The 45,236-nt window shown below is 64.3% G+C and carries 48 protein-coding genes and 1 tRNA gene (1 of these 49 cut by a window edge); 29 read left to right on the plus strand and 20 right to left on the minus strand.

Annotated elements, in window-relative coordinates; translation table 11 throughout:
* Positions 1-940 carry the 3' portion of a Na+/H+ antiporter gene (locus BMF89_RS15710; RefSeq protein ID WP_078108035.1) on the plus strand. 632 nt of this gene lie to the left of the window's left edge, so 940 of the gene's 1,572 nt are visible here — the last part of the coding sequence; its start codon lies beyond the left edge, outside the window; the stop codon is at positions 938-940.
* A 33-nt stretch (positions 941-973) separates the two neighbouring features.
* On the opposite strand, the gene BMF89_RS15715 is transcribed toward BMF89_RS15710, so the two are convergent.
* Positions 974-2,179, minus strand: coding sequence for an ROK family transcriptional regulator (locus tag BMF89_RS15715; RefSeq protein WP_078108036.1), 1,206 nt, complete (start codon positions 2,177-2,179; stop codon positions 974-976).
* Positions 2,180-2,286: 107 nt separating this feature from the next.
* Between BMF89_RS15715 and BMF89_RS15720 the strand changes: the two genes are divergently transcribed.
* Together BMF89_RS15720 and BMF89_RS15725 are read left to right on the plus strand one after the other, a co-directional pair.
* Positions 2,287-3,990, plus strand: a complete 1,704-nt coding sequence (locus BMF89_RS15720; RefSeq protein ID WP_078108037.1) for a glycoside hydrolase family 13 protein — start codon at positions 2,287-2,289, stop codon at positions 3,988-3,990.
* Between the two features lie 110 nt (positions 3,991-4,100).
* Complete coding sequence (locus tag BMF89_RS15725; protein WP_253190843.1) at positions 4,101-5,066, plus strand: aldo/keto reductase; 966 nt, start codon at positions 4,101-4,103, stop codon at positions 5,064-5,066.
* A gap of 108 nt (positions 5,067-5,174) precedes the next feature.
* Here BMF89_RS15725 and BMF89_RS15730 read toward each other — a convergent pair whose 3' ends face one another.
* Genes BMF89_RS15730 through BMF89_RS15745 form a run of 4 tightly spaced genes read right to left on the minus strand, consistent with a single transcriptional unit; the run spans position 5,175 to position 9,068 of the window.
* Positions 5,175-6,095 carry a TauD/TfdA family dioxygenase gene (locus tag BMF89_RS15730; RefSeq protein ID WP_078108039.1) on the minus strand — a complete coding sequence of 307 codons (921 nt, stop codon included), beginning with the start codon at positions 6,093-6,095 and terminating at the stop codon, positions 5,175-5,177.
* Positions 6,096-6,145: 50 nt separating this feature from the next.
* Positions 6,146-7,060 carry an ABC transporter permease gene (locus tag BMF89_RS15735; RefSeq protein WP_078108040.1) on the minus strand — a complete coding sequence of 305 codons (915 nt, stop codon included), beginning with the start codon at positions 7,058-7,060 and terminating at the stop codon, positions 6,146-6,148.
* A complete protein-coding gene (locus tag BMF89_RS15740; protein ID WP_078108041.1) occupies positions 7,060-8,010 on the minus strand; it encodes an ABC transporter ATP-binding protein in 951 nt (316 codons plus the stop codon). The genes BMF89_RS15735 and BMF89_RS15740 overlap by 1 nt, the downstream gene beginning before the upstream one ends.
* A gap of 2 nt (positions 8,011-8,012) precedes the next feature.
* Positions 8,013-9,068 carry an ABC transporter substrate-binding protein gene (locus tag BMF89_RS15745; RefSeq protein ID WP_078108042.1) on the minus strand — a complete coding sequence of 352 codons (1,056 nt, stop codon included), beginning with the start codon at positions 9,066-9,068 and terminating at the stop codon, positions 8,013-8,015.
* 339 nt (positions 9,069-9,407) lie between these two features.
* Between BMF89_RS15745 and BMF89_RS15750 the strand changes: the two genes are divergently transcribed.
* The 6 genes from BMF89_RS15750 (at position 9,408) to BMF89_RS15775 (ending at position 14,548) form a co-directional block, all read left to right on the plus strand.
* Positions 9,408-10,271, plus strand: a complete 864-nt coding sequence (locus BMF89_RS15750) for a CoA ester lyase (RefSeq protein WP_078108043.1) — start codon at positions 9,408-9,410, stop codon at positions 10,269-10,271.
* Between the two features lie 446 nt (positions 10,272-10,717).
* Complete coding sequence (locus tag BMF89_RS15755; RefSeq protein ID WP_078108083.1) at positions 10,718-10,942, plus strand: DUF3188 domain-containing protein; 225 nt, start codon at positions 10,718-10,720, stop codon at positions 10,940-10,942.
* Positions 10,943-10,959: 17 nt separating this feature from the next.
* Positions 10,960-12,459, plus strand: coding sequence for an FAD-dependent monooxygenase (locus BMF89_RS15760; RefSeq protein WP_078108044.1), 1,500 nt, complete (start codon positions 10,960-10,962; stop codon positions 12,457-12,459).
* 45 nt (positions 12,460-12,504) lie between these two features.
* Complete coding sequence (locus BMF89_RS15765) at positions 12,505-12,954, plus strand: MaoC family dehydratase N-terminal domain-containing protein (RefSeq protein WP_078108045.1); 450 nt, start codon at positions 12,505-12,507, stop codon at positions 12,952-12,954.
* A gap of 2 nt (positions 12,955-12,956) precedes the next feature.
* The gene (locus BMF89_RS15770; protein ID WP_078108046.1) at positions 12,957-13,394 is read left to right on the plus strand and encodes a MaoC family dehydratase; all 438 of its coding nucleotides are present in this window, start codon (positions 12,957-12,959) and stop codon (positions 13,392-13,394) included.
* 86 nt (positions 13,395-13,480) lie between these two features.
* Positions 13,481-14,548: a UDP-N-acetylmuramate dehydrogenase gene (locus tag BMF89_RS15775; protein ID WP_078108047.1), complete on the plus strand. Its 1,068-nt coding sequence runs from the start codon at positions 13,481-13,483 to the stop codon at positions 14,546-14,548.
* A 32-nt stretch (positions 14,549-14,580) separates the two neighbouring features.
* Here the strand turns inward: BMF89_RS15775 and BMF89_RS15780 are convergent, their stop codons facing one another.
* Complete coding sequence (locus BMF89_RS15780; protein ID WP_078108048.1) at positions 14,581-15,048, minus strand: hypothetical protein; 468 nt, start codon at positions 15,046-15,048, stop codon at positions 14,581-14,583.
* Positions 15,049-15,157: 109 nt separating this feature from the next.
* Between BMF89_RS15780 and BMF89_RS15785 the strand changes: the two genes are divergently transcribed.
* Entirely contained in the window at positions 15,158-16,276 is a 1,119-nt protein-coding gene (locus tag BMF89_RS15785) for a winged helix DNA-binding domain-containing protein (RefSeq protein WP_078108049.1), read from the plus strand.
* A 198-nt stretch (positions 16,277-16,474) separates the two neighbouring features.
* On the opposite strand, the gene asd is transcribed toward BMF89_RS15785, so the two are convergent.
* From asd to BMF89_RS15825, 8 genes are all read right to left on the minus strand, one after another.
* Positions 16,475-17,629 (minus strand): aspartate-semialdehyde dehydrogenase, encoded by a 1,155-nt coding sequence (asd, locus tag BMF89_RS15790; protein WP_078108050.1) that lies wholly within the window; start codon positions 17,627-17,629, stop codon positions 16,475-16,477.
* A gap of 108 nt (positions 17,630-17,737) precedes the next feature.
* Positions 17,738-17,962: an NF038396 family protein gene (locus BMF89_RS15795; RefSeq protein WP_078108051.1), complete on the minus strand. Its 225-nt coding sequence runs from the start codon at positions 17,960-17,962 to the stop codon at positions 17,738-17,740.
* Between the two features lie 2 nt (positions 17,963-17,964).
* Positions 17,965-18,552 (minus strand): dihydrofolate reductase, encoded by a 588-nt coding sequence (locus tag BMF89_RS15800; RefSeq protein ID WP_078108052.1) that lies wholly within the window; start codon positions 18,550-18,552, stop codon positions 17,965-17,967.
* Positions 18,549-19,352 carry a thymidylate synthase gene (locus BMF89_RS15805; RefSeq protein ID WP_078108053.1) on the minus strand — a complete coding sequence of 268 codons (804 nt, stop codon included), beginning with the start codon at positions 19,350-19,352 and terminating at the stop codon, positions 18,549-18,551. Before BMF89_RS15805 ends, BMF89_RS15800 begins: the two co-directional genes overlap by 4 nt.
* Before the next feature lie 18 nt (positions 19,353-19,370).
* The gene (locus BMF89_RS15810; protein ID WP_078108054.1) at positions 19,371-20,339 is read right to left on the minus strand and encodes an NUDIX hydrolase; all 969 of its coding nucleotides are present in this window, start codon (positions 20,337-20,339) and stop codon (positions 19,371-19,373) included.
* Between the two features lie 11 nt (positions 20,340-20,350).
* A complete protein-coding gene (locus BMF89_RS15815) occupies positions 20,351-22,600 on the minus strand; it encodes an RNA degradosome polyphosphate kinase (RefSeq protein WP_078108055.1) in 2,250 nt (749 codons plus the stop codon).
* A 105-nt stretch (positions 22,601-22,705) separates the two neighbouring features.
* A complete protein-coding gene (mshD, locus tag BMF89_RS15820) occupies positions 22,706-23,677 on the minus strand; it encodes a mycothiol synthase (protein ID WP_078108056.1) in 972 nt (323 codons plus the stop codon).
* A gap of 246 nt (positions 23,678-23,923) precedes the next feature.
* Complete coding sequence (locus BMF89_RS15825) at positions 23,924-24,622, minus strand: response regulator transcription factor (RefSeq protein ID WP_059387339.1); 699 nt, start codon at positions 24,620-24,622, stop codon at positions 23,924-23,926.
* A 317-nt stretch (positions 24,623-24,939) separates the two neighbouring features.
* Here BMF89_RS15825 and BMF89_RS15830 point away from each other — a divergent pair, with 317 nt between their 5' ends.
* The 7 genes from BMF89_RS15830 to BMF89_RS15860 all read left to right on the plus strand — a co-directional run bounded on the left by BMF89_RS15830 (position 24,940) and on the right by BMF89_RS15860 (position 31,002).
* Positions 24,940-25,674 carry a permease gene (locus tag BMF89_RS15830; RefSeq protein ID WP_078108057.1) on the plus strand — a complete coding sequence of 245 codons (735 nt, stop codon included), beginning with the start codon at positions 24,940-24,942 and terminating at the stop codon, positions 25,672-25,674.
* Between the two features lie 166 nt (positions 25,675-25,840).
* On the plus strand, positions 25,841-26,440 hold the full coding sequence (locus BMF89_RS15835; RefSeq protein ID WP_078108058.1) for an FABP family protein: 600 nt from the start codon (positions 25,841-25,843) through the stop codon (positions 26,438-26,440).
* Positions 26,441-26,524: 84 nt separating this feature from the next.
* Positions 26,525-27,247, plus strand: coding sequence for a flavodoxin family protein (locus BMF89_RS15840; RefSeq protein ID WP_078108059.1), 723 nt, complete (start codon positions 26,525-26,527; stop codon positions 27,245-27,247).
* A 22-nt stretch (positions 27,248-27,269) separates the two neighbouring features.
* Complete coding sequence (locus BMF89_RS15845) at positions 27,270-28,355, plus strand: folate-binding protein YgfZ (protein WP_078108060.1); 1,086 nt, start codon at positions 27,270-27,272, stop codon at positions 28,353-28,355.
* A complete protein-coding gene (locus BMF89_RS15850) occupies positions 28,352-28,765 on the plus strand; it encodes an ankyrin repeat domain-containing protein (RefSeq protein WP_078108061.1) in 414 nt (137 codons plus the stop codon). The genes BMF89_RS15845 and BMF89_RS15850 overlap by 4 nt, the downstream gene beginning before the upstream one ends.
* 98 nt (positions 28,766-28,863) lie before the next feature.
* Complete coding sequence (locus tag BMF89_RS15855; protein ID WP_078108062.1) at positions 28,864-29,424, plus strand: PadR family transcriptional regulator; 561 nt, start codon at positions 28,864-28,866, stop codon at positions 29,422-29,424.
* Positions 29,425-29,478: 54 nt separating this feature from the next.
* Positions 29,479-31,002 carry a DHA2 family efflux MFS transporter permease subunit gene (locus BMF89_RS15860; protein WP_078108063.1) on the plus strand — a complete coding sequence of 508 codons (1,524 nt, stop codon included), beginning with the start codon at positions 29,479-29,481 and terminating at the stop codon, positions 31,000-31,002.
* 71 nt (positions 31,003-31,073) lie between these two features.
* Here the strand turns inward: BMF89_RS15860 and BMF89_RS15865 are convergent, their stop codons facing one another.
* The 5 genes from BMF89_RS15865 to BMF89_RS15885 form a co-directional block, all read right to left on the minus strand.
* Positions 31,074-31,805 (minus strand): GNAT family N-acetyltransferase, encoded by a 732-nt coding sequence (locus BMF89_RS15865; protein ID WP_078108064.1) that lies wholly within the window; start codon positions 31,803-31,805, stop codon positions 31,074-31,076.
* A 93-nt stretch (positions 31,806-31,898) separates the two neighbouring features.
* Complete coding sequence (locus tag BMF89_RS15870) at positions 31,899-32,924, minus strand: ATP-dependent 6-phosphofructokinase (protein ID WP_078108065.1); 1,026 nt, start codon at positions 32,922-32,924, stop codon at positions 31,899-31,901.
* Between the two features lie 159 nt (positions 32,925-33,083).
* Entirely contained in the window at positions 33,084-33,341 is a 258-nt protein-coding gene (locus BMF89_RS15875; protein ID WP_078108066.1) for a PspC domain-containing protein, read from the minus strand.
* Positions 33,342-33,386: 45 nt separating this feature from the next.
* Positions 33,387-33,692, minus strand: a complete 306-nt coding sequence (locus tag BMF89_RS15880) for a hypothetical protein (protein WP_078108067.1) — start codon at positions 33,690-33,692, stop codon at positions 33,387-33,389.
* A 1-nt stretch (position 33,693) separates the two neighbouring features.
* The gene (locus tag BMF89_RS15885) at positions 33,694-35,181 is read right to left on the minus strand and encodes a PspC domain-containing protein (RefSeq protein WP_078108068.1); all 1,488 of its coding nucleotides are present in this window, start codon (positions 35,179-35,181) and stop codon (positions 33,694-33,696) included.
* A 125-nt stretch (positions 35,182-35,306) separates the two neighbouring features.
* On the opposite strand from BMF89_RS15885, the gene BMF89_RS15890 reads away from it, so the two are divergent.
* Positions 35,307-36,665, plus strand: coding sequence for an ATP-binding protein (locus tag BMF89_RS15890; RefSeq protein WP_078108069.1), 1,359 nt, complete (start codon positions 35,307-35,309; stop codon positions 36,663-36,665).
* A complete protein-coding gene (locus BMF89_RS15895; protein ID WP_078108070.1) occupies positions 36,662-37,333 on the plus strand; it encodes a response regulator transcription factor in 672 nt (223 codons plus the stop codon). Before BMF89_RS15890 ends, BMF89_RS15895 begins: the two co-directional genes overlap by 4 nt.
* Before the next feature lie 116 nt (positions 37,334-37,449).
* On the opposite strand, the gene BMF89_RS15900 is transcribed toward BMF89_RS15895, so the two are convergent.
* A complete protein-coding gene (locus BMF89_RS15900; RefSeq protein WP_171983514.1) occupies positions 37,450-38,679 on the minus strand; it encodes a pyridoxal phosphate-dependent aminotransferase in 1,230 nt (409 codons plus the stop codon).
* 320 nt (positions 38,680-38,999) lie between these two features.
* Between BMF89_RS15900 and BMF89_RS15905 the strand changes: the two genes are divergently transcribed.
* From BMF89_RS15905 to rplL, 10 genes are all read left to right on the plus strand, one after another.
* Positions 39,000-39,072, plus strand: a tRNA-Trp gene (locus BMF89_RS15905).
* Positions 39,073-39,154: 82 nt separating this feature from the next.
* Positions 39,155-39,436: a preprotein translocase subunit SecE gene (gene secE, locus BMF89_RS15910; RefSeq protein ID WP_059387348.1), complete on the plus strand. Its 282-nt coding sequence runs from the start codon at positions 39,155-39,157 to the stop codon at positions 39,434-39,436.
* 114 nt (positions 39,437-39,550) lie between these two features.
* Entirely contained in the window at positions 39,551-40,381 is an 831-nt protein-coding gene (gene nusG, locus BMF89_RS15915; RefSeq protein WP_078108071.1) for a transcription termination/antitermination protein NusG, read from the plus strand.
* Positions 40,382-40,510: 129 nt separating this feature from the next.
* Positions 40,511-40,939 (plus strand): 50S ribosomal protein L11, encoded by a 429-nt coding sequence (gene rplK, locus BMF89_RS15920; protein WP_028265119.1) that lies wholly within the window; start codon positions 40,511-40,513, stop codon positions 40,937-40,939.
* A gap of 267 nt (positions 40,940-41,206) precedes the next feature.
* Positions 41,207-41,914, plus strand: a complete 708-nt coding sequence (rplA, locus tag BMF89_RS15925; RefSeq protein WP_028265118.1) for a 50S ribosomal protein L1 — start codon at positions 41,207-41,209, stop codon at positions 41,912-41,914.
* 111 nt (positions 41,915-42,025) lie between these two features.
* Positions 42,026-42,412 carry a GNAT family N-acetyltransferase gene (locus BMF89_RS15930; RefSeq protein ID WP_253190844.1) on the plus strand — a complete coding sequence of 129 codons (387 nt, stop codon included), beginning with the start codon at positions 42,026-42,028 and terminating at the stop codon, positions 42,410-42,412.
* Positions 42,413-42,416: 4 nt separating this feature from the next.
* Entirely contained in the window at positions 42,417-42,620 is a 204-nt protein-coding gene (locus tag BMF89_RS22460) for a hypothetical protein (RefSeq protein WP_253190845.1), read from the plus strand.
* Entirely contained in the window at positions 42,617-43,750 is a 1,134-nt protein-coding gene (locus tag BMF89_RS15935; protein ID WP_078108072.1) for a GNAT family N-acetyltransferase, read from the plus strand. The genes BMF89_RS22460 and BMF89_RS15935 overlap by 4 nt, the downstream gene beginning before the upstream one ends.
* Positions 43,751-44,052: 302 nt before the next feature.
* A complete protein-coding gene (rplJ, locus tag BMF89_RS15940) occupies positions 44,053-44,658 on the plus strand; it encodes a 50S ribosomal protein L10 (RefSeq protein WP_078108073.1) in 606 nt (201 codons plus the stop codon).
* A gap of 75 nt (positions 44,659-44,733) precedes the next feature.
* Entirely contained in the window at positions 44,734-45,111 is a 378-nt protein-coding gene (gene rplL, locus BMF89_RS15945; protein WP_059387353.1) for a 50S ribosomal protein L7/L12, read from the plus strand.
* The last annotated feature ends 125 nt before the right edge of the window (positions 45,112-45,236 follow it).

The raw sequence follows: 45,236 nt of genomic DNA on the forward strand, positions 1-45,236 counted from the left end.
GGCCCGAAGCGCCGTGACACTGGTGATTCCCTTCGCGGCCTACATCCTGGCGGAAGAACTCCACGCTTCGGGGGTGATCGCCGTCGTCGTTACCGCGCTGGAGACACAGCGGCACGCGCGGTCCCAGGACGCGGCCGAACGTGTCACGCGCACCGCTTTCTGGGATGTGGTGGAACTCCTCGCGACCGGCCTGGCGTTCGGACTTGTGGGGTTGGAGATCCGGCATGTGATCCGTGACGAGGGAGCGGCCGTTTACGGCATGATCGGCCCGGCCGTGGCGGTGTGCGTGCTGGTGTTCGTTGTCCGTTTCGCGTGGCTCGGGCTGTTGGCGATCTCGGCCCGCAAGCGGAAGAACCTGTTGCAGCCAACTTCCCCCAAGGAGGTCCTGATCCTGACTTGGTGTGGCATGCGCGGCCTCGCGACGCTCGCACTCGCCTTGGCCCTCCCTCTCACGATTGCCGATGGGGGCGACTTCCCCGCCCGGCACGAAATTCTGGTCATCGCCTGCGCGGTACTGCTGGCCACCCTGGTGCTGCCTGGGCTGACCCTTCCCTGGCTTATGCGCGTGCTCAAGGCATCCGAAGACGGCTCGCACGAAAAGGATGCCGCGCGGCTCTTGGCCAGGCGCGCCCAGACCGCCGCGATCTCCGCGCTCAAGGAACACGATCTGATGAAGGAATTGCCGGCGGACAAGGTGGCGCTCGTCAAGGAAAAGATGACCCGCCTGCACGCCGAGCTGCTTGACGGGACCTTGAAGAACGAAACAGACGTTGAAAAGCGCCAACGCGGCAGGGAACTGGCGATCGCGGTCCAGACCATCGCCCTCGACGCCGCGCGCCAGGAAGTGGTCGCAGCGCGGAGCGAACCGGGGATGGATCCCGAGGTTGCGGACCGGGTGCTTCGCCAGCTCGACCTCCGCACCATGGCGATGCCGGACTAGTCTCCGGCGACGCCGGACTAGTCGCCGAAGGCCCTAGGCCCGCCGCAACACCAGGTCCAGGGAGTTCTTCTCCACGCGGTCCAATGCGTGGCGGACTGCGCCGATGCCAACAATCGCGTCGCCCAGCGGCGACGCTGCCAACCGCGGGGGAGTGGCGGTGTAGGCAGCCAGCTTCCGGACGGTCGGCTCAAGAAGGGCCGACGCCGAATCTGCCACCGCGCCGCCGATCACCACGAGCTCCGGGTTGAGCATGATGGCCACCGTGGAGACTACCCGGGCCAGCCGGTCCGAGAGCCGTTCGAGAATGTCCAGCGCAACGTCGTCGCCCTCGGCAGCAGCGGCGAAGACATGCTGTGCCGTGACCTCCTGGCCCGCGGGGACCGCCGTCCGAAGCGTGGTTTTCGACTTTCCCGCCAGGGCTTCCGCTGCCCACAATCTGGCCAGCGCGGCGAGGCCGTCCGCCGATCCGACTCCGTCCACCATGTCCAGGTAGGCCATCTCGCCAGCGCCGCCGCGGCTGCCATGAAGCAAACGGCCGGATTCCACCAGGCCTGCGCCGAAACGCTCACCGGCAAGGAGGACTGCCAAGTCCTGGATGCCGCTGCCGGCGCCGCGCCAACATTCGCCCAATGCCGCCAAGTTGGCATCGTTCTCCAGCACCACAGCCCATCCGTGCAGATCATGCAGGGCCTTCTTCAGCCCGACGTCGAACAGGCTCCAGAACGGCTGGCTGACGAGGATGTTTCCGTCGCGGCCTACTGGAGCGGCGAGGCCCACCGTCACCGCGAGGACTTTGTCCGGTGCCACTCCGGCAGCCTCGAGGGCCAGGAGCGCGGTTTGGCTGATGACACGGATCCGTTCCTCCGCTTCGATCTCCCTGGCGCGAAATGGCCCACTGGACCGTCCAATGGTGCGGCCGCGCAGATCTGCCACCACAACGGTGGTCTTGAGCACGCCGACGTCGATCCCCAAGACGCAGCCGGCGCTTTCGTCGAGCTCGAAGCGTCGTGCGGGGCGGCCCTTTTGGTACGTGCCGAAGTCACGCTGGTTCTCCAGCTCTCGGATCCAGCCCCGGGCCATGAGGTCTTCGCACACGGAAATGGTGGTGGCGCGGGTCAAGCCGGTGGCGTCCATCAGCTCAGAAACAGTCACGGCGTTGGAAGCGCGGATGGCTCCGAGCACGGTGGCCGCGTTGAACCGCCGGAGCATCTGCGGAGTGGCAGTCGCGATATCGGGCATGGCTGTTGACCTTCTGTTGGTATGCGTCACATAATACTAGAGGCACTAAATTTAGATTCTAAATAAACGCCCGTCCATCGCAGCGTCGACACAGAACAGGATTCCCTTTGTCCTCCACCGTCACCATGGCCACCCACGTCGACTCCGAGCGCTCCGAGCGCATGGCCGATCCGAACTGGTGGCGCCAAGCGGCTGTCTACCAGATCTACCCGCGCAGCTTTTCCGACGCGAACGGCGACGGACTGGGCGACATCAAGGGCATTACCGCCAAGGTTCCGTACCTGAAATCCCTCGGCATCGACGCCGTCTGGTTGAGCCCGTTCTACCCGTCGGCCCTGGCTGACGGTGGTTACGACGTCGATGACTACCGCAACGTTGACCCCAAGCTGGGCACCCTTGCAGACTTCGATGAGATGGCGGCCGCCCTGCACGCCGCAGGCATCAAGTTGATCGCGGACATCGTGCCGAACCACTCTTCGGACCGGCACGAATGGTTCAAGGAGGCGCTGGCTTCACCGAAGGGTTCGGCAGCCCGCGAGCGCTACATTTTCCGCGACGGTCTGGGCGAGAACGGCGAACTGCCCCCGGCGGACTGGGACTCGATTTTCGGCGGGCCGGCCTGGGAACGCATCACCGAACCGGACGGCACCCCGGGCCAGTGGTACATGCACATCTTCACCAAGGAGCAGCCGGACTTCAACTGGGACAACCCCGAGGTCCGCGAAGACTTCCTGAAGACCCTGCGCTTCTGGTCCGACCGTGGCGTGGACGGCTTCCGCATCGACGTCGCCCATGCGCTCACGAAAGACCTGCCGGAGGTTCTGCCGTCGAAGACCGAGCTGCCCAAGGAGGGCGAAAACGCTTTGGGCGCCCACCCGTTCTGGGACCGCGATGAGGTGCACGAGATCTACGCCGAGTGGCGCAAGGTCTTCAATGAGTACAACCCGCCCCGGACGGCCGTCGCCGAAGCGTGGGTGCACGCTGACCGCCGCGCCCGCTATGCCAGCCCAGACGGCTTGGGCCAGGCATTCAACTTCGACCTCCTCCAGGCTGATTTCGACGCAGGCCAGTTCCGCGACATCATCACGAAGAACCTCAGCGAAGCCGCTGCCTCCGGTGCTTCTTCCACCTGGGTCTTCTCCAACCACGACGTCGTCCGGCACGCCACCCGCTACGGCTTGCCCGCGGGCGGCGGCCGTGACGGCCTGGGCCAGGACGGCAAGCAGTGGCTGCTCGACGGCGGTTCGGCCGCCGACGTCGACGCCGAGCTCGGCTTGCGCCGCGCCCGCGCCGCGTCGTTGCTGATGTTCGCCCTTCCCGGCTCCGCATACCTGTACCAGGGCGAAGAACTCGGACTGCAGGAAGTCGGCGACATCGCGGCCGGCCAGCGCCAGGACCCGGCGTTCTTCCGCAACCCGGGAGTCGACGTCGGCCGTGACGGTTGCCGTGTCCCGCTGCCGTGGACCAGCGAGGGTTCGTCGTTCGGCTTCGGCGAGGGACATGCCCACTTGCCGCAGCCTGAATGGTTCGCGGGCTATGCGGTGGCGGAGCAGGAGAACGTTCCCGGCTCCACGCTGGAGCTATACCGCAAGGCCCTGGAACTGCGTTCGGAACTGCGGGCGGCCGAGGACCTGGAGTGGATCCCTTCCAGCCACGAGTCGGTGCTTCATTTCGTGCGCCCCAACGGCTGGCAGTCGGTGACGAACTTCGGCACCGAGCCGGTGGCACTTCCGGAAGGCACCGTCGTCGTGAGCAGCGCACCGCTCGCAGGCGGCAAGCTCCCGGCAAACACGACGGCCTGGATCGTCTAGTCCCTCCCCCCTGCCCCTATCCCTCACCCAACTAACTCGCAGTTAATGTCGTTTTGAAGGCTGTAAACGACAACAACTGCGGGTTAGTTGCGTTGTGAAAGAGTTGGAAAATGACTGCAAAGAGTGAAACTGCCGCGGGCCGGCTTATTTATGGATGCATGGGCCTCGGAGGTCCTTGGGAGGGCAGCGAATACGGTGCTGCCGAAATCGAGCAGGCCGCGGCCGCGATCGAAGCCGCCATGGGCATCGGGATCACCCTGTTCGACCATGCCGACATCTACCGCAGCGGCAAGGCCGAGGCCGTCTTCGGCGAAGTCCTCGCCCGGACGCCGGGGCTGCGGAAAAAGATCCAGCTCCAGACCAAGTGCGGAATCCGGCTGAGCCAGCCCGGCGTCGACGGACATTACGACCTCAGCAAGGACGCCATCCTGGAGCGGGTCAATGGAAGCCTGGAACGGCTCAGGACCGACTACGTCGACGTGCTGCTGCTCCACCGTCCCGATCCCCTGATGGAACCCGCAGAGGTGGCATCCGCCGTCGGGCAGCTCATGGCGGAGGGTAAGGTGCGGCAATTGGGCGTGTCCAACATGTCCGGCGCGCAGATCGCCTTCCTGCAGGACCAGCTGGAGGTGCCGATCGTGGCCAACCAGCTGGAAATGAGCCTGCACCGGCGGGCGTGGCTCGAGAGCGGGGTCCTGGTCAACCACGACGACGCCCTCGGCTACAGTTTTCCGCACGGCACTTTGGAACACTGCGTCGGCCAGGGGATTGAACTGCAGGCCTACGGTTCCCTCGCCCAGGGCCGGTACACGGGCTCGACGCCGGTTTTCCCGACTGCCGCGGACACTGCGACTGCCGCTCTGGTCGCCCAGCTCGCGGAAGCAAAGGGCGTCACTCCTGAGTCCGTGCTGTTGGGCTGGCTCATGAAGCATCCGGCACGCATTTCCCCGGTGCTGGGCAGTTCCAACCCGGCGCGGATCGCTGCCTGCGCGGATGCTCCCGCCGTTGCCGCAGCCATGACGCGCGCCGAGTGGTATGGCCTGTGGGTGGCTGCGCGGGGCAGCAAGCTCCCCTAAAGCGCGTTAAACCCAACTGACTCGCAGTAGGTGTCGTTTTGAGGGCTCATAACGACAACAACTGCGAGTCAGTTGGGCTGGGGCAGCTACAACAACACATGCGTGCTACTACAGCGGCGCGACAACGGAATAGGTGCTTGAGTCGCCTTGGATCGATTGGCTCTGCTTGCCGTCCACGCCCACCGGGATGTCGCCGGCAATGGTCACGCGATTGAGCTTGCGCGGCTGGCCGTCGTAGTTGTCGGGGGCGTAGTGCTGGGTGATGCGGTTGTCGAAGAGGACCAGCTGGTTCGGTTCCCAGTTCACGCGCACCACGTTCTCCGGACGGGTGACGTAGGCCTGCAGCAAGCGGATGATGTCCTTGGACTCCGTGTTGGACAGCCCCACGATCCGAAGGCGCTGCGCGAAGCCCCCAATGAACAATCCGCGCTCGCCGGTCAGGGGATGGACCCGGACCACGGGGTGGGCGGTTTCGAACTTGATGCGCGTGAACTCCTTGCGCCGCTCATCGGCGTTCTCGTGTTCCAGGTTCTTCGGTACCGAGTAGTCGTAGTCGTTGGTGTGAATGGCCCAGAGCGTGTCCGCGAAGTTCCGGAGCTCGTCGGGCAGGTCCAAATATGCTCCCGCCGAAGACGCAATCAGGGTTTCGCCACCGTAGGACGGAAGGTCGATGCTTCGCAGGGTGGAAGCCTGCGGCGGGTTGACCACGAACGTGACGTCGGTGTGCCAATTGTTGGCGGAACCGTTCTCGCTATCCACGGGCAGCACGTTCTCTTCGCCCTCCACGGAGGCCACGGTCGGATGTGCCGTGGTAAGCGGGCCGAAATGGCTGGCGAACTTCACCTGGGCCTCGTCGCTGAGAATGTTGGCTTCCCGGAAAACGAGGGCCTTGTGTACGTTGAGCGCGGCGCTGATCTGCCCCACGGTTTCCGGGGAGAGTTCGCCGCTGAGGTCGAAGCCGCGGATTTCGGCGCCGATCCGGGATCCGAGCTTGGCGAATTCCAACTTTGTGTCAGTGATGACGGACATTTTTTGTTCCTTTTCTGTTGTGACTTGGTTGTGACGGGATGGATTGACGGTCAGGACCCGGACCCGACGGCGGTCCGCCAGCGGGAGAAATGCCGTTCCAGGGCTACGAGGAGGAAATTCACGGTCAGGCCCAAAAGGGACACCGTGAGAATGCCGGCATACATGTCCGGGATGAGGAAACTGCTCTGGGCGTTCACGATCAGGTAGCCGAGACCGGCCTTGGCCCCCACCATTTCCGCCGCGATCAGCACCAGAATGGAGGCTGTTCCGGCCATGCGTATTCCGGTGAAAATAGTGGGCACCGCGGAGGGCAAAATCACCTTGCGGAACAGGGCGAGGCTTGAGAGGCCGAGCGATTTCGCGGCCCGGATCAGCAGCGGGTCCACGGTCTTCACACCGGCGATCGTGTTCAGCAGGACCGGGAAGAACGCCGCGTAGGCCACGATGCTGATCTTGGACTCCTCGCCGATCCCCAGCAGCAGTGTGAAGACAGGCAGCAGTGCAAGCGCGGCGGTGTTGCGGAACAGTTCCAGGAGCGGGTTCAGCACCGCATTGAGCTGTCCGTACCAGGCGATCAGCAAGCCGAGGGATACGCCGGCCACAAGGGCCGCGCCGAATCCCGACACCGACCGGGTGAGGCTCGCGGCCAGATGCCCCTGGATGGTTCCGGATTCGAACAGCTTGCCCCATGCCGCCAGCACCTCATGCAAGGGCGGCAGGAATACCCGCGTCGACGGACTTGCCAGATAGGTCGGCCCGAGTTCCCACAGAGCCAGGAACGCGATGATCCCCGCAGCCTTCCACAGGCCGGAACCGGCGCGGGCGGCAGCTGTCCGCACAAAGGCGCGCGCCGCCGTCGTGCGCTGCCTCCATAGTCCGCTCGCGGTGGGTCCGGAGTGCCCGACGGCGGGCGCTGACTGGGGTGCGGCGCTCGCCGCGGGTTGTTGTTCGAGTGTTGTGGTCATCAGGCTGCGCTCCTTTCGAGAGTTGTTCCCGGGATTTCATCCGGGGCAGTGCCGTCCGGCAGGATCTTGCGGTGGCCGGCGTCTTGGGCCAGGCGGACTTCGTCGTGCAACAAGGTCCAGACCTTGTGCCGTTGTTCGACGAAGGCGGGGTGCGAGCGGATGTCGTCCTCGCCGTCGCGGTCCGGGATGGCCACGTCCACGATTTCCTTGAGCCGTCCGGGACGGGCGCTGAGGACGGCGACGCGCTGTCCCAGGTACACGGCTTCGTCGATGCCGTGGGTGATGAACACGATCGTCTTGCCCGTGGCCCGCCAGATCCGCAGGAGCTCGTCCTGGAGCTGTTCACGGGTCTGGGCGTCCAGAGCGGCGAAGGGTTCGTCCATGAGGAGCACATCGGGCTCGTAGGCGAGACTCCTGGCTATGGCCACCCGCTGCTTCATGCCACCTGAGAGCTCATGCGGGAAACGGTCCTCGAAGCCGGCCAAGCCAACCAGTTTGAGGTATTCGCTTGCCTTGGCGGCACGTTCGCGGCGGTTGAGTTTGCGTCCGTCCGGGCCTTTGCCTTCGAGCCCGATCGACACATTGGCCGACGCCGTACGCCAGGGAAAGAGCGCGTACTGCTGGAAAACCACGGCACGGTCCTTCCCGGGTCCCGTTACCGGCCGGCCGTCCACCAATACCTCGCCGGAGGTGGGCGTGGACAGGCCGGCCAGGAGGTCGAGCAGGGTGGTCTTGCCCGAACCACTGGGCCCCACCAAGGTGAGGAACTCGCCGTCGCGCAGGTCGAGGTTCAGGGAATGGAGGGCGGTCAGCGTGGTGGGCTCTTTCGCGCCGGGCCTGCCAGCCGCGCCGGGCCTGCCAGCCGCGCCGGGCGGGGATGCCTGAGGGCGCTTGCCCGAGCGGACGGCGAATTGCTTGGTGACATTGCGGAGGCTGATTTTGGCGGTCATCGCTATCCCTTCGCCGTGCTTGTCGGAGTGCTTGATGCGAGAGCGTTGAACTTGTTCGAGTAGTACTTCGACGGCGTCAGATCGTTCTTGACGATCCCCGAGCTCTTAAGCCATGCGGACCAGCGGGTGAAGTCCTCGTCCTTGATCACCCCGTTGTCGGGCACGCCGGGGCTCTTCCAGTACTGCAGGTTCGCGGTGCTCTCATTGCGTCCGCGGGCGTCGATGATCTTCTTGAAGCGCGCGATCACTTGCTCGCGCGGCGTCTCGGTCTCCCACTTGATGGCCTTGGCCACACCCGTTGCAAAGGTCCGGGCCGTGTTGGGGTTCTTTTCGATGAAGTCGTTGCGGAGCACGTACTGTCCGCCGGCAAAGGCGCCGAAGAGCTCATAGTCGTTGAAGAGCGAACGCAGCCCGCTGGCGGCAACCGCATGGTCCTGCAGGACCCCGCCCAAGGTTCCAACATCCACCTGGCCGCGGCGCACGGCTTCCTCGGTGTCGTTGGGCGCGAGCACTACCAGTTGTACTTGCTTGATTTCGTCCTGGCTGAGGCCGTTCTTGCTCAGGTACGTGTTGATGACCGCTTCGGAATGGGCACCCAGGGTATTGACGGCGACCTTCTTGCCGATCAGGTCCCTGGCGGTTTTGATGGGGCTGTCCGCTTTGACGTAGAAGCCGTTGAAGGTCTTGGCATCTTCACCGTAGTAGTTCACGACGGCGGTCACCGGAGCACCTGCCTCAATCAGCTTCACCACGGCCCCGGAGAACGCTCCGCCGAAGTCGGTCTGGTTGGTCGCCGCCGACTGGATGTCCTGCGGACCGCTGATCGTGTTGCCTACCCAGTCGAGTTTGATGCCGCCCAGGTAACCGAGGTCCGCCGCCAGTTCGGGAAGGCCGACGCTGTTGGCCGAACCCTGGTAACGGAGCTCTCTGACTTCCGGTTGACCGGCTGTCTGGCCTCCGGCCTGGTCTCCCGCTTGGGCATTGCCGCCGCAGCCGGTCACCGTCAGCGCATATACGACGGCGGCCGCGACGCTTAGCAGGGGCTGGTGCAGTTTCATGGGAGCTACTTTCCGGGGGAGGGGATGTCGTTGGTCCGGACGTCGTCTGGAGTAGACCGAATTGCCGGTGGGAACGATGTAAGCGCATGTCCACTGCTCAGGGGAAGCCCGGCAGTAACGCCCGGAAACGCCGGGAAACCGGGGGAAATCCGGCGAAATCCCAGCGCAACTCCGGGCAATAGGGGGACACATTTCGCCCTGCGTCGCCGGGTTGAGCCGCATGACCCCCTTGCATCCGGAATCCGGAGATGGCCTGTCACAATCGTTTTGTTCGTATTGATGCTCACACCGGTGCCCGATTCTTAGCGTTCCCGGCGGCTGGCCGGATACGGTAGATACATGACGTCTAGCACCGCCGCCGAGTCCATTCGGTCCACCCGCAACATTCCCGCCGAGATTGCCCGCTCCTGGCTCCTCGTGAATGCCATGAAGACGGAGCTTTTTGACCAGTCGGCCTCGTCGCGCGCGGACGCCATCATCCTTGACATTGAAGACGCGGTGGACCCGTCCCAGAAGGACATTGCCCGCGAGAACGTCATCAATTGGCTGACCGCCGGTGGCCAGGCCTGGGTCCGCATCAACGACGCCACCAGCCCGTTCTGGGCCGATGACCTCGCCGGCCTGCGTGGCACACCCGGTCTGTTGGGCGTCATGCTGGCCAAGACCGAGTCTGCGGACCAGGTCACCGAGTCCTTCCACCGCATGGACGGCAAGACCCCGGTCATCCCGCTCGTGGAGTCGGCCCTCGGCATCGAGGAAGCCAACCACATCGCACGCGCACAGGGTGCCTTCCGCCTCGCCTTCGGTTCGGGCGACTTCCGCCGGGACACGGGCATGGCCGCCACGCCTGAGGCAATGGCGTACCCGCGTGCCAAGCTCGTCGTCGCCAGCCGCGTGGGCAACCTGCCGGGCCCCATCGACGGCCCCACCGTCGGCACCAACCACCCGATCCTGCGCGAGCAGACCGGCATCACGGTGACCATGGGCATGACGGGCAAGCTCTGCCTGGCCATCGACCAGACCACTGTCATCAACGAGGTCATCAGCCCCACGCCGTCGGACGTCGCCTGGGCCACCGACTTCATGAACGACTTCGAAGCCAACGGCAGGGTCATCCGCGACGGCTCCGACCTCCCGCGCCTGGGCCGCGCCGAAAAGATCATGAAACTCGCCGTGGCCTTCGGGGTCCAGCCCTCCCTGTAAGCCCACCCACCGACGCTCTCTCACCTAAGTCAGGCTTTTTCAGGACGCCCGCTCACGTATCAGGGAAATACCCGAAACCCTCCTGCGGATGATCTGAGCGGGCGTTGGCTGGAAAGCCGTCATATGTGAGCGGGCGTTGGTGGATTGGCGGCCATATGTGAGCGGGCGTTGGCTGGAAAGCCGTTATATGTGAGCGGGCGTTTGAGGAGTCGACGGCGTTCGGTTGCCGACCCGTTCCCATGCAGGGACGCTCGCTCGCTTATATCGGGTTTTGACCGGACGTTCGCTCGCTTATATCGGGTTTTGCCCCGACCCTCGCTCGCTTATATCGGGTTTTGCCCCGACCCTCGCTCGCTTATATCGGGCTTTGCCCCGACCCTCGCTCACTTGCGTCGGTTCCCGCCCTGTGGAACCCGCGGTTTCGGCAAGTGTCCTAAACTTGGGTGGTGCTGAACGAATTCTGGGCCACGGCCTCAATCGCCTACAAAACGCTGGTTTTCGGCGCGATGGGGCTTATCGCCGTCGGGATCATCCTGACGATCATTGGCAACGCCTCCCATAACCAGGGCCTTGCTCTGACGTCCTTGTTCGTGATCGGACTCGGCCTGGTCCTGCATGTCGTGGGCATGGTGGTCCGCGGACAGCAGGTCCGGAAGGGCTTGAAGAAGTAGCCCGCGGGAGCATGGGAATGACCCAGCACACGGTGGTGATCGCCGGAGCAGGCCCCACAGGGCTGATGCTCGCGGGCGAACTGGCGTTGGCCGGCGTCGACGTCGCGATTGTCGAGCGGCGCGCAAGCCAGGAGCTCGCCGGCTCACGTGCAGGCGGTTTGCACTCGCGAACCATCGAGGTCCTCGATCAGCGTGGAATTGCCGATCGCTTCTTGTCCGAGGGACAGGTCGCCCAGGTTGCGGGGTTCGGCGGCGTCCGTTTCGACCTCAGCGACTTTCCTACCCGGCACAACTACGGGCTCGGCCTGTGGCAGAACCACATCGAGCGCATCCTGGCCGGGTGGGTCGCCGAGCTGGCGGTGCCGATCTACTACGGGCGCGAGGTGACCGGTTTCGCGCAGGACGGGACCGGCGTCGACGTCGGGCTGTCCGCTGGCGAGCCGCTGCGCGCGGAATACCTCGTCGGGTGCGACGGCGGCCGCAGCCTGGTCCGTCAGGCCGCCGGTATCGAGTTCCCGGGATGGGATCCGACCACCAGCGCCCTGATCGCCCAGGTCGAAATGGCCGAGCAGCCGCCACTGGGCGTCCACACCAACGCCTTTGGCATCCACTCCTTCGGCAAGCTGGACTACAAGGTCCACGACGGCAAGATCGTTTACGCGGAGGGTGGACCCGTCGGGGTCATGGTGACCGAAGAGCACGTCGGGGCCGCGAGCGAGCCGACCCTCCAGGACCTGAGCGAGGCGCTCATCGCCGTATGCGGGACGGACTACGGGGCCCACAGTCCCATCTGGATCTCCCGTTTCACCGATATGGCCCGGCAGGCCGCGGACTACCGCGACGAACGGGTCCTCCTCGCCGGCGACGCGGCACACGTGCATGCCCCCGACGGCGGACAGGGCCTCAACACCGGCGTGCAGGATGCTGTGAACCTGGGATGGAAGCTGGCGCAGGTGGTCAAGGGGACATCGCCGGAAAGCCTCCTCGACAGCTACCACGCCGAGCGCCACCCAGTGGCCGCCCGCGTGCTGCGCAACACGATGGCGAGTGTCGCGCTCCGCCGCCAGGACGAACGCACGAAGGCCGTGGGCGAGGTCGTGGCCGAGCTCCTCGGCATGGAGGAACCGCGCCAGCGCTTCGCGGCGATGCAGTCCGGCCTCGATGTGCATTACGACGTCGGCGAGGGGCACCCGTTGCTTGGACGCCGCATGCCCGATCTCGACCTCGCCACCCCCGTCGGCCCGCTGCGCGTCTTCAGCCTGCTGCACAGTGCCCAGCCGGTGCTCCTCAACCTTGGCGAGCCCGGCAGCATCGACATCACGCCGTGGGCGGACCGCGTTCAGTTGATCGACGCCACCTACCCCGGGACTTGGGAGCTTCCCGCAATCGGGGCAGTCCCCGCCCCCGTTGCCGTGTTGATCCGGCCCGACGGATATGTGGCCTGGGTCGGAGAAGGCTCCCAACTGGGCCTCGCCGACGCCCTCACCAGATGGTTCGGACCGCCTGGCACGGAGTAGCCGTCCGGCTCTTCTTACCGGCTCAGGGGCCGATAGGGTTGGATCATGACTATTAACCCGGATTTGCAGGGCCGCAGCTACCCTGCCTCAGAGGTGTACGACGTCGGCCGCGAAAAGATCCGGGAGTTCGCCCGGGCCGTGAAGGCCACCCACCCCGCCCACTTCGACGTCGAAGCCGCCAAAGCGCTTGGCCACAGCGACCTCGTCGCCCCGCCGACCTTCGCCATCATCGTCGCCCAGCGGGCGGATGCCCAGCTGATCGAGGACCCCGATTCAGGGATCGACTTCAGCCGCGTGGTGCACGCCGACCAGCGCTTCACGCACCACCGCGCGATCGTCGCCGGGGATCAGTTGCGGGCCGAACTGCACGTCGACGGCGTCCGCGCCATGGGCGGCGGGGCCATGATCACGACGCGTTCGGAAATCACAACGTTGGACGGCGAAAAGGTCGCCACCACCACGTCGTCCATCCTGGTCCGCGGAGAGGGACAGTAGCCATGAGCTTGAAACTTGAAGAACTCACCGTCGGGCAGGAAATCGGCACCCGCAGCATCGAGGTCACGCGCCAGGACCTGGTCAAGTACGCGGGCGCGTCGGGCGACTTCAATCCGATCCACTGGAACGAATCCTTCGCCACCGGCGTCGAGCTTCCCGGAGTCATCGCCCACGGCATGTTCACCATGGGCTCTGCCGTGCAGTTGGTGAGCGACTGGGCCGGCGACCCTGCCGCCGTCGTCGACTACCAGACGCGCTTCACCAAGCCCGTGCTGGTCGCCGACACCACCGGTACCAGCGAGCCCGGCGCCGTGATCGAGGTTGCCGGAGTGGTGGGAGCGCTCGACGTCGAGGCCCGCACCGCGCGCATCGACCTGACCGTCACCTTCGGCGGCCAGAAGGTCCTCATGAAGTCCCAAGCCGTTGTGAAACTTGCGTAAGTAATCAGCATCCCGCGCCGGGGCGCGCGCCTGACCGGCGCGCCCCGGGGTCGGCTGGCCCAGCGAATCCCAGCTAGGCTTGTTTGGTGACCCAGACGATGCTTTCCGAACTGACCACGGCCGCCGTTGGTGGCCCTGCCGGCACCTTTGTGGAGGCCCGCACCGAGGCGGAAATCATCGACGCCGTCCGCTCGGCGGATGCTGCGGGCGAGAAACTGCTCATTATCGGCGGGGGATCCAACCTGCTGGTTTCCGACGCCGGATACCCGGGCACTGTGCTGAAGATCGCGTCGCAGGGCTTCACCGTCAACTCGGAAGACAGTTGCGGAGGCGTTTCCGTGGTGGTCCAGGCAGGGCACAACTGGGACGCCCTTGTGGGGCACTCTGTGCTGCACGCGTGGTCCGGGCTGGAAGCCCTCTCCGGCATCCCGGGAGCCACGGGCGCCACTCCTGTGCAGAATGTTGGCGCTTATGGTGCCGACGTGTCCCAGACCATCGCCGCCGTGCGCACCTGGGACCGGGAACGCAACGCCGTGCAAACCTTCACCAACTCGGAGCTCAAGTTCGGCTACCGGGACTCCATCCTCAAACAGACCACCACCGAGGGCTCGCCACGTTACGTCGTGCTGACGGTTGAATTCCAGCTGCCGCTCGGACGCATGAGTGCGCCCATCCGGTACGCGGAGTTGGCCCGGTCCCTCGGGGTCGAGGCCGGGAAGCGCGCGTATTCCAACGACGTCCGGCGCGAAGTCCTGCGGCTGCGCGCCTCCAAGGGCATGGTCCTCGACTCTTCGGACAGGGACACGTACTCCACGGGTTCCTTCTTCACCAACCCGATAGTTCCGGACACCGCAGCTGCCTCGCTGCCCGAGGGAGCGCCGCAGTACCCCGCCGGGAACGACGGCCTCGTGAAGCTGTCCGCAGCCTGGCTGATCGACCAGGCCGGCTTCGGAAAGGGCTTCGGACTCGATCCCGCGGGGGTGTCCGGCGGGCGAGCCTCGCTGTCCACGAAACACACCCTCGCCATCACCAACCGCGGAGGGGCGAGCGCGGAGGATCTTGTGGCTATCGCGCGCGAGGTGCGCCGCGGCGTCGTCGAGCGCTTTGGCATCGAACTGCACCCGGAGCCGCTACTGATCGGTTTGGCCCTGTAGGAGCCTGCGTAGGTCCCCGCGAGGAGCGCGCTTCAGCGCTTTCCGGTCGGATGGACCTTGTTGAGTAAGAGGAACGTCAGTCCGCAGCTCGCGGCCCCCAAGAGGAAGATCTGGCTGAACGCCATGCTCTGGGGCGACGGACCGCCCGGCGAAATCCAGCCTGCCGCCGCAAAGCCGGCCACGCCCAGGAGCATGACAATCGCGGCGAGCAGGAAACTGCGCACTTGATCGTTCGCGCCAGTGAACCCCGATTCGGGATCGTCAACGCGCCGATCGGACGATGGCTGGCTCGCGGCTGCAAGGCCCAGGAGCAGGGCAGCGGCGCCTGTGGCGGCAAGTCCAACCTCCTGGACAGTCTGCATCGACGGGGATAACCGGACCCCCGCACCAACAGCTATGGCCAAGCCGCAGACAAGCCCGACGGCGGCAGCGCACCAACCAGCGGCTGCTAACCGCCGGCTGAGCGGCCGCAGCAGCGGACCTAACTCACCGAACAGCATTCCCCTAGCGTAGGAGGGCCCGCTGGACGGCCCCTGTGAGCGGCATGGGAGTTCCTCCTACGAGCAATTGAGGACTGAAGCTGTCCGCCATGCGTCCTACGATGGGGCCATGGCAGCTTCGGCGAGGATCAGCGTCACCTCCAGAGTCATGGGCAGGCTGCGGCTCGCGAGCCAAGGATTGCTTGGGGGTTTCGGCAGCCCGGAGGAATGCGTCTCCCGGATGGGTGCCATGCAGGCTCAAGACCTTGCCTCGGCGTTCTGGGCCGTGGGGGAGAGGGTCCCCGGTTCCGGACTGTCCAAGGTGTTGGAAGCGCTCGAGAGCGGCACAGTGGTCCGATCCTGGCCTATGCGAGGCACGCTGCACCTGGTTCCGCCACAGGACTTGCGCTGGATCCTCGCCATCACCACAGAGCGATCCATGCGTTCTGTTGCCGCCCGGCACCGGGAACTCGGCATCGACGAGACAGACTTCGCGACGTGCCGGGACCTGGCCCTCGGACGCGTCGGTGGCACTTCTGGCGCCACGCGCGAGGAGCTTTTCAAGATCTTCGAATCCGCGGGCCAAGTGACGTCGGCCCAACGCGGCATCCATTTGCTCTGGATTCTGTGCCAGAATGCCTGGCTGGTGCAAGGTCCTCCGGCGGGCACGGCAGGCAAAGCCCTGGGACAGCAACTGTTCGTCGCGTTCGATGAGTGGATTCCGGAATCCCGGCGCCTCGACCGTGAAGAAGGGATTGCCGAATTCCTGCTCAGGTATATTCGAAGCCACGGACCGGCCACACTCGCAGACTTCGCGTGGTGGAGCCAGATTCCCAAAGCCGACGTCCGGGCAGCCCACGAGGCCATCCGCGGCCAACTCGTTGAGCTCGTCTTCCGGGAAACGTCCTATTGGCTGTCGCCCGAGACGGCGGCACTGCTCGACGACGGCGTTCCCGGCTCGCGTACGGTCCTCGCCTTGCCTGGATTCGATGAATTCCTGCTCGGGTATACGGACCGCAGCCTTGTCCTGCCCCCTGGGCATTTCCAGAAAGTCGTTCCTGGGGGCAACGGGGTCTTCAAGCGGATGATTGTGTCAGGCGGCGAAGTGGTGGGCACCTGGTCCCGCAGCGGCACCGGCCGGAGCGCCGTCGTCGTGCCTGAACCGTTCGCCGCGGAAGGCCTGGCCCCTGCGGCCAAACGATCCTTCGAACTCCAGGCGGCGAAGTACCTGCGGTTCATGGAGAGCTGACGGCACCCAACTAATCCCCACCGCCACCCTCGCCTCGCAAGTCCCCACCGGCTCCCAGCCTTCGCAAGCCCAGGCCGGGGCCCTCGCCGGTGTGGCCCCACGGTCAGGGAACCCTGGCGGCGTGGGCCCCCGCAGTCGATGTCGTTATGAGCGCTCAAAACGACATCAACTGCGGGTTAGTTGAATAAGGCAGGACGCCTAGAGGGTGCCGGTAGCGATCTTCAGCATGCGGCGCAGCGGTTCGGCGGCGCCCCAGAGGAGCTGGTCGCCCACGGTGAAGGCGCTGATGTATTCAGGACCCATCTCGAGCTTGCGGATACGGCCCACGGGGATCTCCAAGGTGCCGGAGGCAGCCACCGGGGTGAGGTCGGCCATGGAGGCTTCCTTCGTGTTGGGCACAACCTTGGCCCACTCGTTGTCGGCGTCCAGGAGCTTTTCGATTTCGGCGACGGACAGGTCCTCGCGCAGCTTGAGCGTCAGTGCCTGGGAGTGGGAGCGCATGGCGCCGATACGGACGCAGAGCCCGTCCATGACCACATGGTCCTTGCCCGGCTTTCCGTTGCCGGTGCCGAGGATCTTGTTGGTTTCCACCCCGGCCTTCCACTCTTCCTTGGACTGGCCATTGCCGAGGTCGGCGTCGATCCACGGGATCAGGGAGCCTGCAAGCGGCACGCCGAACTGGGTCGCGTCGACGCCGGTGCGCTGGGTGGCCAGGACCTTGCGGTCGATTTCCAGGATCGCGGAGGCGGGATCGTCCAGTTCGCTGCTGACTTCGTTGTTGAGGGTGCCGAACTGGTTGAGCAGTTCGCGCATGTGGCGGGCACCGCCGCCCGACGCCGCCTGGTAGGTCATGGAGGTGCCCCACTCGACCAGGTTGTTCTTGAACAGGCCGCCGAGTCCCATGAGCATGCAGGAAACCGTGCAGTTGCCGCCGATGTAGTCCTTCACGCCGCCGGACAGGCCGGCGTCGATGACGTCGCGGTTGATGGGGTCCAGCACGATGATGGAATCGTCGTTCATGCGCAGCGTGGACGCGGCGTCGATCCAGAGCCCGGCCCAGCCGCGGCTGCGAAGCTCGCCGTGGACCTGCTTCGTGTAGTCGCCGCCCTGGGCTGTGACAATAATCGGCAGCTTGGCAAGAGTCTCAATGTCGAACGCGTTCTCGAGCTTGCCTGCGGCACCTTCTGCTGTACCAGCGAAAGACGGCGCGGCACCTCCCGCGTTCGAGGTGGAGAAAAATACCGGGTTGATGTTGGCGAAGTCGCCCTCTTCCTGCATGCGCTGCATCAGGACGGAGCCGACCATGCCACGCCAACCGACCAGTCCAACGGACGGATTAGCTGCTGTAGTCATTGAACCAGTCTAGACTTTCGCAGCTCCCGGCCGCTGTCGGTTACGTCACGACCCAACTGACTGGCAATAGGTGTCGTTATGAGCCCTCTAAACGACATCTAATGCGAGCTACTTGGGTGAGGCGTCGGGTTCTTCCAGCAGGGCCGCCTTGCGGGCACGAAGGGCGTAGAACGCGCCGAAAGCGAAAACCTGGGTCACCACTATCAGGACGATGATCCCCAGGATCTTGTTGCCGCCCAGGATCATGGTGAGCCCGACGATCGCGGACAAGAGCGCCAAGAGCGGCAACAGCATGTAGCCGAGCACGAACAGGGTCTCAGGTTTCTTCAGCATTCTCAGTCTTCCGTCCGGCGCCATGTGGCGATCCGGTAGTTGGTGCCGTTCTTGGCGGTCAGCCAGCCCTCAGCCGGTTGCGTCGCCTCAAGATTCCAAGCCTCACCGAACTCCGGCGCGAAGGTGTCGCCGTCGATGTCGGAATCGATGACCGTAACGACGGCGACATTCGCGATGTCCATGGACTGCCGGTAAATTTCGCCCCCGCCGATGATCCAGACATTCTGGCCGCCCGGTGCGAACTGGGACTCGAGGAGTGCGGCATCAAGTGAGGAGACGACGACGGCGCCACGTGCTTCGGGCGAGTCCGCCCAGCCGTGTTGCCGGGTCACCACGATGTTGGTGCGGCCGGGCAGAGGACGGTACTTTGCGGGGAAAGACTCCCACGTCTTCCGGCCCATGATGACCGGGTGCCCTGTGGTCAGCCGGCTGAAGTGCTGCAAATCTTCGGGAACGTGCCATGGCATGGTCCCGTCCTTGCCGATCACTCCGCTGCCGGTCTGTGCCCACACCAGGCCGATTCCGGTGAGCGTTTCCGCGCCCTCCCCGGAGGAAGGGGACTCCGCGGCAGGAGTTTCGTGGTTGCTCATATCGCCACGGGCGCTTTGATGGAGGGGTGGTGGCGGTAGCCGACTACTTCGAAGTCCTCGAAGGTGTAGTCGAAGATCGCGTCCGGCTTGCGGGCGAAGCGCAATTGCGGGTACTCGTACGGCTCCCGGGAGAGCTGTTCGGTGACTTGTTCAACGTGGTTGTCGTATACGTGGACGTCTCCGCCGGTCCAGACGAAATCGCCGGGCTCAAGGCCCAGTTGCTGGGCCACCATGCAGGTCAGCAACGCGTAGGAGGCGATGTTGAACGGAACACCCAGGAACATGTCGGCCGAACGCTGGTACAACTGGCAGGACAGCTTGCCGTCGGCAACGTAGAACTGGAAGAACGCGTGGCACGGCGGCAAGGCCATGTCCTTGATCTCGGACACGTTCCAGGCCGAAACGATGTGCCGGCGCGAATCCGGGTTGGAGGCCAGGCCCTTCATGAGCTCGGCGATCTGGTCGATGTGGCCGCCGTCGGGAGTCGGCCAGCTCCGCCATTGCACGCCGTACACCGGGCCGAGCTCGCCGTCGGCGTCTGCCCACTCATCCCAGATGGTGACGCCCTGCTCCTGGAGCCACTTAACGTTCGACTCGCCGCGGAGGAACCACAAGAGCTCCAGGGCCAGTGATTTGAAGTGCACCCGCTTGGTGGTGATGAGCGGGAAACCCTGGCTCAAATCGAAGCGCAGCTGGCGGCCGAAAACACTCCGAGTGCCAGTGCCCGTGCGGTCCGACTTGTGCGTGCCGTTGGCCATGACGTCGCGCAGGAGGTCTTCATATGGGGTTGGGATGCTCACGCACCCAGCTTACTGGAGTCAGTCGTCGAAGGGCTTGATCTGTTCCACGGCCACTACGCGCTGGCCGTTTCCGCGGGCCACGTGGCACACGATGATCTCGCCGGGGGCCAGGTACGGGTCCTGGACCGGAAGCGCCTCGTGAAGCTCCGGACCCATGCGTTCTCCGAGCGTCTTCAAGACGGTGGGGAGCGCCGGCCGGTGGGTGCACAACGCCACCGCACGCTGCTTGTCGAACAAGCCCTCGACGACGGCGGACGTCTTCTTCGGGCTCCGCTGGTGGTTGTGCTCCGTCAGGGCCTCGACAAGTTTCACTTTGGCTCCGGCTGACTTGGCGTACGGCGCGATGGTGGATACGCACCTGGCCCACGGGCTGCTCACGATCCGCAGAGGCTGCCATACGCCCAGAAGCCGCTCCACGGCCAACGCCTGCCGCTGACCCGTCACGGCCAGCGGCCGGCTGCCTTCGGCCTTGGTCCAGGAGGACCGCGGTTTGGCCTTGGCATGGCGCACCAGAATCAGGGGCCACGTCTCCAGCTCACCATTAAGGTGGGCCTTCGCCAGCGCCTGGAGGGGACCCACGTCCGTCGGGTTGCTCAAAAAACGTGCAGCCTTGTCCGGCGCAGCCCACATGTAGGCGTCCACTTCCTCGCCGTCCGGCTTGATGATGGACCCGTTGACCTGCGTCGCCCAGTAGTGCACCACCTTCAGCCCGGCAGACACATGGTAATGCGTCGGAGGAAGGGGGATCCCGAGGGCTGCCTTGAGGCCGATTTCTTCCCTGATCTCGCGGACAGCGCACTCCGGGATGGTTTCCCCGGCGTCGAGCTTGCCCTTGGGCCAGGACCAATCGTCGTACTTGGGCCGGTGAATCAGCAGGACCTCAAGGGCGCCCTTGGTGACACGCCAGGGAATGGCGCCGGCCGCCGTGACGGCGATCGGCTCCCCGGGATGGTCCGTCTGGTCTGCAACAGGTGTATCGCTCTTCAACTTTTCGCTGCCTACCGCCGGGCGACTGCACGTTGGCGGGACCGGGAGGCAAGCAGCCAGGACTGGATGTCCAGCAGCGGCGAGCCGTCTTCGGCCTGGTGAAACCTGGTCCAGTGGCCTTGGTTGTCGAGGTGCCAGCTGGCCGTGCCGGGATCCATGTAGCGCCGCAGCAGGTCCATGACCTCGGCGGTGTCCTCCCGGCTGGAGAGCTGCACCAAGGCCTCGACCCGACGGTCGAGGTTGCGGTGCATCATGTCCGCTGAGCCGATGTAGACCACGGGATCGTTGGCATTGGCGAAGGCAAACACGCGGGAGTGCTCCAGGAAGCGGCCCAGGACGGAGCGGACCGTGATGTTCTCGCTCAGTCCAGGCACTCCGGGGCGCAGCGAGCAGATGCCGCGGACAATGACGTCAACCTTCACCCCGGCCTGCGACGCCCTGTAAAGGGCGTCGATGATGGCTTCGTCCACCATGGAGTTGACCTTGATCTGGACCCGCGCGGTGATTCCCGCGCGGGCGTTGCGGATCTCGGTCTCGATCCTGTCGATCAATCCGGACCGCACCGAGCGGGGGGCCACGAGGAGCCGCTTGAACGTCGACTTGGGGGCATACCCGGAGAGCTGGTTGAAGAGCTTGGACAGGTCCTCGCCCACCTGCTCGTTGGAGGTCAGCAGACCGAGATCCTCGTAGTAGCGGGCCGTCCGGGGGTGGTAGTTGCCCGTGCCGATGTGGCAGTACCTGCGGAGGCCGTCCACTTCCTGGCGGACAACCAGGGACAACTTGCAGTGCGTCTTGAGTCCTACGATTCCGTACACCACGTGCACTCCGGCCTGCTCCAGTTTGCGCGCCCAGGAGATGTTGGCCTGCTCGTCAAAGCGGGCCTTGATCTCCACGAGGGCAAGCACCTGCTTGCCGGCTTCGGCAGCATCGATCAGGGCGTCCACGATGGGGGAATCGCCGGACGTGCGATACAGGGTCTGCTTGATGGCCTGGACCTTGGGGTCGGCGGCCGCCTGCTCGAGGAAAGCCTGGACCGACGTCGAGAACGAGTCGTACGGGTGGTGCAGCAGGATGTCGCGGCGGCGCATTGCCGCGAAGACGTTGGCGGCCTTGGATGTCTCGGATTCGTTCAGGTACCGCGAGGTATGGGGCACGTGCTTCGGGTAGTGGAGGTCGGCGCGGTCGATGCCGCCGATGACGGACAGGCCCCGAAGGTCCAGGGGTGCCGGAACGGAGTAGACCTCGGATTCCTCGACGCCGAGTTCCCGCACCAAGAGCGCTCGGATGTTCGGGTTGATGTCCGTGGTGACCTCAAGCCGGACGGGCGGGCCGAAGCGGCGGCGCAGAAGTTCTTTTTCAAGCGCCTGCAGGAGGTTCTCGGCGTCGTCCTCTTCAACTTCCACGTCCTCGTTGCGGGTGACGCGGAAGCTGTGGTGCTCCATGACTTCCATTCCGGGGAACAGCTTGTCCAGATGCACCGCAATGACCTCTTCGAGCGCGATGAACCGGGCCACGCGGCCCGGGACCGCGCCGGCCCGCGGGCCGTCGATCGAAACGAGACGGGGCAGCTGGTCCGGAACCTTGACGCGGGCGAACAGTTCCTTGTCGCTCACGGGGTTGCGGACAATCACGGCCAGGTTGAGGGAGAGCCCGGAGATATAGGGGAAGGGGTGGGCCGGATCGACGGCGAGGGGGGTGAGGATCGGGAAGACCTTCTCGCCGAACATGATGCTCAAGCGGTGCTGGGCTTCGTCGTCGAGTTCGTCCCAGCGCATGAGGTGGATGTGCTCATAGGCCAAAGCGGGCCGGATCTGCTCGGCAAAAACGCGCGCGTGGCGTTCCTGCAGCTTCCGGGCGGCATCGCCGATCTGCTCCAGGACTTCGATGGGGCTCAGGCCGGCAGGGGAGGGAACCGCGAGTCCGGTGGCGATGCGACGCTTCAGGCCGGCTACCCGCACCATGAAGAATTCATCCAGGTTCGAGGCGAAGATGGAGAGGAAATTGACCCGCTCCAGCAGGAAGAGGTCGGGGTCCTCCGCGAGTTCGAGGACGCGCGAGTTGAAGGCGAGCCAACTCAGTTCGCGGTCCAGGAAACGGTCCGGGGTGATATCGCCTTCCGGCTCAAGGGAGGGCGCAAACTCAGGAATGTCGATGCGGTCCTGGGTTGCCCGCGCTGCCGGGACTTCGGACGAACCGAAGCGGGGAGGCAAGGTTGCGCCCTTGACCTCGGTTTTGGTGGTTCCGACCGGGTCCGGGTTCATCGGGCTCTCCTTCTCGTTCAGCGCGGGGTTTGATTCAACCCTACAAGGATTCCACGTGCCGGAATCCTAGATGTCCTAGCCTTTCAGATACGCCTTGGTTCCGGGTTACTTCCCGGTTAACGGCGCATACATGACATCGACGTCCCAGCGCACGAATCCCAGCTTCTGGTAAAGGGCGACGGCCGCGGTATTGTCGGCGTCCACGTACAGCATCACCGAGTGCAGCTCGTGGCTCTGCAGATACCTGATCCCGGCAACAGTGAGCGCCTTGCCGAGTCCCAGGCCTTGGGCTGCAGGCGTTACGCCGACGACGTAGACCTCGCCGATGGCCGGGTGGGATCCTTGCCGGGGGTGCACCTTCGTCCAATGGAAGCCGAGCAGCTCCCCGGCCGGATTCACGGCGAGCAGGAAACCTGCGGGGTCGAACCAGTCCTCGGCCATCCGGGCTTCCAGATCGGCCCGGGTCAGCGACCCCTGCTCTGGATGGTGGGCAAATGCTGCCCTGTTGGCAGCCAGCCAGGCGGACTCATCCTGACCCGGCACGAAGGCGCGCAGCGAGACTCCCTCAGGCAGGCCGGCGTCGGGCAGTTCCGCGGTGGAGGACATGAGGCGCATCTTCCACAGTTCACGTACGGGGCCGTAGCCGTAGCGGGCCGCGAGGTCCGCGGCGGCCTCGTGGTTTCCATGGGACCAGGCATTCAGGCCCGCAAGCCCGCGGCTGTCCCGGAGCGAGTCCAACAGCCTCCCGGCGACACCCTGGTTGCGGTAGCTGGGGTGCACCGCCATTTCCAGGACCCCGGTCCCGTCGTCCGCTTCAACCACGACGGCGATTCCGGCCAGATCCTGGCCGCTCGCCGGATCGGACTGCTCGTCCGGGGCATACAGGGCCATGGTGAGCACTGAGTGGTCGCCGGAATCGGCTCCGCGCAGCATGACGAGGGTCTGTTCGGACAACGGTGGATTGCCGTCCGACTCCTCGGCAGCTGCGGCGAGCATTTTGATGTCTCTCAACAACTCGCTATCCGAGGCGCCTTTGACGACGAGTACGGGCCAGTTCTCCGGGTGCGCAGGGCTCATGCTGCAAGGCTATACGTCCCGGGCCGGTTTGGCGGGATGGATTTTGCAGGCAATCCCTTGGCCGTGTAAGGTCTATATCTCGTCCGGCTTTGCGAAGCAGGATACGAGGGGGATCCACCAGTGGGGTGGCCTCGATACGTTCGACCCGTATGTCCTCCACTCAAGCAAAGGAAGGCCCGGACTCGTTGAGTCCGGGCCTTCCTTGTGTTCGAAGCCTGGGGTTCCGAAGCGTGGGGGTTCGGAAGCCTAGGCCTCCGTGAGTTCATCTTCCGGCAAGCGGACCAATGTCAGCCGGTAGCCGACGTTGCGGACCGTGCTGATGAGGTTCTCGTGGTCCACGCCGAGCTTGGCGCGCAGGCGACGGACGTGGACGTCCACGGTGCGCGTGCCGCCGTAGTAGTCGTAGCCCCAGACCTCGGTGAGGAGCTGCTGGCGCGTGAACACCCTGCCCGGGTGCTGGGCCAGGTATTTCAGGAGTTCGAACTCCTTGAAGGTCAGGTTGAGCGGCTGCCCGTTCACGCGGGCGGTGTAGCTTGCTTCGTCAATGACGACGCCGGCCGCCCGGATTTCGGTGTTGGTTTCCTCTTCGCCGGGAATCGCGCGGGCCACGGCCAGGCGGATCCGGGCTTCGACCTCCGCCGGTCCCGCAGAGTCGAGGACGATGTCATCCACGGACCATGCGGAAGAGACGGCAGCCATGCCACCTTCGGTGAGGATCAGGATGAGGGGTGCGCTCAAGCCCGTGGCCTTGAGGAGCTGGGTCAGGGAACGGGCCCCCACCAGGTCCTTGCGGGCATCCAGGAAAACGACGTCGGTGGGATCGGTCTCGAGCAATGCCGTGGGCTCGGCAGGAAGAATGTGGACCCGGTGGTTCAAGAGCTCCAAGGCGGGCAGGATGTCTACCGACGAGCCGGTGCTGTTCGTCAGGAGCAGGATGTGCGACATAGTTCCTCCAATGGGCGGTCCGCGCATCATCGGGCGTCTGAACCGGGTTTCCACCGGCCGGTAGCTGCTTATGGGGCGTGGTTCCGTTGTAACGGAAGCGTTGCAACAAGAAGCGCTGTTGACAACCGAGTATACCCAAAGGTCCCTGCAACGTCAGGGATTCGTGTCACCTTCAACCCCTCTTTGCGACATATTTGTGCCGTATAAGGCAGGATTGTCACGAGGTTGGTCGCAGCTTGGATCGAAACGGAGTCCCCGAGGGGACCCGCGGATCGAGCGCACAGCGAGGTAAGGGACACAGTGAGGTCAGGGGCGCAGTGAAGTCTTGGAGCATCGGGGTGGTCGGCCTCGTGGCGCTCGCGGTTTTCGTCGCCAGCTCTTACGGCCCCACGGAGGGGTTGGTCGCCGTCGGAATTCTGGCGTCGGCCGCCGTTGGCGTCGGCTGGCCCCATTTTCTTGCAGTCCCCGCCAAGAAGACCCTCGCAGCCGTGATCGGGCTGAGCGGCGCGGGTTCGGCCCTGGCTGCAGGCTTCGTCCCGGCCCCCGGATTCCTCGACGCGACGCCGGGCTTCATCGCCGCCGGCGTGATTGCGGTGTTCGTCGTGCAGTTGATCCGCGGAACAGGGCAGGCCCAACGGCTCGAATCGACCCTGGGCAGTTGTGCCGGCGTCCTGCTGAGCTGCCTCGGCGCGGGCTGGATTGCGGGTGCGAGGTTCAACGGCATCAAGGAAATGCTGTTGGTCGCGGCCCTCAGTGCCGCGGTAGCCCTCCTCGCAGGCTTGTTGCGCTGGCCGGACCGGGTCGTGGCGCCCCTGGGCATCGTGGCGGCCGGTTTGGTGGCCCCGCTGGCGGGCCTGGTGTTCTCCGATATCGCGATCGTGCCCGCCATTGTCGTGGGCGTCGTGATCGGTTCGGTCCTGGTCAGTTTCCGTCGGATGGTGACGCTTCGGCTCGGCCGGCTGAATTTCCCGGCCGTCCTTGGAATGGGCGTTGCACCCGTCTGGGCGGTTGGGGCCATGTGCTACTTCATCGACAAACTACTCATCTACTAACAGTTAGGATGGCATCATGTCCGTACTTGCATTTGAAATCTTCTTCCTCGTCCTCCTCGGCCTGGCCAGCCTCTCGATGGCATGGTTCGCTGGTTTTGTCGTTTACCGTCTCTTCAAGGGCCAGAAGTAGAGCTTCTGTACCTTCCGGTCCACTGAGGTAGTTGCTGTGCCCATCGAAATCCCTTCCGACCTGACACCCGAACTGGTACCCCTTTCCTGGCTCATTGGTGAGTGGGAAGGCCGGGGACGGCTGGGGAGCGGTGAAGAAGACTCGGATCACTTCATCCAGCATGTCTCTTTCACGCACCACGGTCTGCCGTACTTGGAGTACCGGGCGGAAAGCTGGCTCAGCGACGAGGACGGCACCAAATTGCGGCCCCTCACCGTGGAAACGGGCTTCTGGGCGCTGGAGCGGAAAATGCTCGACGCCGACGGCGGACCGGGCCTGATTCCGGCGGAAATGGTCCCGGTATTGAAGACGGCCGACGACGTCGAGGCGCACCGGAACGCGGACGGCGGGTTCGACATCGCTGTGACGATAGCCCATCCCGGTGGCATCAGCGAGCTGTACTACGGCCAAATCAAGGGACCGCAGATCCAGTTGAGCACCGATATGGTGATGCGCGGCGGCCACTCCAAGGAATACACTGCGGCCACACGCATCTTCGGCCTCGTGGATGGCAATCTATTGTGGCGTTGGGATGTGTCCACCGCGGGCAAGTCGCTCGAGGCCCATGCTTCGGCTTTCCTGAACAAGCTCTCCTAGGGGCCTGTTCGCTGGCTTCAAGGTCTCACCGAAGAGGTCTCACTGAACGTCCCGTTTCGTAGTCCGAACCACAGGGAGCAGCAAGTGAACGAAGCAACAAAGCCCGCAAGCTACGACGATCTCAAGGCTGTGTTCTTCAACGGGACACTCAAACCATCCCCGCAAGTGAGCAATACCGACGGACTGATCACCATCAGCCGGCGCATCATGGAAAAGCAGGGCGTCAGTACCCAGGTAATCCGCACTGTGGATCACGACATTGCCGCCGGTGTGTATCCGGACATGCGCGAACATGGCTGGGCCACGGATGAATGGCCGGAGTTGTACCCGGCTGTGCTGGAAGCCGACATCGTGGTGGTGGCCGGTCCTATCTGGCTTGGCGATAACTCCTCCCAGACCAAGAAGCTCATCGAACGGCTCTACGCCCATTCGGGCCAGCTCAACAGCAAGGGCCAGTGGGCCTACTATCCGAAGGTCGGCGGCTGCCTGATCACCGGCAACGAGGACGGCATCAAGCACTGCGCCATGAACGTCCTGTACAGCCTCCAGCACGTCGGTTTCACCATCCCGCCCCAGGCCGATGCCGGCTGGATCGGTGCGGTCGGACCCGGCCCCAGCTACCTCGACGAAGGATCCGGTGGTCCCGAGAGCGACTTCACCAACCGGAACACCACGTTCATGACCTGGAACCTGCTCCACTACGCCCGGATGCTCAAGGATGCAGGCGGCATTCCTGCGTACGGCAACCTCCCGGATGAATGGAAAGCCGGCACGCGCTTCGATTTTGAAAACCCGGAATACCGCTGAGCCCCAAGGACTTCTACTACATATGACTTACACGAGCCCCCTTTTGTCGCGCCCCGGAGCTGTGGAAGGCGGCGGCGAGGACTCCGGCGTCGCGGCCCACTACGGCGAGCCCTTGCGTGAGCAGCGCGCCCTCGCCGCCGGCACCGCCGTCGTCGATCTTTCCTACCGGGGCGTTGTCACGGTCACGGGACCGGACCGCCTCAGCTGGCTCAACACCCTTTCCTCGCAGCAACTGACCAACCTCCAACCGCGCGTCTCCAGCGAATTGCTGCTCCTCACCATCCAGGGCCGCATCGAGTTCGATGCCCGCGTGGTGGACGACGGCGACACCACCTGGCTGCTGGTCGAGGCCGCCGAGGCCGCCCCGCTGGCGGAATGGCTCAACAAGATGCGCTTCATGTTGCGCGTCGAGGTGGCCGACGTGTCTTCCGATTGGGCGGTTGTCGGCGCAACCAAGGCCATTGACGCATGGTCGGAACGGCTAGTCTGGGAGGACCCGTGGCCGCATATCGGCGTCGGCGGCTACTCCTACAGCGTCGTGGAGGAAAGCTCCCATCCCGGCCTCGAGCGTCCTTGGTTCGAGTACCTCATTCCCGCGGCCGAGCTTGAAGCGGCCGTCGAGGGCATGGCACTCGCCGGTTCCCTGGCGGCGGAGGCGCTCCGTATCGCCGCCTGGCGTCCCCGGCTCGGCGCGGAGACGGACGAGAAGACCATCCCGCACGAGCTCGATCTCCTGCGGACCTCGGTCCACTTGTCCAAGGGCTGCTACAAGGGCCAGGAGACCATCGCACGTGTCCACAACCTTGGACACCCGCCCCGGCGGCTCGTTTTCCTGCAATTGGACGGCTCGCAGCACACCCTCCCGGCGCCGGGCAGCGTCGTATTTGCCGGAGAGCGCAAGGTGGGTACGCTGACATCCGTGGCCCAGCATTTCGAGATGGGGGCAGTGGGACTGGCGCTGATCAAGCGCTCAGTGGATCCCCAGGAAGTGCTGACCGTGCTGGACGGCGAGGAGCCTTATCCGGCCGCCCAGGAAGTAATCGTCGCGCCCGACGCCGGACAGGTGGTGGGGCGCCAGTCCGGATTCCTGAAGGGACCCCATCGATGAGCGAAACCACCGGCGCTGACGCCCAAGCGACAGGTGTCGACGACGAGGCCATTGCCTTGGCGCACACCTTGTTCGATGCTGCCAGGGAAGGCAACTCAGTGCTCCTGCGCAGCTACCTCAACGCCGGTGCGCCGGCTGGAATGCGCACTGCCGCCGGCGACTCGCTTCTGATGCTCGCCGCATATAACGGCCATGCTGAAACTGTTCAGCTTCTGTTGCACCACGGTGCAGACGCAAACGGGGCGAACGATCGTGGCCAGACTCCGCTGGCCGGCGCAGTTTTCAAGGGTTACGCGGAGGTGGCCCGGTTTCTGGTTGACGCCGGGGCCGATCCCGACGCCGGTACGCCCACGGCGCGCGAGGCCGCGCGGATGTTTGCCCGCACGGAGATTCTCGAACTGCTCGGATAAACCAAGACGGCCCGCCGGGAATGGCTGGCGGACTGCTTGCGATCAGATATTCCATGTGGAATAGTTGATGTGGAATAGTTCGCACGGAGGATGGGGAAATGGCACGAGCCGCACTGACTCCACTTGGCGTCGCCGCGTTGGCCCTCCTTGTCGAGGCGCCGATGCATCCGTACGAGATGTACCAGCTCCTGATGGCCCGCCATGAGGACCGCTTGGTCAAAGTCCGGCCGGGCACGCTCTACCACGCCGTCGCTCGGCTGGAAGAAGCAGGCTTGGTCGAGTCGACGGGCACTGACCGCGCCGGCAACCGGCCCGAGCGCACCACCTACCGGATCACCGGAACCGGCCGGGAGGCGCTGACGGAGCGCCTCCAGAACATGCTTTCGGAACCCGTGAACGAATACCCGATTTTTCCCCATGCGATCGCCGAGGCACACAACCTGCCGTCCGGCGTCGTACTCGAACTCCTGGACCACCGCGTGGCGAACTTGGAAAACCAGCTCGACTTCCTGGTCCAAGGAGAAGAAGCCGTCGCTGCCAAAGGCGTCGAGCCCAAGTTTTGGATCGACGTCAAGTACCAACAAACCATGCTGCGGACCGAAATCGACTGGATACGCACCTTCCAAGACGATCTCCGCAGCGGGCAATTGCCATGGTAAGCGCCCGTCCCACGCACCAACCTGCAATCGATTCAGCACAGTCAAAGGAAACCCATGGAAAACGTAGCTAAACCGTGGCCCGCACTGTGGTCCCTCGTGGTCGGGTTCTTCATGATCCTGATCGACACCACCATCGTCTCCGTGGCGAACCCACGGATCATGGAGGGCCTGCACACCGATATCAACTCGGTCATCTGGGTGACGAGCGCCTACCTCCTCGCCTACGCCGTGCCGTTGCTGATCACCGGAAGGCTCGGCGACCGCTTCGGGCCCAAGAACCTCTACCTGATCGGTCTCGTTGTCTTCACCTTGGCTTCACTGTGGTGCGGCCTTTCGGGCGACATCGGCATGCTCATCGCGGCCCGGGTGGTCCAGGGCATCGGCGCGGCCATGATGACGCCCCAAACCATGGCCGTCATCACCCGGATCTTCCCGCCGGACCGCCGCGGCGCAGCCATGGGCCTTTGGGGAGCCACGGCCGGCATGGCCATCCTCGTCGGCCCGATCCTCGGCGGCGTGTTGGTCGACGGCCTCGGCTGGCAGTGGATCTTCTTCGTCAACGTTCCCATCGGCGTCGTTGCCTTCGTCCTCGTGACCCGGCTGGTACCGAAGCTGACCACGCACAGCCACAAGTTCGATGTCCTGGGAGTGCTGCTGTCGGCAGCCGGGATGTTCCTGCTGGTGTTCGGCATCCAGGAAGGCCAAAGCTACAAGTGGGGCACCGTCACCGGACCCATTACCGTGTGGGGACTGATCATCACGGGGCTCGTTGTCCTGGCCGTGTTTGTCTTCTGGCAGTGGTTGCTGGAGCGGCGCGGCGGTGAGCCTTTGCTGCCTCTTGGCCTGTTCAAGGACCGCAACTTCTCCTTGGGCAACACCACCATCATGGCGGTGGGCTTCACCATCACCGCGTTCCCGCTGCCCACGATTTTCTATTACCAGGTGGTCCGCGGGTTGTCCCCGACGCAGTCCGCCTTGCTGATGATCCCCATGGCCGTGATCTCCGGCGCCTTGGCACCTTTTGTCGGCAAGCTGATCGACCGCATCAACCCGCGCTGGTTCGCCGCCTTCGGGCTCGTTTGCCTGTCCGGAGCGCTCTTCTGGACCGGCTCGCTCCTGAAGCCGGACACTCCCATTTGGATGTTCCTTCTGCCGAGCGCCCTCCAGGGCGTGGCCAACGGCTTCATTTGGGGACCGGTCTCCAACGCCACCACCCGCAACCTCCCGCCGCGTTCCGCCGGAGCCGGTTCCGGTGTCTTCAACACGACGCGCCAGATCGGTGCCGTGCTGGGATCCGCCGCGATTGCCGCGTTGATCCAGTCCCGGCTCGCCGCTGAGCTGCCCGCGGCTCCGCCAGGTGCGGCCCCGGCCGGGGAAGGCGGATTCACCGGAAGTTTGCCTGAATTCCTGCACGCCGGCTTTTCGACGGCGATGAGCCAGTCGGTCTTGCTGCCGGCGTTTGCGATTCTGTTGGGCGCCGTAGCGGCGTTGTTGTTCGGCAAGCCCCAAGCCGTCCAGGGATGGGGTTCCCCGGCTGCCGCAGGGGCCAAGCCCGAGACTGTTTCGCAAGACAGTTAGCCCGCGCGAACTGGCAGACGATGCCCCCAAAATGCGGGCATCGTCTGCCAACTCGCGGCCAGGGCAAGTCGCTAGCGGAGCAGTACGGAGGTCTGGATGCCGCCGTCGGCGAATCCCAGCCTTCGGGCCAAGGCCATGGAACCCCGGTTGTCCAGAGCGGTCCGCCACTGCAGCGTCAGGCCGGAAGCGAGTGCCTCGTGGGCGGCGATCGAGGCAGCCAGGGTTCCGAGCCCCTGCCGGCGCAACTCGGGCGGCACCAGGACGCCCAAGTCTGCGAGGATCCCTTGCCATTCCGCGTAGGCGCCGCAGGCCACCGGTTTGCGGTCCGGTTCGTTCCCGTCCATCACGGTGAAATGGTGGTCCATTTTTGAGAGGTGGACCTCGTTGACGTCGTCCGGAGGGCACCTGCCCTCCAACTCGATTACCTCCGGATGGCCGTGGGAGACGGTGACTTCGCCGCCCGGCTGGAAGAGGGGCAAATCGTCGGCGAACAGCAGTGCCGACGTCCCGAGCCCGTGGCCGCCGTGTTCGCGACTGATCCGCAACAGTGTGGAATGCTCGCTCAGTTGATCGTCTGAGAGCCCGACGGCGGCGGCCACCGCCCATGCCGGAGCCACCAACGCGGAGCGGCCAAAGAGCCTCACGAACGTGATGGACTCGGCGTCGTCGTCTTCCCTGACCAAGCGCTCCCCAGTGCGGGCAGCGGCTGGGCCGGAGACGAAACTGAAGGCCTCGTCGTCGAACCCTAAGTGCCGGGCCCAGGCCAGCAGCACAATTTCCGCCGATCCCGCATCAAGTTCCATGACATCGAGTCTATGCAGTCACCGGAAAGGAAGGAGCAGGCGGCCACCTCGTGGTACCCGCCTGCTGCTGGAAGATTCCTTTGAGGGGCCGGCTCAGCCGAACAGTACCGCGGCTTCGTCGTAGCGGTTCTGTGGGACGGTCTTGAGTTTGCCGAGGGCAGCTTCGAAGCCCACGTGCTCGATGTCGGTGCCCTTGAGGGCCACCATGGTTCCCCAGCGGCCTTCCACGACGGAATCGATGGCTGCCATGCCCAGCCGGGTGGCCAGCACGCGGTCGAAAGCCGAGGGGACGCCGCCGCGCTGGATGTGGCCGAGGATCGTGGCGCGGGTCTCGATGCCCGTGCGGGCTTCGATTTCGGGGGCGAGCTGGTCCGCGATGCCGCCCAGGCGCGGCCGGCCGAAGGTGTCAAGGCCGCGTTCGGAATGCGGGGCTTCCATGTGGTCCGGGACAAATCCCTCGGCAACAACAATCAACGGTGCGCGTCCACGATCGTGGGCTTCCTGGACCCATTCCGTGATCTGCTCGATGCTGACTTTCTGCTCGGGGATCAGGATGGCATGCGCGCCCGCAGCCATGCCCGCGTGCAGGGCGATCCAGCCCACGTGGCGGCCCATGACCTCGGCGATCATGCAGCGGTGATGGGATTCTCCGGTGGTGCGCAGCCGGTCGATGGCTTCCGTGGCGATCTGGACGGCGGTATCGAAGCCGAAGGTGTAGTCGGTGGCGTCGAGGTCGTTGTCCACGGTCTTGGGGACGCCCACGATCCTTAGGCCCGCGTCGGTGAGGCGCTTCGCAGCGGCCAAGGTGCCTTCGCCGCCGATGGCGATGATCGCGTCGATGCCGAGGCGGTCCATGTGGGCCTTGATGACATCCGGCCCCCCGCCGTTCTCGAACGGGTTGGTGCGGGACGTGCCAAGGATGGTTCCACCCTGTTTGGCGATACCGCGGACCATCGTGCGGGGAATGTCGATGACGTCGCCCTCCACGACGCCCCGCCAACCATCCCGGAAACCGACGAATTCCTGGCCGTGGATGGCAATTCCCTTGAGGACGGCGCCGCGGATGACGGCGTTGAGTCCGGGGCAGTCGCCACCGCTGGTAAGGATTCCAATTTTCATGAGGGCTCAAATCCTGGCTAGGAGGTATACGTGCAGAGCGCCACGCTGAGCTCACAACGATTGTAGGGGGAAATGTGGGGTGGGACACAAACCATGACCACCGCCGTGGATGAGACTTTTGAAATAACCAGGAAACAGCCCGGGCAAGCCCGGGCTGTGCTAGTTCTTCCCTTGCGAACGCTGGGTGAGGAAAGATTCCAGCGCAATGTCGCCCCTTTGGTTGGGAAGCAACAGCCACGCCACGATGTAGATGAGCACGGCTGGCCCGGGTAGCAGGCAGAAGATCAGATAGCCGATGCGGACGTAGGCCACGTCCACGTTCAGTTTGGCGGCGATGCCACCGCACACCCCGCCGATCAAACGCTGCGGACCGCGCTTCAGGCCGATGCCTCGTACGATGCTGAAGAACTTGTTCATGGCTAGAGCCTTCCGTGTTGTGGCTGCTTTGTCACGTGCTTCTTGCTAGCGGTGGCCGGAATCGGCGGCGCCGGTCCCGGAGTCAGGGCCGGACCCGCTGCCTTTTCGGGAGCGCGCCGACACCAGCCCTCCGATCACGAGCGCCGCACCTGCTCCGATCATGAGCCCGATCAGCACATAGTTGCCGTTGAGGGCCACGAGGCCGAGTTTGGAAATGATGATCAAGGCTGCGAGAGCCAGGACGATCAGCCCCCAGACGACCGTGCCCACCCTTGCCCGGGCTTGGGGCGAGGATGCAGGCGCCGGGACGGGGTCTGGTTCGAATGCCCGCGTGGGTTCGTGGGTGCTCATGTCAGTTTCCTTCCTGGACGGTGACGTTGCTGAACGTTCCGTTGAGTTTGACGACCAGCTTGGCGCCGGGCTTGTCCATGTTGAAGCTGTCCAGGGTGCCACCGTTGCTTTGGGCGACGGCACTACCGTCCTGCTTGAGGTTCGCAAAGGTCATGTCTGCCTGGACCTCCACCGGCACTGTCGAGGGGACGAGGAGTTTGATGTTGCTTGCGGTCACGTCCATGGGAACCACGACGTCGGAACTCAGCGGTGCGCTCAGGTTCAGTTTGGTCAGGTCGACGGTCCCGTTGGCCCCGGTGATGTCGAAGCCTTTGCGGGCATCGTCGATGCTCACAGGATTCCACTGGGCATTCTGCAGGCGGAAGTGGTCCGCGTTGGGGGCGATGTTGAAGATGCCCCCGATCACGAGCGTCGCGATGGCAAGGAAGCCGAGCAGCCCCGACGTGCGGCCACGAAGCCCGGCAACCAGGATGCCGAGGCCGAGGACTGCGGCGCCCGTGGCCCAGACCACTGCATTGGCGGCGTCGCCCAGGTGGATGACGTTGCCGGCGTCGAGCAGCTTGATTGTTCCGCCGCCCAGCAGGGCCGCGCCCGCAGAAACCGCTACGATCGCCGCGCCCGGTCCCTGCCGCCTCTGCCGCTCGGGACGCTCGGGGTGATGGGGTGCGCCGGCCGGTGGGTAGGGGCCCGTGGGATTGACGGGACCTGAAGGGGTCCCGGGGCCGCCGGCCCCGTAATTGCCAGCTCCGTAAGCCCCGGCGCCGTAAGTCCCAGGCCCGGAAGTCCCGGCGCTGTAGGGGCCCGCGCTGTACGGGCCGGCCGGATAGCCTGCCGAGGCCTGCGTGCCTGTGTCGCCAAAGGAACCTGGAGCGGCCGCATAGTGGTGTGGGCCCATGCTCTGCCTACCGCTGCGGGCTTTGCTGCGCTGGACCAGGAAATAGATCAGGTAGACGATGCCGCCTACCCAGAACAGCGTCCAGAGGATTCCGGGAACGCCGTTCCAGCCCCATCCCCAGAAGCCGCGGCCGAGGCTTGGCAATCCGATGATGGTTGTGATGAGGGCGCCGGTCATGCCTGCGGACCAGCGGCCGGCCCCGGCTTCCTGTGCATGGATGCGGCCATCGGGTTCGGGCAGGAGCGCCCAGGCGATGCCGTAGAGCAGGATGCCGATACCGGCGAAGAGGGTGAGGATGATGAAGATGCCGCGGACGATCAAGGGATCGATGCCGAAGCGGTGCGCGATGCCGCTCGCTACGCCGCCCACCCACCGGTCCCGGCCACGGCTGATGCCTTGGCTTCGGATCCAGGTGAAGAAGTTCTGCGGGGGAGCGGGCACAGCGTAGTCCGGAGCCGCGCCGCCGGTGTCGCCGGCGTTGGGCTGGGCCGGCTTCGCGGGCGAGCCCGCCCCGGCAGGGTGGCTGGATTCTGCAGTTTGTCCGGGCTCCGGTGCTTGTCCGGGGTCCTCGGGATTCATGCTGTTCGCGTTCATACTTCGATCTTGCCGCCCCGCGGCGCAGCCCTCTATTGGGGGATACCCTGAACGTTCCCTGAGTGGCCCCCTGAGATGCCCTGGCTTCGAGCGCCGAAGGCCCTGATACGTGTTTGGATGGATTCATGACAACCGCCATGCAACGCCCGCCGCTGGTCCGAAGCGGCGACCGGATGATTGCCGGCGTGTGCAGCGGCCTGGCGGACCACCTGGGCTGGCCCGTGAAGTACATCCGGCTCGGTATGGTCCTGGCCTCGTTCGCAGGGGGCGCGGGCGTGGTCTTCTACGCGTGGCTGTGGGTCATGGTGCCCACTGCCGACGAAAGCGCCCGCCGCAATAGCCGCCGGCCGGCGTCGCCCATTGCTCCCGCGGTGAGCATGCCTCCTTCGGTGGGCATACCCCCCGATTTGGCAGCGCCCGACGCCGGAGCGCAGCCCCTGCCGCTGTCCGCCCCGGCGCCCGTCGTCGCCTCCTGGTTCAAGTTGAAGCGCATCCAGTACGGGAAGGAAATCCTCCTGGGAGCGGGCCTCCTCCTAGTGGCTGCCATCCTCATCGCCCGGCAGTTCGGCGTCGAAGTCCCGCTCGGCACGCTGATCCCCGCAGCGGCCATACTCGGCGGAGCGGCGATTGCCTGGATGCAGCTGGACGAGACGCGCCGGGCCGGACTGGTGGACAAGACCAAGGCCGACCAGGCCGGCGGCTGGGTCCGCCTCGCCGCAGGCCTGGCCCTCGTGGTTGCCGGTGTGTTGGTCATGGTGTCCGGTTCCGGCTCGTGGGAGCAGACTTGGCTCGCCCTGTTGGCTTCCATCGCCGTGTTGGGCGGCGTCGCCCTGGTGCTGCTGCCGTGGGGCTTGAAGTTCTGGAAAGACCTTGAAACTGAACGGGCGGCGCGGGTCCGGGAGACCGAGCGGGCCGAGATTGCCGCCCACTTGCACGACTCGGTACTGCAGACGCTCGCCTTGATCCAGCGCCGGGCCGGTTCCGAGCAGGACGTGGTCCGCCTCGCGCGTGCCCAGGAGCGTGAGCTGCGCACCTGGCTGTACCGGGACGCCGCCAAGGACTCGGGACTCCTGGCGGAGCGGATAGCCGCGGCCGCAGCCGAAGTGGAGGACGCCCACGGACACCCGGTCGACGTCGTCAGCGTGGGAGACGCAGCCATGACGGACCGGCACGAAGCACTCGTCCTGGCGGCCCGCGAGGCGATGCACAATGCCGCCAGGCATGGCGGCGGAGCCGTGTCCGTCTATCTCGAGAGTTCCGACTCGGGCAGCGAGGTCTTCGTCAGGGACCGCGGACCCGGCTTCGACCCGGATGCCGTCCCCGAAGACCGCCTCGGAGTCAAGGAATCAATCATCGGTCGGATGAAACGCCACGGCGGCACAGCGGTCATCGACAGCAGTTCCGAGGGCACGGAAGTCCGCCTGAAACTGCCTGTCGAGAACGCCGACAAAGCAGAAAACCGAAACGGAGACGCCAAAGCATGAATGCCTTATCAGAGCAAGTGGAGCGGAGCGTGCGCGTGGTGATCGTGGACGATCATGCCATCTTCCGGTCCGGGCTGAAGGCCGACCTCGATTCCAGGATCGACGTCGTGGGCGAAGCCGGAACAGTGGAGCAAGCCATCGCCGTGATTGCCGAGGTTCAGCCTGAAGTGGTGTTGCTTGACGTCCACTTGCCGGGCGGACTTGGCGGCGGCGGACGGGAAGTCATCAGCGGGTCCTCGGCGTTGCGCGGGAGCACGAGCTTCCTGGCCTTGAGCGTCTCGGATGCAGCCGAGGACGTCGTGGCCGTCATTCGGGCAGGTGCCCGTGGCTATGTCACCAAGACCATTTCCGGCCCCGAGATCTCCGACGCTGTGATCCGAGTGGCCGACGGCGACGCCGTCTTCTCGCCGCGGCTCGCAGGATTTGTCCTGGACGCGTTTGGAACGTCTCCTGCCGAGATCGCCGACGACGAACTCGACCGGCTCTCCGCGAGGGAACTGGAAGTCATGCGCCTCATCGCCCGGGGCTACAGCTACAAGGAGGTGGCCAAAGAGTTGTTCATTTCCATCAAGACCGTCGAAACCCATGTCTCGGCAGTGCTCCGCAAGCTCCAGCTCTCCAGCCGCCACGAACTGACCAAGTGGGCCGCCGAGCGCCGCCTCCTCTGACGCCCGCTCACCTTTGGGGGTTTAAACCCAAACGCCCGCTCACCTTTGGGGGTTTAAACCCAAACGCCCGCTCACCTTTGTCCCAAGGTGAGCGGGCGTTTGTGCAGGCGCGCTGGTTACTTGGCCTGGCCGAGGAATTCCTGAAGGCGTCGAACGCCTTCGGCGAGGTCGTCGTCGCCCAAGGCGTACGAGAGGCGCACAAAACCGGAGGGGCCGAAGGCCTCGCCCGGAACAACAGCGACCTCAACCTCGTCGAGGATCAGTGAGGCAAGCTCAGCGGACGTTGACGGACGGACAGGACCGTTCGACGTCGGGAACTCCTTGCCCAGCAGCCCACGGACATCGGCGTACACGTAGAAGGCGCCGGTCGGCGTCGGGCATTCCACGCCCTCGATCGCGTTCAGTCCGGCGACAATCGCCTTGCGGCGGCGATCGAAGGCCACCTTCATCTCGTCGACGGCGGTCAGCGGACCGGAGACTGCCGCGAGGGCTGCGATCTGCATGATGTTGGAAACGTTCGACGTCGCGTGGGACTGGAGGTTGGTGGCGGCCTTGATGACGTCGGCCGGGCCGATCATCCATCCAACGCGCCATCCCGTCATGGCGTAGGTCTTGGCGACACCATTGAGGATGACCACTTTGTCGCCGAGTTCGGGGGCGGCAGTGGCAATCGAGGTGAAGGGCACGCCGTCGTACGTCAGGTGTTCATAGATCTCGTCGGTGACCACCCAGAGGCCCTTGGCCGCAGCCCATTTTCCGATCTCGGCCACTTGTTCGGCGCTGTAGACAGCCCCGGTCGGGTTGGACGGCGAAACGAAAAGCAGGATCTTCGTCTTGTCGGTGACCGCGGCTTCGAGCTGCTCCACGGTGACCAAGTAACCCTGCTCGGGGCCGGCGAAGACCTCAACGGGAACGCCTCCGGCCAAGCGGATCGCCTCCGGGTAAGTGGTCCAGAAAGGCGTAGGAATGATTACTTCGTCGCCCGGATCGACAAGTGTGGCGAAGGTGTTGTAGACGGCCTGCTTGCCGCCATTGGTCACCATCACCTGGGAAGGGTCAACCTTGTAGCCCGAATCGCGGAACGTCTTGTCCGCGATCGCCTTCTTCAGCTCCGGCAGGCCGGCAGCGGGGGAGTACCGGTGGTACTTCGGCTGGGCGGCGGCCTCGACGGCGGCCTTGACAATGTAGTCGGGGGTCGGGAAATCGGGCTCCCCGGCGCCAAAGCCGATCACGGGGCGACCCGCTGCCTTGAGCGCCTTGGCCTTGGCGTCAACGGCAAGGGTGGCGGATTCGGCGATGGCGGAAATTCGCTGTGAAATGCGGGCGGCAGGTATTCCGGCAGACATTTAAAGCACCGTTCTTCGCGGGCAGCTCATGAGCTGGATGGTGGGATTCGACGGAATCTACTTTATGCTGTTCTGCGGAGCTATCGGGCTAACGTCGGGAAAGTGACAGTGTGCGCTGATCAAGCGGGCACTGATCAGCCGCCAGGCCTGAACGCTCCGGAAATGGCCCGGTTCGACTATCGCGACGTTGTTGCGTAGACTGGTTCACCGGTGTTGAAAAACATCACAATGGTTCGCGCCCCAGACTGGCTCCGGATTCCCGTGTTGTTCGGGGTTCCTTGGCTTTGATGGAGTGTGGCCAAAATATGGATTCGTTCCATAGGGTAGTGGCGCAATTGGTAGCGCAGCGGTCTCCAAAACCGCAGGTTGCAGGTTCGAGTCCTGTCTGCCCTGCGCAAGCTGTTCCGGGGTTCTCCTTGGAACAAGCGCAGCAACCATGGCTCTGATCAGAGTCGGGTCAACGACGTTTGCATAGATGAGTGAGGATCAGGTGACCGAAACAGCTGCGAGCAGCTCGAAGGGCCGCCCTGCCAAGAAGTCCGATTCCGGCCTCTTCGCTCGAATTGCGCTTTTTGTCCGCCAGGTAATTGGTGAACTCAAGAAGGTAGTTGCCCCCACCCGCAAGGAACTGGTCAACTACACAGTCGTGGTGCTGGTGTTCGTGGCCATCATGATGCTTGTCGTCACCATCCTGGACCTGGCTTTCGGTACGGGAATCAAATGGGTTTTCGGCGCTACTGGCACCACGAACCACTAAGCGGATCGCTCCGCAAACCGCGTGGAATCCCCGGAAAATCAAGGGATTTCGCAGGGTTTGCGGAATTGAGCCATTTAAATAGGCATGTTAGGCAATGAGGAAGCAGGAGACCAAGTGTCTGAGCAGGAGCTCGAGGTAACTGAGACTGAGCTGGATGGGCCCGCTGAAAGCACGGCCCACGCCACGGCTGACGCCGTGGAAGGATCCGAGGTCGATTCTGCTGCGCCCGAAACTGCCGACGTCGACGACGCCGACCAGGATGAGTCCGAGGCCGACGAGTCTGCAAACGACGCCGATGCGTCCGACGCCGACGCCCTGGCCGCCGCTGCAGCCGTAGCGCCCGCGGACCCCGCTGAGGAGTTCAAGGCCAAGCTTCGCCGCCAGGAGGGTGACTGGTACGTCATCCACTCCTACGCCGGCTACGAAAACCGCGTCAAGGCCAACCTTGAGACCCGCATCCAGACCCTGGACATGGAAGATTACATCTTCGAGATCCAGGTGCCCATGGAAGAAGTCGTTGAGATCAAGAACGCCCAGCGCAAGATCATCAACCGCGTACGCATTCCGGGTTACGTCCTCGTCCGCATGGACCTGACTGACGCGTCCTGGGGCGCCGTCCGCCACACCCCCGGTGTCACCGGATTCGTGGGCAACGCACACAACCCGGTCCCGCTTCGCCTCGACGAGGTCTTTTCGATGCTGGCTCCGGTCTTCGAAGAGCAGCAGGCCGAAAAGGGCAAGCCGGTCAACAAGCAGCACCAGACGCCCGTCGACATCGACTTCGAAGTTGGCGAGTCCGTCATCGTCAAGGAAGGTCCGTTCGAGACCCTTCCCGCCACGATCTCGGAGATCAAGATGGATTCCCAGACGCTTGTGGTCCTGGTGTCGATCTTCGAACGCGAAACCCCGGTTACGCTCGCATTCAACCAGGTCACCAAGATCTAGTTGATCCAAGAATTTCGCCCCGCGGTTGCCCGCTTAGCAGCCACGGAGCGGCCGGTCGCCTTGCCATGGCGGCCATCAACCTGAGGCACGCTCCTGTGTCCTAGGAAGTTATTGAGAGAAGGACCTACATTGGCTCCCAAGAAGAAGGTCACCGGCCTCATCAAGCTGCAGATCCAGGCAGGTGCCGCCAACCCGGCCCCGCCGATCGGTCCTGCGCTTGGCCAGCACGGTGTCAACATCATGGAATTCTGCAAGGCGTACAACGCTGCAACGGAAGCCCAGCGCGGAAACGTTATCCCGGTTGAAATCACGGTCTACGAAGACCGTTCCTTCACCTTCATCACCAAGACCCCGCCGGCTGCAGAGCTCATCAAGAAGGCTGCAGGCGTTGCAAAGGGTTCGGCCACGCCGCACACGGTCAAGGTTGCCAAGCTGACCCAGGCACAGGTCAACGAGATCGCCACCACCAAGATGGAAGACCTCAACGCCACCAGCCTTGAGGGCGCTGCCAAGATCATTGCCGGCACCGCACGCTCCATGGGCATCACTGTCGAATAGTCGAGGAATGAACGGACGGTGAGGGCTGAGGAATGAAGCACTCGCCGGAAGTGAGTCCCGGAGACTTTCGACAATTAGATACCGTCGAGGGTTAATTCCCCTCACCGCTTCATGGCGTCTGTTCGGGAACTGACGACGCCGGAGCGCACCGCCGGGAAACCGGCATCATTGAAACATTGAAAATGTTGGAGATCCACGCCGGATCTCCAACTGTGGCAGGGCCCAGCGCGGTCCGCAGACCACAACTGCACAAGGAGAATAAGCAGCATGGCAAAGCGCAGCAAAGCATATGAGGCAGCCGCAGCCAAGATCGAGGCAGACAAGTTCTACGCCCCGTTCGAGGCCATCAAGCTCGCCAAGGACACCAACCCGTCCAAGTTCGACGCCACCGTTGAGGTCGCTTTCCGTTTGGGCGTTGACCCGCGCAAGGCCGACCAGATGGTCCGCGGCACCGTCAACCTGCCGCACGGCACGGGTAAGACTGCCCGCGTCCTGGTTTTCGCAACGGGCGACAAGGCAGAAGCAGCAATCGCTGCAGGCGCCGACTTCGTTGGTTCCGATGACCTGATCGAAAAGATCGCAGCCGGCTGGACCGACTTCGACGCCGCAGTGGCAACCCCTGACCTCATGGGCAAGGTTGGCCGCCTCGGTAAGGTCCTCGGCCCGCGTAACCTCATGCCGAACCCGAAGACCGGTACCGTGACCGCAGACGTCACCAAGGCCGTCAACGACATCAAGGGTGGCAAGATCGACTTCCGCGTCGACAAGCACTCGAACCTGCACTTCATCATCGGCAAGGTTTCCTTCGACGAACTGAAGCTGGCCGAGAACTACGCAGCTGCCCTGGAAGAGGTGCTTCGCCTGAAGCCGTCCGCTTCCAAGGGCCGTTACATCCAGAAGGCTACGGTCGCCACCACGTTCGGCCCGGGCATCTCGGTTGACCCGAACGTCACCAAGGTCCTCACCGAGGCGTAAGCCACCGGGAGCATCGACTCTGAAAGGACCGTCCGGCATTCGCCGGGCGGTCCTTTCGTCGTATGCGACCGGCACCTATCGCGGGTGGCGGCCGCTCGTTAGGCTGAGGGCATGACAGGCCGGCTTCCGGATTTCAGCATCCACGAGCTCAACCTGCCGGACTCCCTGAATGGGCCGGACAGCAAGGATTTCCGGGAGCTCTCTTCCGTGATGGACACCATGGTGTTGGAAACATGGGGAAGCCTGGACAGGGCACTCTCTGCGCAGGTCCGGCTCGCGGGATGGCGCGATACCCCGTACGAGGCATCGAGGAATTTCTTCGGCCGGGTCGACGGACGCATCATCGGGCATGCCTCCTGCTTCGTTCCACTCACGGATAAAGTCCATACCGCGTGGCTCCACCTAGATGTCCTGGATGCGTACCGCTGGCGTGGAATCGGAACCGCATTGCTCCGCACCGTCGAGGAGGTTGCGGGGGCGGGTGGCCAAACAAGATGACACTTTGGTGGCAAAGCCCCACCGCGGCCACGGACTGGGAATGCTCGTCAAACTGGCCAATCTGCGCAGGCTTCAAAAGGAATATCCGGAAGTCGAGCGCGTCATGACTTTTAACGCCGAGGAAAACGAACATATGCTGTCCATCAACGTACAGCTCGGCTTCAAACCGGCGGGATACGACGGCGAATGGCAAAAGAGGATCAAATGACGAGCACGGTGGAGATCGGCCAACTCTGGATCCCTGATTCCCTTGACGCCAATGACGCGAAGGACTTCCTTGCCGCCGTCGAAGTCAGCCGCCGGGTCCGCATGCAGATCTGGGGCACGGACGATCTCGCTTACACCCCGTTGGAAAAGCTGCTCGAACTCGGCGATCCTTACGAACGCCAGGTCATTCTCGTGGCCCGCGTTGACGGGCGCATTGTCGGCACCGTGGACATTGCGCTGCCCCTTGCCGACAACATGGACCTCGCCGAGTTCACCTTGGACATCCTCCCTGAATTCCAGCGCAGGGGCGTCGGACGGCAGCTTCTGGAAGCTGCCGAACATTTCGCCAAAAGCGAGGGCCGGACGATGATCATGGTGGACACCAACCACCCTGCCGAGTCCCTGCGCGGCGGTGCCGAGGGCCAGCTCGTGCCTGGCAGCGGCCTGGGCTTCGTTCCTTTGGCCAGCCGCGAGGTCGATTTTGCCCGGCGAACCGGCTACACCCTCCAGCACATCGAACAATTCAGTTCCTGCGCGCTCCCGCTGGATTCAAAGCTTGTTGCCGAGCTCGAGGCCGAAGCCGAAGCCGCGAACGCCGGCCGTTACCGGGTCCACCACTGGACCGACCGTTGCCCTCAACAGTGGCTCGAAGCCGTGGCCGCGCTGGAGAACGCGGCCGGGGAAGTGGTGTCCGAAGGCAATGACGCTGCGGAGGCCGAGCAGCAGCAGTTGGTGTTCGACGCCGGTGTGTTGCGTCAGGCGGAAGACGCCGCCGTCGCGCAGGGGCGCCGAACGGTAGTCACCGCCGTCGAGCACGTCGCCAGCGGACGCATCGTCGGGCTGACCACCATCGGCGTGCTGGCACAACGCCAGGATGTCGTCTTCCAGGACGACACGATCGTCCTGCAGGAGCACCGGGGAAACAAGTTGGGACTCCTCATCAAGGTCGCCAATATGCAGCGCCTCAGCGAACAGTTCCCCGACGCCCGGGTGATCTATACCTGGAATGCCCCGGAAAACCGGTACCTGCTGACCGTCAACAAACAATTGGGGTTCACCACCGCCGGGGTCACCGGTCTGTGGCAGAAGGAACTGCCGAACATGGGCCCGAGGGTCACCTCGTCCGAGTGAGCCGGCGCGATTTGGCGATGCACTTGCCCGTCCCGTAAGCTTGAACTACCAAAGACCGTCGGTTGATGGGAATCCACTCCTCCGGGCACAGCTCAACTCTGTAGCTATGTGCGGAAGAACCAAGTGGTTTCCTAGACGAAGGACCCTGACAAAGGGCGGCCGGCGCAGGTGAACGAAGCAAATCTCCACGATCGTAGGATTGTGTTGAGCCAAGCCCCGTGCATCTGCGCGGGGCGTTTTTTAGTTGCAGCTCTTTTGAGCGGGGACCCGGAAGACCGGCTTTATTCCCCGGAAGGAGGGTTATGGCAACGCCAAGCAAGATCTCCGCAGTAGCTGAGATCACCAACGATTTCAAGGAATCGAACGCCGCTGTCCTGACCGAATACCGCGGGCTCTCTGTTGCACAGCTCAAGCAGCTGCGTGTTTCTCTCGGCCTGGACACCAAGTTCTCGGTCGTCAAGAACACCCTGACCGCCATTGCAGCCAAGGAAGCTGGTGTCGAAGCATTCGACGGTCAGCTCGCCGGCCCCACTGCAATCGCATTCATCAAGGGTGACGCGGTTGCTGCCGCCAAGAGCCTGACGGACTTTGCCAAGGCCAACAAGCAGCTGGTCATCAAGACCGGCTACTTCGAAGGCAAGGCACTGAACGCAGCAGAGGTTGCCGCACTGGCAGCCCTCGAGTCCCGTGAGCTGCAGCTCGCCAAGGTTGCAGGCATCCTCAAGGCACCTGCTGCCGCGGCTGCACGCATCATTGACGCTCTGCGCCTCAAGCTTGAAGAAGAGGGCGGCGCTGTAGCACCGGCCGCTGAAGAAGCACCGGCTGCCGAAGAGGCTCCCGCCGAGGCTGCTGCGGAAGAGGCTGCCGCTCCGGCTGAAGCCGCTGAAGCAGCAACCGAAGAGAACTAAGTTCTCCCCACTCAAACTCCGGTGCAGTAACGGACGACGTCCGTGGCGGCACCACCTAAAGGAAGGACGCCAAACATGGCGAAGCTCAGCAACGAAGAGCTCATTGAAGCTTTCAAGGAACTGACCATCATCGAGCTCTCCGAGTTCGTCAAGCTCTTCGAAGAGACCTTCGAAGTTACCGCTGCTGCTGTTGCAGTCGCCGGCCCTGCCGGTGGCGCTGCTGCTGAAGAGGCCGAAGAGAAGACTGAATTCGATGTCGTCCTCGAAGCTGCCGGTGACAAGAAGATCGCAGTGATCAAGGAAGTCCGCGCCATCACCTCCCTCGGCCTCAAGGAAGCCAAGGACCTGGTTGACGGTGCACCGAAGGCTGTTCTCGAAGGCGCCACCAAGGAAGCCGCTGAGAAGGCCAAGGAGCAGCTCGAAGCTGCCGGCGCCACGGTTACTGTCAAGTAACTCGGCTTTTCGGGAAGCCCCGTCCGGATTCGTCCGGGCGGGGCTTCCGGGTTATAGGACAAAACGTGTGTAAATCCCGGGCGCGTCATGATCGTCCTGCCCAGCCTGTGCGGTGCCAGAGTCCT

The sequence above is a fragment of the Arthrobacter sp. SRS-W-1-2016 genome (assembly GCF_002009585.1).
Lineage (GTDB): Bacteria > Actinomycetota > Actinomycetes > Actinomycetales > Micrococcaceae > Arthrobacter > Arthrobacter bambusae_A.

Bases quoted from the DNA above. Each gene is read 5' to 3' on its own strand.
- BMF89_RS15715 (WP_078108036.1), bottom strand. From the start codon at position 2,179: ATGCCCGATATCGCGACTGCCACTCCGCAGATGCTCCGGCGGTTCAAC.
- BMF89_RS15725 (WP_253190843.1), top strand. From the start codon at position 4,101: ATGACTGCAAAGAGTGAAACTGCCGCGGGCCGGCTTATTTATGGATGC.
- BMF89_RS15730 (WP_078108039.1), bottom strand. From the start codon at position 6,095: ATGTCCGTCATCACTGACACAAAGTTGGAATTCGCCAAGCTCGGATCC.
- BMF89_RS15735 (WP_078108040.1), bottom strand. From the start codon at position 7,060: ATGACCACAACACTCGAACAACAACCCGCGGCGAGCGCCGCACCCCAG.
- BMF89_RS15740 (WP_078108041.1), bottom strand. From the start codon at position 8,010: ATGACCGCCAAAATCAGCCTCCGCAATGTCACCAAGCAATTCGCCGTC.
- BMF89_RS15745 (WP_078108042.1), bottom strand. From the start codon at position 9,068: ATGAAACTGCACCAGCCCCTGCTAAGCGTCGCGGCCGCCGTCGTATAT.
- BMF89_RS15750 (WP_078108043.1), top strand. From the start codon at position 9,408: ATGACGTCTAGCACCGCCGCCGAGTCCATTCGGTCCACCCGCAACATT.
- BMF89_RS15760 (WP_078108044.1), top strand. From the start codon at position 10,960: ATGACCCAGCACACGGTGGTGATCGCCGGAGCAGGCCCCACAGGGCTG.
- BMF89_RS15765 (WP_078108045.1), top strand. From the start codon at position 12,505: ATGACTATTAACCCGGATTTGCAGGGCCGCAGCTACCCTGCCTCAGAG.
- BMF89_RS15770 (WP_078108046.1), top strand. From the start codon at position 12,957: ATGAGCTTGAAACTTGAAGAACTCACCGTCGGGCAGGAAATCGGCACC.
- BMF89_RS15780 (WP_078108048.1), bottom strand. From the start codon at position 15,048: ATGCTGTTCGGTGAGTTAGGTCCGCTGCTGCGGCCGCTCAGCCGGCGG.
- BMF89_RS15785 (WP_078108049.1), top strand. From the start codon at position 15,158: ATGGCAGCTTCGGCGAGGATCAGCGTCACCTCCAGAGTCATGGGCAGG.
- asd (WP_078108050.1), bottom strand. From the start codon at position 17,629: ATGACTACAGCAGCTAATCCGTCCGTTGGACTGGTCGGTTGGCGTGGC.
- BMF89_RS15795 (WP_078108051.1), bottom strand. From the start codon at position 17,962: ATGCTGAAGAAACCTGAGACCCTGTTCGTGCTCGGCTACATGCTGTTG.
- BMF89_RS15800 (WP_078108052.1), bottom strand. From the start codon at position 18,552: ATGAGCAACCACGAAACTCCTGCCGCGGAGTCCCCTTCCTCCGGGGAG.
- BMF89_RS15815 (WP_078108055.1), bottom strand. From the start codon at position 22,600: ATGAACCCGGACCCGGTCGGAACCACCAAAACCGAGGTCAAGGGCGCA.
- mshD (WP_078108056.1), bottom strand. From the start codon at position 23,677: ATGAGCCCTGCGCACCCGGAGAACTGGCCCGTACTCGTCGTCAAAGGC.
- BMF89_RS15825 (WP_059387339.1), bottom strand. From the start codon at position 24,622: ATGTCGCACATCCTGCTCCTGACGAACAGCACCGGCTCGTCGGTAGAC.
- BMF89_RS15845 (WP_078108060.1), top strand. From the start codon at position 27,270: ATGACTTACACGAGCCCCCTTTTGTCGCGCCCCGGAGCTGTGGAAGGC.
- BMF89_RS15850 (WP_078108061.1), top strand. From the start codon at position 28,352: ATGAGCGAAACCACCGGCGCTGACGCCCAAGCGACAGGTGTCGACGAC.
- BMF89_RS15855 (WP_078108062.1), top strand. From the start codon at position 28,864: ATGGCACGAGCCGCACTGACTCCACTTGGCGTCGCCGCGTTGGCCCTC.
- BMF89_RS15860 (WP_078108063.1), top strand. From the start codon at position 29,479: ATGGAAAACGTAGCTAAACCGTGGCCCGCACTGTGGTCCCTCGTGGTC.
- BMF89_RS15865 (WP_078108064.1), bottom strand. From the start codon at position 31,805: ATGGAACTTGATGCGGGATCGGCGGAAATTGTGCTGCTGGCCTGGGCC.
- BMF89_RS15870 (WP_078108065.1), bottom strand. From the start codon at position 32,924: ATGAAAATTGGAATCCTTACCAGCGGTGGCGACTGCCCCGGACTCAAC.
- BMF89_RS15875 (WP_078108066.1), bottom strand. From the start codon at position 33,341: ATGAACAAGTTCTTCAGCATCGTACGAGGCATCGGCCTGAAGCGCGGT.
- BMF89_RS15880 (WP_078108067.1), bottom strand. From the start codon at position 33,692: ATGAGCACCCACGAACCCACGCGGGCATTCGAACCAGACCCCGTCCCG.
- BMF89_RS15885 (WP_078108068.1), bottom strand. From the start codon at position 35,181: ATGAACGCGAACAGCATGAATCCCGAGGACCCCGGACAAGCACCGGAG.
- BMF89_RS15890 (WP_078108069.1), top strand. From the start codon at position 35,307: ATGACAACCGCCATGCAACGCCCGCCGCTGGTCCGAAGCGGCGACCGG.
- BMF89_RS15895 (WP_078108070.1), top strand. From the start codon at position 36,662: ATGAATGCCTTATCAGAGCAAGTGGAGCGGAGCGTGCGCGTGGTGATC.
- BMF89_RS15900 (WP_171983514.1), bottom strand. From the start codon at position 38,679: ATGTCTGCCGGAATACCTGCCGCCCGCATTTCACAGCGAATTTCCGCC.
- secE (WP_059387348.1), top strand. From the start codon at position 39,155: ATGAGTGAGGATCAGGTGACCGAAACAGCTGCGAGCAGCTCGAAGGGC.
- rplA (WP_028265118.1), top strand. From the start codon at position 41,207: ATGGCAAAGCGCAGCAAAGCATATGAGGCAGCCGCAGCCAAGATCGAG.
- BMF89_RS15930 (WP_253190844.1), top strand. From the start codon at position 42,026: ATGACAGGCCGGCTTCCGGATTTCAGCATCCACGAGCTCAACCTGCCG.
- BMF89_RS15935 (WP_078108072.1), top strand. From the start codon at position 42,617: ATGACGAGCACGGTGGAGATCGGCCAACTCTGGATCCCTGATTCCCTT.
- rplJ (WP_078108073.1), top strand. From the start codon at position 44,053: ATGGCAACGCCAAGCAAGATCTCCGCAGTAGCTGAGATCACCAACGAT.
- rplL (WP_059387353.1), top strand. From the start codon at position 44,734: ATGGCGAAGCTCAGCAACGAAGAGCTCATTGAAGCTTTCAAGGAACTG.